Source organism: Pseudoduganella sp. SL102, assembly GCF_027856995.1.
In the GTDB taxonomy this organism is placed as follows: domain Bacteria; phylum Pseudomonadota; class Gammaproteobacteria; order Burkholderiales; family Burkholderiaceae_D; genus Rugamonas; species Rugamonas albidiflava.
The window spans coordinates 5,626,881-5,683,097 of sequence record NZ_CP115554.1; the positions used below are offsets into that span (position 1 = coordinate 5,626,881).

The following is a 56,217-nucleotide window of genomic DNA, read 5'->3' on the forward strand; positions in this document are numbered from 1 at the left end:
ACAGCCATGAGGACCTGTACCACACCGACCGGCTGGAGGCCGAATTCCCGCCCGCCGCCGCCTACCGGCAAAGCGCCAGCGGCTTGCTGGCCATGCCGATCTCGCGCATCCACAAGCATTACCTGCTGTGGTTCCGGCCCGAGATCGTCTACACGATCGACTGGGCCGGCAATCCGCACCTGAAGGAAGCCCCCGCCGGTGCGCCCACCCAGCTCAGCCCCCGCAGCAGTTTCGATTCGTGGCGCGAGACGGTGCACGGCACCTCGGCGCCATGGCATCCGGGCGAGATCGAACTGGCGCTGGAATTCCGCACGGCGCTGCTGGGTATCGCGCTCGAGCGCGCCGAGCAGATGGCCGAGCTGGCCGAGGAGCTGGGCCGCGCCAACAAGGAACTGGAAGCGTTTTCCTATTCCGTGTCGCACGACCTGCGCGCGCCGCTGCGGCACATCGTCGGCTTTTCCGACCTGCTGCTGGAGTCGAGCGGCTCCGGCTCGCCGGAGAAGCAGCAGCGCTTCCTCACCAACATCAAGGAATCGGCGCGCCTGGCCGGCAAGCTGGTCGACGACCTGCTGAGCTTCTCGCAGATGGGCCGCGCCTCGTTGCGGCCGGTGCAGGTCGACATGAATGAACTGGTGCAGTCCTGCATCGACAGGCTGGCCCTCGATATCGGCGGCCGCCGCGTCGAGTGGCACGTGGCCGACCTGCCGCCGATCGTGGCCGACCCCACCTTCATCCAGCTGGCCCTGTACAACCTGCTGTCCAACGCGGTGAAATTCACCAGCCGCAAGGATCCGGCCGTGATCCGCATCGACGGGCGGCGCGAAGCCGCCATGACGGTGTTTACCGTGGCCGACAACGGTATCGGTTTCAACATGGACTATGTCCACAAGCTGTTCGGCGTCTTCCAGCGCCTGCACCGGATGGAAGATTTCCAGGGCACGGGCATCGGCCTGGCGAACGTGCGCCGCATCGTGGAGCGCCATGGCGGCACCGTGACCGCCGCCGCGGTCCAGGGCCAGGGCGCCACCTTTACTTTTTCCATCCCCAACTCGCTACCGACCGTATGTTAAAGCCCATCCTGCTCGTGGAAGACAATCCCCACGACCTCGAACTCACCCTGATCGCGCTGGAGAAAAGCCAGCTGGCCAACGAGGTGGTCGTCGTGCGCGACGGCGCCGAGGCGCTCGATTACCTGCATTGCCGGGGCGAGTACGCGCAGCGGCAGAAAGGCAACCCGGCGGTCGTGCTGCTGGACCTGAAGCTGCCGAAAGTGGATGGCCTGGAAGTGCTGCGCGAAATCCGCGAGACGGCCGCCCTCGGGCCCCTGCCGGTGGTCATGCTGACCTCGTCGCGCGAGGAACAGGACCTGGTGCGCAGCTATTCGCTGGGCGTGAACGCGTATGTGGTGAAGCCGGTGGAATTCAAGGAATTCGTGCGCGCGATCTCCGACCTGGGCATCTTCTGGGCCGTGCTGAACGAGCCGCCAGTGGGCTCGCAGCGCTACGTGCGGCCGATCGGCTGACCCGCTTCGACGCAGGTCAGGCGGCCTTGCGCCGCCGTAGCAGATGCCGGATGCGGGCGCTCAGCACGTCCGGGTTATATGGTTTCGGCAGCAGGCTGATGCTCGGGTCCATCTTGCCCTCGTGCGTCAGCACCCCTTCGGCATAGCCGGAAGTAAACAGCACCTGCGCGTCCGGGCAGCGCCGGCGCACCAGGTCGGCCAGTTCCAGGCTGCTCATCCTGCCGGGCATGATCACATCGGTAAACAGCAGGTCGACGCGCGCGCCATTCTCGACGATGCGCGCGGCCTGGTCCGCGTCCGGCGCCTGCAGCACGTGGTAGCCCAGCGCCAGCAGCAACTGGGCGGTGGCATCGCGCACCGCTTCCTCATCCTCGACCACCAGCACCGTCTCGATGCCGCCGAACAGCGGCGTGGCCGCGCCATCGAATTCTTCGGGAATGGCCTGGGTCGCACTGCGGCGCAGGAAGATGCGCACGCTGGTGCCGCTGCCCGGCGTGCTTTTCAGCAGGATCTCGCCGCCGGACTGCTTGACGAAGCCATACGCCATCGACAGCCCCAGCCCGGTGCCCTGCCCGGTCGGCTTGGTGGTGAAGAACGGTTCGAAGGCACGCTGCAGCACGTCGGGCGGCATGCCATTGCCGGTATCGGCCACCTCGATCATCACGTACTCGCCCTGGCCGACTTCGGCGAGTTCGGGCGAACCGGCCGGCACGTTCCGGGCGCGCAGCGTCAGCGTGCCGCCATGCGGCATGGCGTCGCGCGCGTTGATCGCCAGGTTCAGGATCACATTGTGCAGCTGGCTCGGGTCGACGGCCGTGCTCCAGACGCCGGGTGCGATATCGCTCTCGATGCGCGCCTGCGGGCCGAGCACGCGGCGCAGCATCTCCTCCATGTCGGCCAGCACCACGGAGGGATCGATGACGACCGCCTGCAGCGGCTGCCGCCGCGCGAACGCGAGCAGGTGCGATGCCAGGCGCCCGCCCCGCTCCACGCCGGCCAGCGCCGCGTCGACACGGCCGCGCGCGTTGTCGTTCAGGCCGCCCATCAGCTTCACCAGCTGCAGGTTGCCGCCGATGATCTGCAGCACGTTGTTGAAGTCGTGCGCCACGCCGCCCGTCAGCTGGCCGATCGCCTCCATCTTCTGCGCCTGGTGCAGCGCGGCCTGGCTGGCGCGCAGTTCTTCCTGGCTGCGCGCCAGCGACGCGAAGGCGGCGTCGCGCTGGCGGCGCGCCACGCAGGCCGCGCTGTGATAGCGCAGTCGCGCCACCAGTTCACGCGCATCCGGCCATTTCACGAGGTAATCGTTGGCACCGGCGGCAAACGCCTGCACCTTCACCTCGGCATCATGCTCGGACGACAGCATGACGATCGGGATGTGTTCGGTACGGGAATCGGCGCGCAAGTTGCGCACCACCCCGAAGCCATCGGTTCCGGGCATGCGCAAGTCCACCAGCACCACGGTGGCATCGATTTCAAGCGCCAGCGCAACGGCACGCTCGGCGCAGTGCTCGTAGCAGAGCGCGACGTCGGCATGCGCTTCCAGGCAATGCAGAAGGTAATCCTGCGCCAATGGTTCATCGTCGATGAGCAGGACGGAGCAGGAACTGGGTTGCATAGCGCGTCGGGCGGCCCTGAAAAATGTGAACAAAAAGCAAGATTGCATTCTACTATAACGTTGTGCCTTGCTGTGCATGCGGTTTCAACCGTGCGCGGTATCGGCGGGGCGAAGGCTGTCGAGGTATTTGACAGCTCATCCGCAACGACGGGCATGGGGCTGCGCCAAGTCGCTGATTTTGCAATGACTGCGCATGCAGGCGCGCGACTTGCTTGGCCATCTTCTCCACACAAAAGGAGACTCACATGAAGCCTGCAATGTTGCAACGGGTAACGATGGCAGCCTGCGCCGCCCTCGCACTGGGCCTGGCGACGACCGCCGCGAATGCCACCGTGTTTACCGCCACGCTCAATGGCGCCATCGAAGCGCCGCCCAACGAGTCTCCCGGCACCGGCACCGTGACGGTGGATTTCGATATCGCCACGCACATGATGACCATCGACGTCACCTTCTCGGGCCTGCTGGGCCTGACGACCGCCGCGCACATCCATTGCTGCACCGCGGCGCCGGAAACGGGAACCGCCGGCGTTGCCACGGAACTGCCGACCTTCACCGGCTTCCCCACCGGCGTCACTTCCGGCACCTACTCGCACGTATTCGATACGTCGCTGGCGGCCACGTGGAACCCGACGTTCATCACCAACAATGGCGGCACCGTCGCCGGCGCCGAAAGCGCGTTCCTGGCGGGTCTCGAATCGGGCACCGCCTACCTGAACCTGCACTCGGAATTCGCGCCGGGTGGCGAAATCCGCGGCTTCCTGCAGCCGGTGCCGGAACCCGCCACCTATGCCCTGCTGGCGCTGGGCGCGCCGGTGGTGCTGCTGGCTGCGCGCCGCCGCCGCGGCAAGTAATTCAGCAAGAAAGACGGCAAGGGACACAGCAAGGAAAACAGCAAGCAGGCGGCCGGCTGCAACCGGATGGCTGTGCTCGGGGCACTCAGGCGATCACGGCCCCGAGGTCCCGGGCAGGCTGCCGGCCATGGCCGTGGTGCCTGCGTCACGGCCCGCCGCGTGGCAGGCGTTCTTCGTTCCCGGCAACCAGGAGCAGGTCATGGCCGCAGGCGGCCAACCGGTCCGCGTGGATGACGCCGATGCCGGACGATGCACCCGTGACCAAGGCGGTTCCCCGGCCGACCTGCGCATTCCTGACACCCGCGATTGTTCGTGGTGTCGATGCTGTTCGTCACGCTGTTCCTCCGGCTGTGGTGTCGCTGAGTTCTGGCGCGGCTGTCCTGCGGTGAACGCATGATGGCACTGCACCGCGATGGCCGATACGACTCCTCCCCCCGTTTCCGGACATTCCCAACCATTTTCCCGCCTGGTGCACGAGGGACCGGGCACGGCTACAATCGCCGCGTCACCCCTCCCTTTCAGGACATCATGGCCGCCCGCATCGCCCTCGTCGTGTTTTCCGGTTTCCAGATCCTCGACTTCACCGCCCTCACCCTGTTCAAAATCGCCAACCAGATCAGCGGCATCGTGCGCCATGCGGTAGAGAAGCTACACCTCGAAGCGGCGCGATCGCTGCTGGAGGATGGCATCGCGGCCGTCGGGAGGATCGCCTGGGAAGCGCGGCAGCACGCCGGCTACGATGTGCCGGAAACGGCGCGGTAGGCATGGACAGGCAAGCGATCCCCAGGCCGTCGCCGAATCTCAACCTGCTGCGCTCCCTGGACGTCCTGCTCGATACCCGCAACCTCACGGTGGCAGCCGGCATCCTCGGCCTGACGCAATCCACGCTGAGCCGCCAGCTGGCCCAGTTGCGCAGCCAGTTCGGCGATCCGCTGCTGGTGCGCGAAGGCCAGCGCTTCCTGCTCACGGAACGCGCCCGTATGCTGCGTGCGCCGCTGAAAGCGTTGCTGGAATCGCTCGAGACGGTACTGAGCGAACCGGTATTCGACCCGGCCGCGTGCACGCGCCGCTTTGCGATCGCCGGCTCGGATTACCTGGCCGACCACGTGCTGCCCACGCTGGTCGAGGCGATCGGCCGCAAAGCGCCGCGTGCGGAAGTCGTGTTTCGCATGTGGGAGCCGGGCTACTACCGGCTGCTCAGCGACGAGGACATCGACCTGGTCGCCACCATCGCCGACACCCTGCCGGACAACCTGCATGGCCGGGCCATGGGCAAGGACCGTCCCGTGTGCGCCATGCGTGCGGCACATCCATTGGCCCGGCAAGAGCTTGGCCTGGCCGACTACCTGCAGTGGCCTCACCTGCGTGTCACCGGCGGCAGCGACAAGGACAGTTTCGTGGACCAGTACCTGGCGGCACGCGGGCTGCGGCGACACGTGCGGGCCGCGGTGCCGTTCTTCTCGTCCGCACTGCGGATCGCCGGCAACGACGACCTGCTGTGGACCCTGCCCGAGCATATGGCGATCACGCTGTCCCGGCAGACGCCGCTGGCCTGGAAGCCGCTGCCTTTCGACGTGCCGGACTACCAGTACTGGCTCCTGTGGCACTCCCGCAGCCACCACGATCCGGTGCACCAATGGTTCCGCCGCCACGTGTTCGGCGTGCTGCACGGTTTCGACCACGGCGTCACGCATTACGGCATGCAGGATGCGCATGGCAACCATGCGCAACGCGCCATTGATGGGCCGGAGGCCGCCCCGTAGACTGGCGCCATCTCCACAAAGGTTGCCGCCAATGACACGCCAATTCCTACATAGTGCCGCCGCACTGTCGCTTGCCGCGATGCTCGCCACCGCGGCGGCCGGGGCGGAGCAGCCCACCCGCTGGGTCGCCACCTGGGGTGCCGCGCCCGATGCGGCCGGCCCCGCGCTGGCGCCGCAGACGCTGCGCCAGGTCGTGCGCACGAGCCTTGGCGGAACGGCCGTACGGATTGCGCTTTCAAACGAGTACGGGACCGGGCCGCTGGCGATCGGTTCGGCGCACGTCGCCGTGCGCGGCAATGGCGCCGGCCTCGTGCCGGGAAGTGGCCGCGCGGTGACGTTCGACGGATCGCCCACGGTGACGCTGGAAAAAGGCGGCAGCATCGTCAGCGATGCGGTCGACCTGAGGGTCGCGCCGCTGCAGGAGCTGGCAATCAGCCTGTACCTGCCGGCCGGCAGCGCCGCCTCGACGATCCACGGCGCGGCGCTGCAGACCGCCTACATCGCACCGGGCATCGATGCCGCCGCGGCGGAAGCGTTCCCCGCCGGGCCGACCGACGACAGCCGCCATTTCATTACCGGCGTCGATGTCGCGGCGCCAGGCGGGGCCGGGGCCATCGTCGTCGTCGGCGATTCGATCGCCGACGGCATCGGCTCCACGGAGGATGGCAATGCCCGCTGGCCGGACATCCTGGCGCAGCGCCTGAGTGGCGCCGCCGCGCCGGTGGCCGTCGTGAATGCCGGCATTGCCGGCAACCGCATCGTCCGTAATGCCGCCAGGCCCTTCGCCGGGCCCGCGACCATGGCGCGGCTGGAACGCGACGCGCTGGACAAGCCGGGCGTGAAGTGGATCGTGCTGGCACAGGGCATCAACGACATCACGGCAGGTGACATGCTGGCGGACCCCGCCGAAAAAATCGCGGCGCAGCAGATCATCGATGCGATGCAAGCGCTCGTGCGGCGCGCCCATGCGCGCAACGTGAGGGTCTGCGGGGCCACGCTGATGCCCCTGGAAGGCGTGCGGCGTCCGTTCGTGCATTCGCTCGCCGGGGAAGCCGCGCGCCAGCAGGTGAATGCCTGGATCTGCGATAGCGCTCCGTTCGACGCCACCGTCGACCTGGACCGCGCCATGCGCGATCCCTCCCATCCCGGCCGCCTGCAGGCCCGCTTCGACAGCGGCGACCACCTGCACCCGAACGACGCCGGCTATGCCGCCATCGCCGAGGCCGTGCAGGCCGCATGCGTGAAGTGAAGCGCATCGACTGCGCGTTCCACGGTCCGCACGATCGAACGGACGTCAAAAGGCGCTGTGCGCGGTGATTGGGGAACTTCCCGCCGAACCACGGTCTCGCATCCGATGGCATTGCGGATGGTCCATGCCTTCCAGGGCAGCCCAGGTGGCAGCGTTGTCTCGTTACTATTGGAGAGATTCGGCGGCTTGCGTAGCGATACAATCGATCCGCCCCACGATCTTCCATGAGCTTGCCATTCCAACCTTCGAAAGGACCACAATGCGATCGCTTCCTGCCGTCTGTTCACTACTAATTGCCATCGCCGCGACGCCGGCAAGCGCATACGAGGTTACCGTAGAGTACAAGGTCAAGGTCAACAAACTGCTCGTGTACGGTACCGGCTACGTTCAACACAGCGATTTGCTCGGCTTCGATCTCTCTGTCGGCGATGTGGTCACGGGATACTTTATTTACGACACGACAACGCCGCTCATCAGGGACGGGCACGATATGTGGATGCTGTATGAAAATTTCCAGCAATCGGTGGTGTTCGAGAATGCGCCGGGACCGATTGATCTCAGCTACCACGCCGGGCTCAGGGCGTGGGAACTCGACGTGCTCGACATCAACACACATGGCTCCAGCGGCCCGGATGGCCAGGCTACCCTGGCGACCAGTTTCGTCGACGAAGGGCCATACAGGCCACTCAACTTCTACCTGCCGGCGGAGAACCAGTGGTCGAACTTTTCGCCCAGCCTGTCGTCCTTCAACTATTATCATCAGGGAGAGCTCGAAGTTGTTGGGAACATGACATCCTTCCGCGTCGTTCCAGTGCCGGAGCCAAGCACCTACATGATGCTGGCCGTGGGCGGCATGGTGCTGCTCGCCGCTCGCCGCAAGCGTCGTCCATCGTAGCAGCCTCAGCGCACTGCAAGCCCTGCCAGCGCGGCATCGGCCATGCCGTCCGCGCATGGTATCCGGCCGACGAGGCGAACCAGGAAGCGCATGCCTGCGGCGAGATTCCCGACGCGGCATTCGTCGTCATCACCTCGCACGACGACGAGGAACTGTCGAAAGTATCCTGATCGTGCACATCGCCGCCGTGCCGCGCGAATAGGCTTGCGCGACGCTTTCGCGCAAGCCTGAAGCGTACGCCGATATGGCAGGGGCCGTGCCCGCTGGCGCGGACACGGCCCCTGCATCGACCGGACAGCCGGCGAACCGGCTGGAACGGTTACGTCGGCACGGTTACTTCAGCAGCATCTCGTTCATCCGGCGCACGAACGCCGCCGGATCTTCCAGCGTGCCGCCTTCGGCCAGCAGGGCCTGGTCGAACAGCAGGTGCGACCAGTCGCCGAACTTGCCGCTTTCTTCGTTCTCGTATTTCAGGCGGGTGACCAGCGGGTGGTTCGGGTTGATCTCGAGGATCGGCTTGCTTTCCGGCGCGTTCTGGCCGGCCGCCTTCAGCATGCGCAGCAGGTTGCCGGACAGTTCGTGCTCGTCCGCCACCAGGCAGGCCGGCGAGTCGGTCAGGCGGAACGTCACGCGCACGTCCTTGGCCTTGTCGCCCAGCGCACCCTTCATCTTCTCGACCAGGTCCTTGTACTGCGCCTCGGTTTCCTCGTGTTCCTTCTTCTCGGCCTCGTCTTCCAGCTTGCCCAGGTCCAGGCCGCCCTTGGCCACCGAGACCAGTTCCTTGCCGTCGAATTCGGTCAGGAACGACAGCATCCATTCATCGACGCGGTCGATCATCAGCAGCACTTCCACGCCCTTCTTGCGGAAGATTTCCAGGTGCGGGCTGTTCTTCGCGGCCGTGAAGCTTTCGCCGGTCACGTAATAGATCTTTTCCTGGCCTTCCTTCATGCGGCCCACGTAGTCGGCCAGCGCCACGGTCTGTTCGGCGGAATCGTTGTGCGTGGAGGCGAAGCGCAGCAGCTTGGCGAGACGGTCCTTGTTGGCGTGGTCTTCGCCCACGCCTTCCTTCAGCACCTGGCCGAACTCGGTCCAGAAGGTGGCGTACTTGTCCTTCTTTTCCTGCTCGTCGGCGTTGGCCAGTTCTTCCAGCATGCCGATCACCCGCTTGGTGGAACCCTCGCGGATCGCCTTCACGTCGCGCGACTCCTGCAGGATTTCACGCGATACGTTCAGCGGCAGGTCGGCCGAGTCGATCACGCCCTTCACGAAGCGCAGGTAGGTCGGCATCAGCTGTTCCGCGTCGTCCATGATGAACACGCGCTTGACGTACAGCTTGATGCCGCCGCGCTTGTTGCGGTCCCACAGGTCGAACGGCGCCTTGGCCGGAATGTACAGCAGCTGCGTGTATTCGCTGCGGCCTTCCACGCGGTTGTGCGTGTAGGTCAGCGGCGCGCCGAAGTCGTGCGACACGTGCTTGTAGAATTCCTCGTACTGCTCGGGCGTGATGTCGCTCTTCGAGCGGGCCCACAGCGCGCTGGCCTGGTTGATGGTCTCGAGTTCCGCCTTCGTGACCATTTCCTTCTTCTCTTCGTCCCACTCTTCCTTGGCCATCTGGATCGGCAGGGAGATGTGGTCCGAATACTTGGTGATGATCGACTTCAGCTTCCAGGCCGACAGCAGCTCATCCTCGCCTTCGCGCAGGTGCAGGATGATGTCGGTGCCGCGGCTGGTCTTCTCGATGGCTTCCACGCTGTAGTCGCCCTCGCCGGTCGATTCCCAGCGCACCGCTTCACTTGCGTCCAGCCCTGCACGGCGGGTTTCCACGGTAATCCTGTCGGCCACGATGAAGCCGGAGTAGAAGCCCACGCCGAACTGGCCGATCAGCGCCGCATCCTTTTGCTGGTCGCCGGACAGCTTGCCGAAGAATTCCTTGGTCCCCGACTTGGCGATCGTGCCCAGGTGGCTGATCACTTCGTCGCGGCTCATGCCGATGCCGTTGTCGGAGATCGTGACCGTGCGGGCCGCCTTGTCGAACGCCACCCTGATCTTCAGCTCGTGGTCGTTGCCGTACAGGGCATCGTTGTTGATGGCTTCGAAGCGCAGCTTGTCGGCCGCGTCGGACGCGTTGGAAATCAGCTCGCGCAGGAAGATTTCCTTGTTCGAGTACAGCGAGTGGATCATCAGCTGCAGCAGCTGCTTCACTTCCGCCTGGAAGCCCAAGGTTTCTTTATTATCAGACATCGTTACCTCTTTAGTCTTGTTAGCCGGAAATTTTTCGGTTTCAGCGATATGGGATTGATGATTCTATCTTTCAAGAGCTTTTTGACAAAGCCCCCGTTTCCCTGTCACGCGGCTCCCTGGAGTCCGTCTCCCGCAGTTCCCGCAATTCCTTCTCCCCGCAGTTCTTTTTCCAGAAAGCGCCACACGGCCGGGTCCTGCATGGCCGCCACGTTCAGCCGCATGAAGCGGGACGGCAGCTGGCTGGGCGAAAACATGCTGCCGGGCGCCAGCAGGATGCCTTGCGCCATCGCCCGTTCGGCCAGCACATTGGTGTCGCAGCCGGCATCGGCCCACACGAACATGCCGGCCGGCGGCGCCATGTCGATGCGCAGGCCGACCCGCTCCATCTGGCGCACGGTGCGCGCCCGCAGGCCGTCGAGCCGGGTGCGCATGCGTTCGGCGTGCTTGCGGTACACACCCTCGTACAGGATCTTGTACACGATGCGCTCGCCGATGTCGCTGGTGGTCAGCGTCTGCAGCATCTTGCGGTCGGCAAGCCGCCGCGCCAGCTCGGGCGACGTGGCGATGAAGCCCACGCGCAGGTTGGCCGCCATCGTCTTGGAAAAGCCGGACAGGTAGATCACCCGCTGCAACTGGTCCAGCGCGGCCAGCCGGGTCGCCGGCTGCACCGCGCTGCCGGGGTGCAGGTCGCAATAGATGTCGTCCTCGACGATCGTGATGTCGTGCTCGGCGGCGATCCGCAGGATCTGGTACGCCTTGGCGCCGGACAGCGACGTCGAACTGGGGTTGTGCAGCACCGAGTTGATCACGTACAGCTTCGGCTTGTGCAGCGCCGCCAGCTCGGCCAGCCGGGCGATGTCCGGCCCGTCGGCCAGCCGCGGCACGCCGACCACCCGTGCGCCCAGCGCCGCGAAGGAGCCGAACATCAGGAACCAGGCCGGGTCGTCGACCAGGATGGTGTCGCCCGGCCGGGTGAACTCGCGCGCCACCATGTCCAGCGCCTGGGTCACCCCGGCCGTAGTGACGATCTGTTCGGGCGCCGCGCCGATCTCCAGTTCGGCCAGCTTGCGCTGCAGCTGCTGGCGCAACGGCAGGAAGCCCTGCGGCACGCCATAGTTCAGCAGCTGGCTGGCGTTCTGGCGCCCGATCGCACGCAGCGCGTTGGCCACGCTTTCCGCATCGAGCCATTCGCTGGGCAGCACCCCGGTTCCCGGCATCTGCTGGTGCGGCATCTGGCGGAACATGTTGCGCACCAGCCAGACCACGTCCAGCGACTGGCCAGCCGCCTCGGCATCGGCCGCCGCAGTGTTGGCCGCCGGGGCCACGCTGCGCAGCGGCGTGCGTTCGCGGATGAAGAAGCCGGCGCCGCGGCGCGACTCCAGGTAGCCGCGGGCGACCAGCTTGTCGTAGGCGGCCACCACGGTGAACGGCGACACGCCATGGCTTTCCGCGAAGCGGCGGATCGACGGCATACGGCTGCCGCTGCGCAGCATGCGCTCGTCGATGCGCGCCGCCACGGTGCGCACGATCTGGTCGGTCAGCGATTCGCCCGCCGCGCGGCTGAGGGTGCCAACGGCGGGCGATAGCGGGGTGGACAGCGGAGTGGACAGCGGAGGCGATGGTTCGGTCATGGCGTATCGGTCACTGGCATATCGGTTACAGACGCATTGGTCACGGGCATATTGGTCACGCGTGTATTGGTAATCCAGCCATTACAGTAATTCAAATCATGCGGATCGGTGTATTGGCACTGTACTGGCCAATTCTTCTACGATACACCTGAATCCACGAGAAAGCCAAGACCATGAACATGCTGCCCGTCTCGCCCCTCCCAGCAGTCCACCCTGTCATGCCATTGGTGGCTGGAGCGCGGCCATGAGCGCCTCGTCCACTGCCGCACAGGCAGCCACGGTCACGCGCCGGTCCGACGAAACGGCCGGCATGCTGCTCGGGCTGGCCGGCGTGGCGATCTTCAGCCTCACGCTGCCGTTCACCCGCCTGGCCGTGGCCGAGCTGAGCCCGATGCTCGTCACGATGGGCCGCGCCGTGGTGGCCGCGCTGCTGGCGGGCCTGTGGCTGTGGTGGCAGCGCGCGCCGCTGCCCGGCCGTGGCGCGCTGCCGGGACTGCTCGTGGTGGCGGCCGGCTGCGTGATCGGTTTCCCGCTGCTGACATCGTTCGCGATGCGTTCGCTGCCGGCGTCGCACGGCGCCGTGCTGGTTGGCATCCTGCCGCTGGCCACCGCCCTGTTTTCCGCCCTGCGCGGCCACGAGCGGCCGTCGCCCGGGTTCTGGTGCGCGGCGCTGGCCGGGTCCGGCCTCGTGGTCGGCTTCGCGCTGAGCCAGAGCGGCGGCGCCCTGCACGTGGCCGATGTGCTGATGCTGGGCGCCGTGCTGGCGGCCGGCATGGGTTACGCGGAAGGCGGGCGGCTGTCGCAGGCGCTGGGCGGGCAGCAGGTGATCAGCTGGGCACTGCTGCTGTCCCTGCCCGTCGCCCTGCCCCTCGCCGGCTGGGACCTGTGGCGCCATGGCGGCACGCTGGCCGGCGTCGGCGCCGCGGCTTGGGGCGGCTTTGCCTATACCTGCGTGTTCTCGATGTTCGTCGGTTTCATCTTCTGGTACCGCGGCATGGCCCGGGGCGGCGTGGCCCGCGTCGGCCAGGTGCAGCTGCTGCAGCCGTTCCTCACGCTGCTGGGCGCCGCCATCGTGCTGGGCGAGCCGCTGCAGGCGGCGCACCTGCTGTTCGCGCTGGCCGTGATCGGCACCGTGGCGCTGGGCCGCAGGATGGCCGTGAAAAGGTGAGCACCGAAGATCACCGCAGGTGTACGCACCATGTCGGGAACCAGGCGCGGAACGCCTGGCCCGCGCCCGGCGGCAGGTCGTACAATATCGGGAATAAGCTTATTACATTGCGTAATTACAACTCATTCATTACAACCCATCTGGAGACATGATGTCCGTCTACGAAAAACTGAAGTCGCTCGATATCGCCCTGAAAGCACCGGCCACGCCGGCCGCCGCCTACGTCATGCACGTGCAGACCGGGAACACCGTGTTCCTGTCCGGCCACATCGCCAAGAAGCCGGATGGCGCCGTGTGGGTGGGCCAGCTGGGCAAGAATATCGACACGGCGGAAGGCAAGCAGGCTGCCCGCGCGGTGGCGATCGACCTGCTGGGCACGCTGCAGGAAGCCTGTGGCGGCGACCTGAACCGCGTGAAGCGCATCGTCAAGGTGATGAGCCTGGTGAACTCCACGCCGGACTTCACCGAGCAGCACCTGGTCACCAACGGCGCCTCCGAACTGCTGGGCGAAGTGTTCGGCGACGCCGGCAAGCATGCCCGCTCCGCGTTCGGCGTGGCGCAGATCCCGCTGGGTGCCTGCGTGGAAATCGAGCTGATCGCCGAGCTCGCATAAACAAGTAGCCGAATCGAATCAAGGGCGCTGCCTACCCGGCCGCGCCTCCATGGGCCGCCACAAGCGTGCCGTTCCAATGGCGGGCGCCGCCCGCCGCCCTTTCCCCGAGAGAGTCGTATGAAAATCGAAAATCCCAACCCGATCCAGTGGCGCTTTTCCGAGCGTGCCCAGCAGCTGCAGAGTTCCTTCATCCGCGAGATCCTGAAGATCACGCAGCAGCCGGAAATCATTTCGTTCGCCGGCGGCCTGCCGTCGCCGGCCACTTTCCCGGTGGAAGAAATGAAGGCGGCGTTCGACAAGGTGCTGTCCACCACGGGCAAGACCGCCCTGCAGTACGGCCCGACGGATGGCTACATGCCGCTGCGCCAGTGGATCGCCGATTCGCTCTCGAAGGATGGCGCGAAGATCGTGCCGGAACAGGTACTGATGGTGTCGGGCTCGCAGCAGGCGCTCGACTTGCTGGGCAAGGTGCTGATCGACGAAGGCAGCCGCGTGCTGGTCGAAACGCCGAGCTACCTGGGCGCGCTGCAGGCATTTTCCGTGTACCGCCCCGAATTCGCCTCGGTGGCCACCGATGACGACGGGCTGGTGCCGGCCTCGATCGAGCCGGTGGCGCAAGGCGCCCGCCTGCTGTACTCGCTGCCGAATTTCCAGAACCCGACCGGCCGCACGCTGTCGATCGCGCGCCGCCAGGAACTGGTGGAAACCTGCGCCCGCCTCGGCCTGCCGCTGATCGAGGACGATCCCTACGGCGCGCTGTCGTACAAGGGCGAACCGCTGCCGAAGATGGTGGCGATGAACCCGGACGGCGTGATCTACATGGGCTCCTTCTCGAAAGTGCTGACGCCCGGCATCCGCCTGGGCTACGTGGTGGCGCCGCTGCCGCTGGTGCGCCGCCTCGAGCTGGCCAAGCAGGCCGCCGACCTGCACACCGCGCAGCTGACGCAGATGGTGGTGCACGAAGTGATCAAGGATGGCTTCCTGGACCGCCACATCCCGACCATCCGCGAACTGTACGGCAACCAGTGCCAGGCCATGCTCGACGCGATGGCCGAGCACTTCCCGGCCGGCGCCACGTGGACCAAACCGCAGGGCGGCATGTTCATCTGGGTCACGCTGCCGAAGCATATCAATGCGATGGAACTGCTCGACGAAGCGATCAAGCACAAGGTCGCCTTCGTGCCGGGCGCGCCGTTCTACGCCAACGAACCGGAAGCGCACACGCTGCGGCTGTCGTTCGTGACGGTGCCGCCGGAGCGGATTCGCCAGGGGATTGCCATCCTGGGTCAATTGATTGCGGCGCGGATGTAGGCTTCAAGCACACGCATGGAATGGAAAGCCCTTCGATGATCGAAGGGCTTTTTTGTTTGGCAGGCAGCAAAGCCGAGTATTGCGGTCCGCATGACCGCGCGGATGGCTGCGCTTCCTAGAGACTGAAACGCAAGCCGACCCGGTACATGCGGCCGAGGACGTCGAACAGCGAAGGGTTGAGTCCATAGCCCACGTTCGGACCCGGCGCTGTCGGCGAGTCGCGGTCGCCCAGATTGTCGATCTTGGCATAAGCCATGACGTTTTCCGACACCTTGTAGGTCGCCCCCAGATCGACATACAGCGCGCCCTTCATCTGGTTGTTGTCGATGGTCGGATGGATCGTCGTCGCAACCGGGCAGTTGGCCTTGCACTCGATGTACTCGTTGCTGTAGACGCCGTTGCTGATCCAGCGCTCGGTCAGCGTCACGCTGGCGCGATCGGTCGACCAGCCTTGCGTGGCCAGCAGCTTCCAGCGCGGCGTGGAACCCAGGTTGACACCCGCCGATTCGGTCGGGATTGTTCCTGGCACGCCCGAATCGGTAATGTTATCGATCGTATGCGTGGCCAGCGCACGCAGGGTGAACATGCCGGGCACGCCCAGTTTCGCCATGCTGCCCCGGTACGAGGTCTCGATGTCGAAGCCCCGCAGCTTGAGGGAGGCCAGGTTGAACTGCTGCAAGCGCACGTAATTATTCGACGGCACCGGGCTGTCGAGCATCATGGCGGCGCACATTTCCTGGTTGCCGGCCACGCACAGGTCGACTTCCTGCTGCAGGCCCAGCGTCGAGATGACGCCATCGACCTTGATCGTGTAGTAATCGACCGAGGCACTAAAGCCCGGCAACCAGCGCGGCTGCGTGAGCACCACGCCGAGCTCCGTGCTGCGCGCGGTCTCCGGCCGGAGCGCCGTGTTGCCAGTCACCTGCTGCTGCACCGTCAACGTGGTGCCGCGATAGTTCACCACATTGTTGGTGGTGACGATCGGCGCAAACAGTTCGCTCAGGTTGGGAGCGCGTACGTCGCGCGAGGTGACGGCGCGCAGGCGCAGCCCGTCGACGGCCGTTTTCCAGGTGCTGCCGACTTTCCAGGTCTTGGCATTGCCGGCGGTGCTGTAGACGGTGCCGCGTCCCGCCACGTTCAGGCTGGCCTCGCCCAGCCAGTCCGACTTGAACATGGGGAGGTTCAGTTCGAGATAGGCCTCGCGCACGGAATACTCGCCCTGGCCGTTACGGTAATTGCCCGCGAACCAGTTTCCCCCTGTGACGGAATTCAGCACGGGATCGGCCGGATACTCGACCGAGTTCGGGCTGTCGGCCGTAACGCCATTGCCATAGGGGTCGGCACGCACGACGTAGGCCTCCTTGCGGTACTCGAGACCGGTCGCGACGGCCAGCGGACCGGCCCACAGCGCCAGTGGCTCGCCGCTGATGTTCAGGCTGGCCACGTCCTCGGTCTGGCGGGTGTGCTGCTGCGGGCCGAACCCGGGCATCACATACGCCAGCGCGCCGCTGCTCTGAGGCACGTTACCGATGATGTTGAGAGGCTGGCAGCCCGCGTTGCGCGCGGCCACGCTGCGGCAGACGATGCTGCCGTCGGACAGCCTGACGGCGTCGATCGCGGCGTTGTAGCGCGGCGTCAGCGTGATGTTCCTGACATACAGATCGGTGTGGTTGATGCCGCGCTGGTAGTAGGCGTTGTACGACCAGTTCACCCCGCCGGCATCGAAGCGTCCATCGGCGCCGATCACGTAGCGATTCTGGCGGCGCAGCGGCTCGACGCTGATGTTTTTCGGGAAGTTGGCGTTGCCAGTGCCGTACTGGAAACTGGTGATATTGTTGGCCGCGCAGTCGGCCACGATCGATGCCGGCAGGAACGGGTTATCGCACTGGATGGTGAGGTTGGCGTTTTTCGGTGCGCCGGCATTCGGTGTGTTCGACGAGTCGACCTGGGCCACGTTCGTGGTCATGAAGATTTCATGGTCCGGACTGATCGCATAGCTGAGGCGGGTGTACAGGTTCTCGCGCGTCAGTGCAGAGGCCAGGCTGGTGCTGTTGCCCGAGGTGCCGGACAGGTCGCCGCCCACGCAATACGGGCTGATACAACCGCTGACGCCGCCTTTGCCATCGGGCACGCCGTTGCCACCGTAGTTGAATCGATAGGGAACGCCGCCATCGCCAAAGGCGGTGCCTTGCAGCGGCCCGGAGGTGATCAGCCCGTAGCGGTTGTACTGGTAGGGCTGGGCGTTGCGGATGTCGAACATCTGCGGACTGCCATCGGTGGTCTGGGCCAGCGGACGGGTCTGGAAAGCCGGCGCATTGAAGGCGGTGCGGCCGTTCGGGCCGGGCCCGTTACCGAAGCCGTGCGGCGGCACGCCATCCTCCTTGCTGCGCTCGGCGCTGACGACCAGATGCAGCCTATCGTCCGCGAAGCCGCGGCCCCAGGCCGCCTGCAGCGTGACGTTCCTGTCGTCGTGGTAGTTGGTCTGGCCACCCTGGATATTGGCCTTGAAGCCCGTGAATTTCTTGTCCGTGATGAAATTGACGACGCCGCCGATCGCGTCCGAGCCATACGAGGCCGAAGCACCGCCCGTGACAACGTCGACGCGCTTGACGAGCAGTTGCGGAAACTGGCTGATGTCGGTCACGCCGGTGACGTTGGCCGGTACCACGCGCTGGCCGTCGAGCAGGGTCAGCGTACGGGATGGGCTAAGGCCCCGCAGGCTGAACGCGCTCAGGCCCTGCAAGCCGCTCGAGGTGCTGTAAGTCAGCACCGAATTCCCGGTACTGCCCTGCAGCGCGGGCAACTGGGAAATGGTGGTGAAGACATTGGGCTGGGCCGATTTTTCGATATCGTCGGAGGTCAGCGTGGTGGTCGGCGTGGGCTGGTTGTAGCCGCGCGCCGAAATGCGCGAACCGGTCACTGTCACCACGTGATCACTGCTTTGAGGCGTGGAAGCGGGCGCGGGCGCGGCCTCCTGCGCGTGCACCGACACGGTGCTGATCAGGCCGGCGCCGAGCAATACCGCCGAAGTCAACTTCAAGGGAAATGATCGTACGCAGTCGGCCGCGGTGCGGCTACCGGTTTGGCTATTCATGCTGTCTCCGTTATGGTTATTTACAGTCATGCAGTGCACTGAAGATCATCTTATGGATGTCAATATCTGCGATCCAATACTTTTTTTGTGACTTGCGATACCGATTCGGGTATCGCGCTTGGTTGTGTGCCCGTTGGTATGCTCAGAGCTCGGATTTCGCGGCGGGCTACCGTGCCCACGGAGCTGCAGGGCGGCATGTCATCCGGGTCACGCTGCCGAAGCATATCAACGCGATGGAGCTGCTCGACGAAGCGATCAAGCACAAGGTCGCCTTCGTGCCGGGCGCGCCGTTCTACGCCAATGAACCGGAAGCGCACACGCTGCGGCTGTCCTTCGTGACGGTGCCGCCGGAGCGGATTCGCCAGGGGATTGCCATCCTGGGTCAATTGATTGCGGCGCGGATGTAAGCACCGTACGGTCGCAATGCTTCAGCGGGGCGGCGGATAGCCGGTGATCGCCGCGATCTCGCCGTACAGCGGCCGCAGCTGCCGGTACATGCGCAGGTAGACACGCCGGTACAGCTGGTCATAGAGGCGCCGGTTGGCGGCATCCGGCTCGAAGGCCCGGCCGGGCCGCGTCATCGCGGCCACGGCGCTGGCGAAGTCGCGGTGCAGCCCCGGGCCGACGGCGCCGGCGATCGCCGCCCCCAGGCCGGAAGCTTCGTACACGTGGGCGCGCACGGCGGGCAGGCCGAAGATGTCGGCCGTCAGCTGCATGGCCGCATCGCTCTGCGAGCCGCCGCCCGCCACGCGCAGTTCGGTAATGCGGGTGCCGCTGCGCCGTTCGATGCGCTCCTTCCCTTCACGCAGCGCATACGCCAGCCCTTCCAGGATGGCGCGGTACATGTGGGCACGCGTGTGCACATCGCCGAAACCCAGCATCGCCCCCTTTGCTTCCGGCCCGGGCACCCGGATGCCGGGGCTCCAGTACGGCTGCAGCATCAGGCCCATCGAGCCCGGCGGCACCGCCTCCACCAGCCGGTCCAGCAATGCCTCGGGCGCCATGCCGTGTTCGGTGGCGGCCGCGAGCTCACGGTCGCCGAACTGCTCCTTGAACCAGTTCACCATCCAGTAGCCGCGAAAGATCTGCACTTCGGTGCTGTAGGCGCCGGGCAGCGCGGCCGGATACGGCGGTACGAACCGCGTGACCTCGACATATTTCGTGCTGGTGGTATTGATGGTCGCCGTGGTGCCGTAGGAAAGGCAGCCGACATGCAGCGCCAGGGCACCGGCACCGATCACCTCGCAAGCCTTGTCGGCCGCCGCGGCAAGCAGCGGCAGGCCGGCCGGGATGCCCGTGGCGGCGGCCGCCGCGGGCGTGATCGCGCCGATGACCGCGCCCGGCGGCGCCAGTTCGGGGAGCATGCCGGGCCGGATCGCCAGCGCCTGCCATTTCCAGTCGCGCGCTCCGGCCCAGCGGTGGCGGCGGAAATCGAACGGCACATAGCCCACCTGCGCGCCAGCCGAATCGACGAAACGGCCGCACAGCTGGAAGTTCAGGTAGCCCGACAGCAGCAGGAACTTGTGGGTGCGCCGCCAGATGTCGGGCTGGTGGGCGGCGATCCAGTTGATTTCCGCTTCGCGCTGGAAGTAGCGCAGCGTGCCGTCGACCCGGGCCAGCCGGAACGCCGCGCGCCACAGCGGGCCCACCCGCGGCACCTGCGACAGGTCGGTGCGGCGCTGGTCCAGCCATGTGATCGCCGGGCGCAGCGGCCTGCCCTGCTCGTCGACATTGACGACGGTGCCGCGCTGCGTGGTCACGGCCACTCCCGCGATGCCCCCGCGTGCGGCCGGCGCCACCAGCCACAGGCGGCGGCAGGCTTCGCAGACAGCCTCCCAGTAACCTTCGTCCTTGTGCTCGGCCCATCCCGGCCGCCAGGCGTCACAGGGCTGCAGCCCCACCTGCGCCTTCGCCACCAGGTCGCCGCGCAGGTCGAACAGCAGCGCGCGCACGCTTTGCGTGCCATTGTCGATGGCGAGGATGCAGGGCCCGGTCATGGGCGTGGCGGCAAGGTGCCAGGCCGCCATGCCATGCCGTCCGGGCCACCCATCAGCGCGATGCCTCGGCGGCTTCCTTCAGTTGCGCCAGCCCCTGCTCGAAGTCGGGGCCGGCCATGTCTTCCACGCTGGTGAACACCTCGACCAGCTTCATCACGAACGGCCGGTTGCCGGACATCGCCCAGCTGACCGCGGTGCCGTCCGGCCGCGGCGTGAGCACGAAGCGCACCTGGTTGTGCGATTCGAACGGCTGCACGAAATCGAGGCGGATCTGGAGCGCGTGCGGTGGCGTGCTCTCGACGATCTCCATCCTGCCCTGCCCCACATCCTCGTTGCCGCTCCACGTATAGATCGCGCCCTGGCCGCGCGGCGCGCCGCTGTAGGTGCGCTGCATCGCCGGGTCGAAGCGCTCCCATGGCGACCAGGCGGGCCATTGGTGGAAATCGTTCAGGTAGGCGAACACCCGCTCGGGCGGCGCCTTGATCACGGCGTTGCGTTCGATCCGGAACGTATCGGGCTGCATGAGCGCAAGACCGCCGATGACAGCGGCGATGACGATGACGGCAAGCAGTAACCTCTTCCACATGGCGGCCTCGAAGCAATGCGCCTGGCGCAATGGGTAGAGGCTAGCACAGAGCGCACGGCATTCCGCGCCGCGTTCGCATGGGCGTGCCGACATGCATTTCCCGCATGCCTGGCCGCGCGGCCGGACGCCTGCACGATGACCTAGTCCAGCAAGTCCAGCAGGCGCGTGCCGGCGAGCAGTCGGGCAAACACGTCGAGGACCGCATACGCGCCGAACAGTCCCGGCAGCAATGCCGCGAACAGCAGCGGCGACCTGGTTCGGCAGAAATGCACCGTGCTGGCCGCGGCCAGCAGCCCGGAAGCGATCGTCAGCACGAACACGGCCAGGTAGCGGGGCGAGCTGATCGCGGAGAGCAGCACCGCCAGCGCGCCGGCAAGCATCGCCAGGGCGAGCGTCACATAAGGAATGCCGATCATTATTCCTCTCCTTGCCATGATTCCAGAGCTCAGCAGATAGTCAATCTGAATAACAATGCAAATAATCCGGAAAGACCGCGAAAACATGTTCCATTCCATTCAAACATGACCGTCCGCCAAAAATATGCTTGAATAGCTGAAAACCTCATGAAAACAGTCGCTTGGCATTAATTAGCCAATTCGACTAATCACGGAATAAAATCATGCCATCACAAGGAAGATAATACAGCAAACGATCAGCGCAAAACTCACACATTATCTCCTGGCGCAGGCGATAAAATGCATGAGCAAATACGCGCAGCGAATGTGCGCAGGGATGGACAGGGGAATCAGGCGCGGGAAGCGGCAATGAAGAAGCGACGCGGCGGGAGAAGCGAAGCGGCGGGAGAAACCGCGGGAAGTGAGAACGCGGGAAGTGGAAACGTGGGAGGTGGAAACGCGGGAAGTGGAAACGTAAGACAAGGCGCCGCGGCGGAAGCCGCCGCGGTGGTGCCGCTTACTTTGCCTCGGGGTACAGCACGACCTGCACGTAGTTGTCGAAGTCGAAGTAGCGCTGCGCGGCACCCTGCACATCGGCCGGCGTCACGGCGGCCACGCGCTCCGTGAAGCCCAGGATGGATTCCGGCGGGAAGCCGTTCAATTGCGCCGCCTGCAATTGCGCCATCCAGAAACCATTCTCGCGCAGCGCCAGCCGGTGGCTCGTCAGCCAGTTCTGCTTCACCTTCGCCAGGTCCGCCGCCGCCGGACCGTTTTCCTGCAGCTTGCGGATTTCCGCGAACGCCGCCGCGATGACCTTGTCGACGTTTTCCGGCCCGCAGGGCAGCGCCAGCGCCACCGAATAATTCGGATACGGCAGCTTGGTGACGCCGCCGCTGGCGCCACCGCCGTAGATCAGGCCCAGCTGCTCGCGCAGCACTTCGGTCAGCCTGAGGTTCAGGACTTCGACGAGCGCCTGCATGCGCAGCTGCTCGGCCTGGGAAAACGCGGCGTCGCCCGTGAACGTGATCGAGATATTGCTCTTGGATTCCTTGCCGCGCCGGACCTCCTTCTTCACCACCCCGCGCACCGGGCGCACGCCGGTATCCCGATAGGCCACCGGAATATCCGCCGCCGGCAGCGAAGCCAGCCAGGTGGCCAGCAGGGGCTTGAGTTTCGCGACATCGAAACTGCCGACGAAGTAGAACGTCAGGCCCTTGGCGCTGGAAAAGCGCTCGCGGTAGATCTGCTGCACACGCTCGAGCTGCACCTTGTCGAAATCCTCGGGCCTTGGCGTGCGTGGCACGCGCGGATGGCCGCCGAACAGCGTGCCGCGCACCGTGTCGCCGAATTCCGCCTCCGGGCGCGCCATCGCGTTGCGCGCCAGGTCGCGCTGGCGCGCAACGAAGGAATTGAACAGCACCTCGTCGCGGCGCGGCTGCGTGAGCTTCACGTGTGTCAGCTGCAGCAGCGTTTCGATGTCCGCGCTGCCGGCGCTGCCGGTCAGGTTGTCGGACAGGTCGGCCATCGCCACGCTGACGCCCACGCTCTTGCCGGCAAGGACCTTCTGCAGGTCCGCCGGGGAATAGTTCAGCGCGCCCATCTGGGCGGCCAGCGCGCTGGCGTAGCGGGCATTGAAGATATCCTCCTCGCCGAACAGCGACTGGCCGCCGAAGCGCACGGCGCTCATCAGCACCTGGTCGTTGCGGAAATCGGTGGGCTTCAGCACCACTTTCACGCCGTTCGACAGGGTCAGCTCGACCGTGCCGAGCGCCTTGTTCTCCTGCTCGGCCACGATGCGGCCGGGTGCCGGCGGCTGGTCCAGCAGGTTGCTGGCGTAGGCTTTGTCCTCGCGCGCCGCCACGGTCTGCTTTTGCGCCTGGTCGACGGCGGCCAGCAGTTCGGTGCCGGTCGGCGCCACGCGGTCCTTCAGGCTGCCCATCAGGATCACCAGCTTCTTGTCATCGGACGGGATGGCCGCGCGCACCGCCGCGTTGACTTCCTCCAGCGTGATCCCGGGCACCAGCGCCTGCGCATAGGCGTACTCATTCTGGATGCCGGGGATCGGCTCGCCCTCGAGGAAATTGCGGATGTACTCCGCCACGAAGCCGGCCGAGTCGGACTTGTCGCGCTCGGCGTACATGCGTTCGTAGTTGCGCAGCATGGTTTTCTTGGCGCGGTCCAGTTCCGAGGCGGTGAAGCCGAACTGCCGCGCGCGCTCGTCTTCCTGGATCAGCGCATTGATCGCCGGGACATGCCCGCCCTTGCCCAGCAGCGCCGACACGGTGAACGAGCGGTAGCCGCGCACCACCTTGCCCATGCCGCTGCCGCCCTGGATGAAGGGAGGATCGGCCTGCTGCGTCAGCTCCATGATGCGCTGGCCCAGCATGGCGCCATACAGCTTCTCGACCAGGTCCCGCCGGTAGCCGCCGTACGTGGGGTCTTCCGGATGCGGCACGATCGGGTAGCGGATGTACAGCACGTCGGCCGGCGCTTCGCGGTCGGTGATCACCAGCCCTTCGTCGGCCTTGCGCTCGGGGATCACGGCATATTCGCGAGGCCGCGCGTTGTCCGGGTTCTTCAGCTTGCCGAAGTGCGCCTTGACCAGCTTTTCCGCCTCGGCCGGGTCGATGTCGCCGACCACCATCACGGCCATCAGGTCGGGCCGGTACCAGTCACGGTAGAAGCGCCGGATCGCATCGGGCTTGAAGGTGCGCAGTACGTCGGCCTTGCCGATCGGCAGGCGCTCGGCGTAGCGCGAACCGTTGAACAGCTTGGGGTACAGCACCTGGTTCATGCGGTCGTTGGCGCCCTTGCCCATGCGCAGTTCCTCGAGCACGATGCCGCGTTCGCTCTCGATGTCCTCGTCGTTGAAGGTGATGCCGCTGGCCCAGTCCTCCAGCACGAGGAAGCCTTTTTCCACGGCCTCCTTCGAATCGGTCGGGATCGGCAGCATGTAGACGGTCTGGTCGAAGCTGGTATAGGCATTCAGGTCGCGCCCGAACTTGACGCCGATCGACTGCAGGTACGACACCAGTTCATGGCGCTTGAAGTGGGTGGAACCGTTGAACGCCATGTGCTCGGTGAAGTGCGCCAACCCCAGCTGGTCCTCGTCTTCCAGGATCGACCCGGCCTTGACGACGAGGCGCAGTTCCAGCCGCTTTTCCGGACGTGCATTCTTCTGGATGTAGTAGGTCAGCCCGTTGGGCAGCTTGCCGACCTTGACATGCGGCGCCACCGGCAGCGTATCGCCGGGCGCCGGCAGCGGCGCGGCATGTGCCAGCAGGGAAGCACCGAGCAGCGCGGCGGCAGTGGCAAGCTTGTAAGAACTCAACTTCATGGGGATGGGTACGGTCGGATGGGCGAAGCGCCACGATACACCAGAACCGGAGGGCTCTGCTACAATCGCCGCGCCCGCCGCAAGCCGCGGCGAGCGCAGTCACTCAATCCGAGTGACTCAACTTAATTTACGTCTTCGGGGCGGGGTGAAATTCCCCACCGGCGGTATGGTCTTCTGACCGAGCCCGCGAGCGCCTGCGGTGATTCCTTTACCACAGGGTCAGCAGATCCGGTGCGATGCCGGAGCCGACGGTATAGTCCGGATGAAAGAAGATGTGCGTTGTACGTGCAGGCCTGCGCGCGCCCGGTGCATCACCGCGCGTGGCGGGCGCGCGCGTGTTCGCTTTGCCCTGGAGCGTTTTTCGCCATCGCGAGGAGCGTTTCAATGTCTGTCCAAGAACTGAACCCTGTTGTTTCCCCTACCGTTTCCCCTGCCGTTTCCCCTGTCACTCCGCCTGCCCTGCAAGGCGCCGCCCTCGAGGCGCGCATCGGCGCCGCGCTGGAAGCCGTGCGCAGCGGCGTGCCCGTCATCCTGCTCGATGACTTCGACCGTGAGAACGAGGCCGACCTGATCGTCGCCTGCGGCCGGCTCACGGTGGCCACCATGGCGCTGATGATCCGCGAATGCAGCGGCATCGTCTGCCTGTGCCTGACCGCCGACCGCGTGCGCGAGCTGGAGCTGCCGCCGATGGCCAGCGAGAACGGCAGCCGCTACGGCACGCCGTTCACCGTATCGATCGAGTCGCGGCATGGCGTGACCACGGGAGTCTCCGCGGCCGATCGCGTGGCCACGATCCGCGCCGCCACCGCGCCGGACGCGCGGCCGCACGACCTGGTGCGCCCCGGCCACGTCTTCCCGCTGCGCGCCACGCCGGGCGGCGTGCTGTCCCGCGCCGGCCACACCGAAGGGTCGGTGGACCTGGCGGTCATGGCGGGGCTGGCGCCGGCCGCCGTGCTGTGCGAGCTGATGAACCCGGACGGCACGATGATGCGCGGCGACGCCATCGATCGCTTCGCCGCGCTGCACGGCATGCCGATCCTGACGATCGCCGAGATGATCGCCTGGCGCCGGCTGCACGGCTGACCGTCACTCCGCCGCGCCGGCCGCCAGCCTGGCGGTGGCGCTTGCCTGCACATTGCGGTGGATGGCGAGGCAGGCCAGCGCGTAGGCCGCCGCGATGGCGCCGTACACGATGGCCAGCCGGGTGCCCCAATCCAGTACCGCGTGCAGGATGGTACCGGCCACCGCCACGCCGAGCAGCGCGCCGATCTGGCGGCAGGCGTTGAGCGCCGCGCCGGCGGCGCTGGCGTGCTCCTTGCCACCGGCCCCCATCACGGTCGATGTCATGGCCGGGATCGCGTAGCCGACGGCCAGGAACATCAGCGTTCCGCCGGCGATCACCAGCCAGGGCGGCGTGCCCGCCGTGGCCTGCGCCAGCAGCAGAGCGCCCATGGCGCCTCCCGCCATGCCTGTCAACAGCGGCAGGCGCGTGCCGTGCCGGGCCACCGCGCGCCCGGACAGCACATTGCCGATACCCGCCCCGGCCGTCATCGGCAGGATCGCCAGTCCGGTGCCCAGCGCCCCGCTGCCGTGCGCATCCTGCATCCACAGGCTGACGACGAACATGTGGCCGAACGTGCCCACATTGATCAGCATGCCCGTCAGTACGGCGGCGCGAAATGGCGCGATGCCGTACAGCGCGCGCGGCAGGATGGGCTGCGCGGCACCGCGCTCGCGCTGGACCAGCAGAACCGCCAGCAGCACGGCCGAGGCCAGCGCGCCCAGCACCGGCATCGAGAACCAGCCCAGTACCGGGCCTTCGATCAGCACGAAGGCCAGCGCCGCCAGCGCCCCCGCGCCCAGCGCGTGGCTCAGCATGCCCAGTTTCCGCGCGTGCGGCGCGGGTGCCGGCGCTTTCGCCTGCGCCAGCGCGATGCCCAGCAGGCCGAGGGGCAGGTTCAGCCAGAAGATGCTGCGCCAGCCGAATGCTTCCACCAGCACGCCGCCGGCCACCGGCCCCACGGTGGCGGCGGCGCTGACGATCGCCGCCCAGCCGGCGAACATCTTCGCGCGCCGCGCGGGGTCGTCCTCGGCATGCGTCAGCAGCGCCAGGGAACTGGGCATGAACAGTGCCGCACCGGTGCCCTGCAGCAGCCGCGCCGCCACCAGTGCGGCGCCGGAGGGCGCCAGCGCGCACAGCACGGAACCCAGCACGAACACCGCCAGGCCGCCCTGGTAGGCACGCTTGGCGCCGTAGCGGTCGGCCAGGGCACCGCCGGCCAGCAGCAGCGCGGCAAACGTCAGCGTGTATGCGTCGACCACCCAGACCAGCCCTTCCAGCGGCACGCCCAGGTCGGTGGCAATGTCGGACAGGGCCGTGTTCACGGCCGTCACGTCGATCATCGCCATCACGAAACCGATGGCGAGGGTAAACAACAGCATGGCGCCTCCTTGGCGGGCGATTCTTCGGGATGCCGAAAGGTTAAGGCCCTTGCCTGATGCAGTAAACATGCATACCATCGGCACCCTGATGCAAAATTGCATGACGGAGCACGCATGGACTGGGACGACGCCCGCATATTCCTCGGTATCTACCGGGCCGGCACGCTGCGCGGCGCCGCCGCCCGGCTGGGCATCGACCAGGCCACGGCGGGCCGCCGGCTGGCCGCGCTGGAAGCCGCGCTGAATGCGAAGCTGTTCCTGCGCACGCCATCGGGCTACGTGCCCACGCCGGCCGGCGAGATGGCGGCGCGGCCGGCCGAGGCGATGGAACAGGCGGCCCACCGGCTGGAGCGGGAAATGCAGGGCATCGACAACCGGCTGTCCGGCACGGTGCGGGTGGCCACCACGGATACCATGGCGCAGTACTTCGTGATGGATGCGATCCGGGCGCTGCATGCGGAGCATCCGGACATCCGCGTGGTGCTGCACGTGAACACGGCGGTCACCAGCCTGACGCGCCGCGAAGCCGATCTCGCCGTGCGCACGCTGAAACCCACCGATCCCGACCTCGTATCGCGCCACCTGGCACGGCGGACTTCCGGCCTGTACGCCAGCAAGACCTACCTGCGCAGGCGCGGCATGCCGGCGGCCGACACCGGCCTGGCCGGCCATGACCTCGTCATCTACCACGCCTCGGTCGCCCCGCGCCAGGCCAACCACGTGGCCGGCGTGCCCGTGGCCGGGGCGCGCGTCGCGCTCGAGGTCAACACGGGGCTGATGCTGATGGATGCGGCGCGCGCCGGCATCGGCATCGCCGAACTGCCGGTGCACATGGCCGACCAGGATGCGCGGCTGGTGCGCATCTTCCCGGACCGCGTGCACCAGTACGACATGTACCTGGTGATGCACGGCGACCTGCACCGCAGCGCGCGGGTACGCGCCGTGGCCGACGCCATCATCGCTGCCGTGCCATAAGCTGACCTATTGGATGATAAGATCGCAATATGTCCACCCATGCATCACTGTTCCCGTCGCTGGCGCGGCTGCACCGCGCCACGATGATCTGGCTCACCAGCTGGTGGCGCCTGCTGCAGTTCGCCGCGCTGATCCTGGCGCGCGGCGCCGCGCCATCCACTTACCGTCGCGACAACCATCGCGCACTGGCCAGCCACCTGGTGCTGGGCACCGCGCCTAACCTGCTGTGGTTTTGCGTGCTGTCGGCGCTGATCAGCCTCGTCATCATCCGCATCGTCGTCGTCACCGCCACGTCGTACGGCCTGTCCGGCTATGCGCTGGAGATGGTGGTGCGCGTGCTGGTGCTCGAACTCATCCCGCTGACGGCGGCGCTGTTCGTGGCGCTGCGCAGCACCCTGCCGGCCGGTGTCGAATTCGCCCAGCGGCGGCTGGCGGCTGCCGCGGCGGCGCCGGCGGGATCGGCCGGCCCGGCCGCCGATCCGGGCGAGGTGCTGCGCCGCGAGTTCTACCCGCGCGCCTCCGCCGGCATCTTCGCCGTGTGGCTGCTGGCCGCCATGAGCTGCATCCTCACGCTGGTGCTGGCCTACCTGATCATCTATGGCTTCACGCCGTATGCGCTGCCGGGCTACACGCGCGTGGTCGGGCAGATCTTCAACCCGGCGGTGGCGCTGATCCTGGTGCTGAAGATCTTTTTCTTCTCGCTGGCGGTCGGCATCATTCCGCTGGCTTCCTCTTACTACGACGCGGCCGTCAATCCGTTCGCGGCGCGGCTGCGTTCCACGCACGGGCTGGCGGACATGGTACGGATGTTTTCCGTGGTCCTGCTGATCGAAGCCGCTTCCCTGATGGGCAATTATTACTAACGACATGACCGACACTTCTCCCCCAGCTCCGGCCGCTCCGGCCGAACCCGCGCCGGTACGCAATGCCGAGGTCAAGGCCGCGCTGCTGCTGGTCCTGATGATGGCGCTGATCGCCGGCGCCGCCCTGTACCTGCTGTATGCGCGCGGCGCGTTCGAGGCCACCCAGCGCCTGGTGCTCACGGCCGACGATTCCGAGGGCGTGGCGGTCGGCATGGACGTGACATTCGCCGGCTTCCCCATCGGCCGCGTGCGCAGCATCGAACTGTCGCGCGAAGGCAAGGCGCGCGTGCTGGTCGACGTGCCCGAGAAGGATGCCCACTGGCTGCGCTCGAGCAGCATCTTCACGCTGGAGAAAGGCATCGTCGGCGGTGCCAAGCTGCGCGCGTTCACCGGCATCCCGACCGATCCGCCGCTGCCGGACAAGGCCGAGCGCCCCCTGCTGGTGGGCGACGTGGCGGCCGAGATTCCCCGGCTGCTGTCCGCCGCGCGCGACATCCTCGCCAACGTCACGGCGCTGACCGCGGCCGATTCCCCGCTCGGACAAAGCCTGGCCAACGTGCAGGGCGTGACCGAGAAGCTGAACGGACCGGGTGGCGCGATGGGTCTCATCGCCGGCGAAGACCGCAAGGCGCGCGAACTGCTCGCCAACGCCAATTCCCTGATAGTGCGCGCCGACCGGCTGGTGGGCAACGCGGACAGCAAGGTATTCGGCGACAAGGGCGTGGCCACCGATGCGCAGGCCGCGATCGTGCAGTTGAACGGCTTGCTGGCCGATGCGCGCGCCAGCATGAAGAAGCTCGACGCGGTGCTGGAGGAGGCGCAGGCGGTCGGCAAGAATGCCCGCGTGGCTACCGAGGACCTGGGCGCGCTGCGCGCCGACGTCGACGCCAACCTGCGCAAGATCGAGCAGCTCGTCAACGAAATCAACCGCAAGTGGCCGTTCAAGCGGGAAGCGGAGATCAAGCTGCCATGAAGCCTTACTTCATCCTGGCCTTCCCCGTGTTCCTGGCCGCCTGCAGCAGCGGGCCGCCGGTGCCCGACTGGAAGATGAATGCGCAAAGCGCGCTGGAACGGTCCACCGGTGCTTACATGGCCGGACGGGACCTGGTCGAACAGAACGAGTTCGCCCATGCCCGCGACGACATCGCCGCCACCGGCAAGGTCGAGCTGGTGATCCGCGCGGAGCTGATCCGCTGCGCCGTGCGCACCGCCGCCCTGGTGTTCGGCGACTGCACCGGTTTCGCGGCGCTGCGTGCCGATGCCGCACCGGCCGACATCGCCTATGCCGATTACCTCGCCGGCCGCGCCCAGCCGTCCGATGCCGCGCTGCTGCCCGAACCGCAGCGCGCCGTGCTGGCTGCCCCGTCCGACAGCGCGGCCGCCGCGGCCGTGAAAGGCATCGCCGACCCGCTGTCGCAACTGGTCGCCGCCGGCGCGCTGTTCAAGGCCAACCGCGCCACGCCGGAGCTGGTGGCCCAGGCCATCGCCACGTCCTCCGACCAGGGCTGGCGCCGCCCGCTGCTGGCCTGGCTGAACGTGCAGGCCCTGCGCGCCGACAAGGCCGGCGACCCCGCCGAAGCCGACCGCATCCGCCGGCGCATCGCGCTGGTCGAAGGCCAGCCCCGCTAACCTCCCCGACAGCCCAGCTGGTTGTTTTACAACACCGGGCAACACCGGGGACAGTCCCCTCTGGAGGGACAGTCCCCAGTTTTTTTACAACAGATTTCAGCGCAGCAACCGGGCGACGGCGGCGCGGGCGTCGGCGGCGAGTGCGCGCAGGTCGAGGCCGGGGATGGCGTCGTGTTCGACGACGGGTTTGCCGGCCACGGTAAGCAGGCGCAGCGCCGGGCGGCCGCCGGAGGCGACGGGGCCGATGGCGATGTCGTGCAGCCCGAAATAGCGCGGGTCGTCGAGCGAGTAGACGGCGATGTCGGCGGCCATGCCCACCTCCAGCGTGCCCAGGCCATCGAGGCCGAGCACCTGCGCGCCGCCGCGGGTGCCCCAGCGCACCACGTCTTCGATGGAAGCGGCGTCGGCGCCGCCTTCGAACGTGCCGCCGCGGTGCGTGGGCCGCGCGTCCTGCCCGCCGCGTGCGCGCTGCATCAGCCAGGCGGCGTGCGTTTCGGAGATCATGTCGGCTGCCTCGTTGGATGCGGCGCCGTCGACGCCGATCGAGATCGCGGCGCCGGCCGCCTCCAGCTGGCGGATCGGCGCGATGCCGCTGCCGAGGCGCCCGTTGCTCTGCGGGCAGTGCGCGACGCCGGTGCCGGTGGCGCCCAGCAAGGCGATTTCCTCGTCGTCCAGCTTGACCAGGTGGGCGAACCAGACGTCGCTGCCCAGCCAGTCCTGTTCGGCGGCGAAGCGTACCGGCGTGGTGCGGTGCTTGCCGTGGGCCGCGTTCTGGTACTCGACGGTCTCGGACAGGTGGCTGTGCAGCCGGATGCCCAGCCGCCGCGCCTCGGCCGCCACGGTGCCCAGCTCGGGCGGCGTCATCGAATACAGCGGCGTGGTCGGCGCCATCACGACGCGGCGCATCGCATCCGGCGCGGGATCGTGCCAGCGTTGCGTGATGCGCTCCATGTCCGCCAGGTAGCCATCCAGCGTTTCCGGCCGCAGGCAGGCCGGCAGGTCCGCTTCCAGCTGGCGCGTCTGCGTGGCGCCGCCGCGGCACAGCACGAAGCGCATGCCGAGCCGCTCGGCTTCCTCGAACAGGATCGCCGAGCCGTCGAACGGCATGCCGGGCCAGTACAGGTAATTGTGGTCGGCCACCGTGGCGCAGCCGGAGCGCAGCAGCTCGACGAGCCCGATGCGTGCGGCGAGGCGGAACAGATCTTCGTCGAATGCCGCGCGGAAGCGGTAGGGCGTGGCGGCCAGCCAGGCCGTCAGCGGCAGGTCGATGCCGGCCGCGTCGCCCTTCAGCAGCGACTGGAACAGGTGGTGGTGCGTATTCACCCACGCCGGATAGACGACGCAGCCGGTGGCGTCGACAACGCGCTCGCCGGGCAGCGGCTCGAGCCGGCCCAGCGCCGCGATGCGGCCGTTGGCGACGCGGATGTCCGGGCCGGCATGGCGCGCCGCCTCGCCTTGCAATCCGGTGACGATCGCACCGGCGTTCCTGATCAGTAAATCGTTCATCGGTTCTCCTGTTCAAAGGTCCAGCACCAGCAGCGGCGTCCGGGAACGCGAGCAGCATGGCAGGAAGCGGTCGCCCTGCGCCCGCTCGGTATCGGTGAGATAGCAATCCTGGTGATCCGGTTCGCCTTCCAGCACGGTGGTGAGGCAGCTGCCGCACACGCCCTGCCGGCACGAGACCGGAATCGCCACGCCATGCTCCGCCAGGCAGTCGACGACACTCTGCCCGGCCGGCACAGCCATCGTCTTGCCGGTACTGGCCACGCGCACATGGAACGAGGACGGCGACGACGATATGTCCACCAATGCGTTGGCATTGGCGAAGTGCTCCACGTGGACGCGCTCCGCCGCCATGCCATGCGCCAGCGCCGCCTGCTTCACCATCGCAATGAAGCCGGCCGGCCCGCACACGTACACATGCGTCTCTGCGCCGCCACCTGCCAGCAGCGCCGGCAGATCGAAGCGCTGCGAAACCGGCCCGTCGTCCGCATGTACCTGCACGCAATGCGCGAACGGTGCCTCGCGCAGGCGCCCGGCGAAGGCGGCGGCGTCCATCGAACGCACACAATAATGCAGGGCGAACTGCCGGTCGAGTATGTTCAGTCGTTCCGCCATCGACAGTAGTGGCGTGATGCCGATGCCGCCCGCCAGCAGCAGCGAGCGCCGCGCGCCGGTATCGAGCTCGAAGCCGTTGCGCGGCATGCCGAGCGTGACGAGCGCGCCCTCTTCCAGCGCGTGCATGGCCCGCGAACCGGCGCCTTCCTGCAGCAATACCGCGATCACGTACCGCGACGTGTCGCGCGGGTCGTTGCATAGCGAATACTGGCGCACGACTCCACCCGGCAGGTGCACGTCGACGTGGGCCCCGGCCGTGAACGGCGGCAGTGCCGTGCCGTCCGGGTCGCGCAGCTCGAAGGCCTGGATGCCCTTCGCCTCGCGCCACGCACGGGCCACCCGCACCGTGAAGGTCGCGTTCATGCCTCGGCCTCGCTTTCATGCCAGTGCTTCAGCGAGAAGCGCGCCAGTGCCGACATCAGCGCGAACAGCAGCACGCCGGTGACGGTGATCATGAACAGCGCCGCGAACAGCCGCGGGATGTTCAGCTCGAAACCGGCCTGCAGGATCTGGTAGGCCAGCCCGGTGCTGCTGCCGCCCGTGCCGGCGACGAATTCGGCCACCACGGCGCCGATCAGCGCCAGCCCGCTGGCGATGCGCAGGCCGCCGAAGAAGCTGGGCAAGGCGCTGGGCACGCGCAGCCGCACCAGCACCTGCCAGCGCGTGGCGCGGTTCAGCCGGAACAGGTTCAGCAACCCGGGATTCACGCTGCGCAGGCCCAGCACCGTATTCGAGATGATCGGAAACACGGCCATCATCGTGGCGCAGATCGTCAGCGCGGCGGCCGGCGTCTTGACCCAGATGATGATCAGCGGCGCGATCGCCACGACCGGCGTAACCTGCAGCAGGATCGCATACGGGAACAGGCAGGCTTCCAGCAGCTTGCTCTGCACGAACAGGAACGCCACCAGCACGCCGGCCACCGTGGCCAGCGCGAAGGCGAAGAACGTGATGCGCAGCGTGACCAGCAGCGCGTCGAACAGCAGCGACCAGTCGTTCAGCAGCGTGCCGGCAATCGCGGCCGGCGACGGCACCAGGTAGACCGGCACCTGCAGCGTCACGCAGACGGCCTGCCACAGCGCCAGCAAGAGCAGCCCGAGCGCCAGCGGCGCGAGGGCGCGGCGCACGCGCGCATCGTCGATCAGGGGTTTTTTCAGCATCGCGGTTCTCCCTCAGTGGTGGCCATTCGCCTCGACCAGCAGGTCGGACAGCTGCTTGCAATACGCCATGAATTGCGGCGAGATGCGGAACTCGTCGTCGCGCACGCGTGGCCCGTCGATCGGCACGTCGGCGATCACACGGCCGGGCCGTGCCGCCATCACCACCACGCGCGAGGACAGGTAGACCGCCTCGTAGATGCTGTGGGTGACGAATACCACCGTCAGGTCGCGCCGCGCCCACAGTTCACGCAGGTCGGCATCGAGCCGGTTGCGGGTGAATTCGTCCAGCGCGCCGAACGGCTCGTCCATCAGCAGCAGGTTCGGCTCGGTGGCCAGCGCCCGCGCGATCGACGCGCGCATCTGCATGCCGCCCGACAGTTCGCGCGGGTAGACGTGGCCGAACTTCGCCAGTCCCACCAGGTCCAGCGCCTGTTCCACGCGCGGCGCCGCCTGGTCGCGCGGCACGCCCTTCAGGTCGAGCGGCAGCCGCACATTGTCGGCAACCTTCGCCCACGGCATCAGCGTGGCTTCCTGGAACACCATCGCCAGCGTACGGTCCGGCGTGTCGACGGTGGCCATGCCCTCGCCCCACCAGCGCACATGGCCGGCCGACGGGCTTTCCAGCCCGGCGAACATCTTCAGCAGCGTGCTCTTGCCGCAGCCGGATGGCCCCAGCAGCGACACGAACTCGCCGCGCCCGATGCGCAGCTTCACCGGGTCCAGCGCGCGGGTGCCGTTCGGGTAGGTTTTCTCCACGCCATTCGCGTACAGCACCGCCGGCCCGGAGGGAGCCGCGGGCGTTGCCGGCGCCAGCAAAGGATCGTCGTCGCGTTTCATCATGCCTCCGGCGGGTTGTGCACTTCGCTTTCGCCATGCCGGCTCAACAGGTCCATCAGCATGCGGCGCATCATCAGGCCCGGCTTGTCGGACTCCATGTGGAATTCGACGCGGCGGCGCGTGTCGACGCAGGCATCGGGATCGGTGGCTTCCAGGATGTCGCGGTCTTCCGACGTGATCGGACGGTCCCAGTCGATCAGTTCCTGGGTCGAGCAGGCTTCCTCGCTGTCGTTGCGGTACAGCCATTGCACCAGCATCAGCCTGCCGTCGTCGATCGGCGTGGCGCAGTTGTAGATGATGTGATGGATGCCTGACGCCGGGTACACGCAGCCGAAACGCCGCGAGAACGGCATGTACCAGCGGTTCGTCAGGTGGCGCTCGGTGACCGGCTCGGTGGTGCCGGTGATGCGGAAGCTCGCCTCCGGGTTCCGCACCGGCACGTGGGTCTCCGCTTCGAAGCCCCAGTCATTCGGCCGGAACTCGTACTTGGCCGGCACCGGGTTGTCGATCATGCCGAAGTTCGCCTTGTGCACGAAGCTGAAGTGCGAATTGTCGAAGGAGTTTTCCATCACGCGCAGCGGCGACGTCTTCCATTCTTCGTAGAACTGCAGGATGCGCCGGTAGCCCGGCGCGCCTTCTTCCGGAAAGTACGGGATCGGCTGCAGCGGATCTTCCAGCGCCACCCACACATAGCCATAGCGCTCGTCGCAGTGATAGGCCGTGACGCGCGCGCCGGCTGGAATGCCGGTGTCGGGGCTTTGCGGGATGCGCACGCAGGTACCCGAGCAGTCATAGGTCCAGCCGTGGTAGCCGCAGACGATGTTGCCGTTCTCGACGAAGCCTTTCGACAGCTTCGCCGTGCGGTGGCAGCAGCGGTCGCGCAGCGCGGCCGGCTTGCCGTCCTTGCCCTTCCATACGACGATGTTCTCGCCCAGCAGCGTAAATGGCTGCGGGCCGGCGTCCAGCGCGGACATCGGCATCAGCGCGTACCAGAATTTACGCAAGACTTTTTGTTGGGTGACGAGCATGGTTGACTCCTGTTACAAGGGTGGGCCGGCGTGCCGGAATGGTCGCCTTCGCCCGGGCATGGTCGAATGACATGCGGTATTCCGTGATTGCGTTATTGCGTTATTGCGTTATCGCGTTATTGCGTTATTGCGGTGGCTGGCGCGGTTCAGGGCAGCACTTTCAAATCCCTGACGAACTGCGTGGTGTAGGCCTGTTTCCAGTCGGTTTCCTTCTTCAGCAGGCCGGCCGACACCATGAAATCGTAGGTGCGCCGCCAGCGCGCGTCGGTCATCGTGCCGATGCCCTGCGTGGCGGCGTCGCCGCCGGTCACGAAGGCGTATTCCTTCAGCTTGCCCACCGCATAGGCCAGCTGGTCGTCCTTCATGTTCGGGTTTTCCTGCTTGATCAGCGCATTGGCCGGTGCCGGGTTGGCCAGGTAGCTCTTCCAGCCTTCCATCGAGGCGCGCACGAAGCGGGCGACCAGCTCCGGCTTTTCCCTGACCAGCTTCTGCATGGCGACCACGGTGGTGCCGTAAGGCGGGTAGCCATCGTTGGCGAACAGGTAGAAATTGGTCTTCGCGCCGGCCTTGGCGGCCTGGAACAGCTCGGACGACGGGTAGGCCTGCTGGGCGAAATCGGGATCGGCCAGGAACGGCTGCAGGTTGAACGTGTACGGCCGCCCCTGCGCCTCGGCCAGGCCGTATTTGGCCTTCAGCCACGGCCACCAGGTGGTGCGGCCGGACGTCGATACCAGCACCGTCTTGCCGTTCTTCAGGCCGGCCAGTCCCTTCACGTCGGTGTGCGTCATCATGCCCTGCGCGTCGGTCTGGAAGCTGGCCGCGACGGTGGTGGCGGGAATGCCCTGCTCCACGCTTTTCAGTACCTGCAGGTCGTAGCCCATGAAGAAGTCGGCCTGGCCGCTGGCCAGCAGCTGCATGCCGTTCACCTGCGGGCCACCCATCCGGATGGTCACGTCGAGGCCGTGCTTGCGGTAGATGCCCTCGGCTACGGCCTGGTAGAAGCCGCCATGTTCGGCCTGTGCATACCAGGAGGTGAGGAAGGTGACCTTGTCGGCTGCGGCGGCATTGCCGGCCATGGCGCCGAATGCGGTGACGAGGCAGAACGCCAGCGCTGCGCGGCGCGCCGGTTGCGGGACTGGGATGGATTTCATGGGCACTCTCTGGGGTTGGAAAGGCGGGAGGACGCAATGCGGAACGCAGCCGGTCGCCTGCCGGACGAAGGGCATGCGCGGCAATGCATTGCGGGGAAATGAAACCGGGAGGAACGCCGCGCAGCCGCGGCGGATCATGCCAAGGGGGCTGGCGAAAATGGGGCTGGCGAAAATCGGGCTGGCGAAAATCGGGCTGGCGAAAATCGGGCTGGCGAAACGGTGCGGCATGGCGTTCTCTCTTGAGGTCTGTAAAAAACCAGATGCACGTCCCGTCGGGGACGTGTCCACAAGAGCAATGCCCCATGTTTTCCACTGGCGACGTTGCGTCGCCGGAAAACACTAGCCGCTTCTACTCATACAGCAGGTAATGCAAACGCCGTGCCAGCGCGCCGTGCCAGTGTTTCAGGGCTGCCGGCTGCCGGCCGGCCGATCTGGGCGCCAGCGGCGCACCATCGTGGAGCACGAGGGCGCCAGTGGAGCACCAGCGCGGATGAAGCGCGTCCTTATTGTGCAACTTGTTGTGCAACTTGTTGTGCAGCCTCTTGTCGAGCCTACACCTGCTTGGCGGCGGCTTCGCGCAGCTTGTCCTTCTTGCTCTTGCGCTTGCCCTTGACGCCGCCGTTCGGGTCGCCGGCCAGCGACGTGGCGGCTGCCGCGACGGCCTCCTCCGAGGGTTCGAAGCCGGCGATGCGCTCGCGCGGCACGCGCTTGCCCTGGCGCTTCTCGATCAGCCGGAAGTGCGCCTCGGCGTCCGGCGTGATGAAGCTGACGGCCGTGCCGCTGGCGCCGGCGCGGCCGGTGCGGCCGATACGGTGCGTGTAGTCGGCCGCGGCGCGCGGCAGGTCGTAGTTGACCACCACCGGCAGCTGCGCGATGTCGATGCCGCGCGCCGCCACGTCGGTGGCGACCAGCACCGTCATGCGGCCGGCCTTGAAATCGGCCAGCACTTCGCTGCGCGCGCCCTGGCTGAAGTCGCCGTGGAAGGTTTCCGCCGCGATGCCGTTGCGGCGCAGCTTGTCGGCCACGTGCTCGGAGGCGTACTTGGTGGCGACGAATACCAGCACCTGCCGCCAGCCGTGTTCCCTGACCAGGTGCCTGAGCAGCTGCAGGCGGCGCGGTGCATCGACTTCGATGGCGCGCTGGGCGATATCCGGCTCGTGGGCCGCCGCATTGTCCACCTGGGCGCGTTCCGGATCGTGCAGCAGCGACGTGGCAAGCGACTGCACGGCGGACGGGAAGGTGGCGGAGAAGAACAGGTTCTGGCGCTTCGCCGGCAGCAGCGCGAGGATTTCCGCGATCTCGTCGGCAAAGCCCATGTCGAGCAGCTTGTCCGCCTCGTCCAGCACCAGCGTGGCGACGCCGTCGAGCTTGACCGCGTTATGGCGCGCCAGGTCGAGCAGGCGGCCCGGCGTGGCGACGATGATGTCGGTACCGCCGCGCAGCGCCATCATCTGCGGATTGATCGACACGCCGCCGAACGCGATCGATACCTTGATGGTGGATGGCAGGTGCTGCACCAGCGCGCGGATCGCGTCGCCCACCTGGGCGGCCAGTTCGCGCGTGGGCACCAGCACCAGGCCATGCACGCCGCGGCGCGTGCCCTGCCGCGCCAGCAGCGCATGCAGCATCGGCAACGCGAACGCCGCCGTCTTGCCGGACCCCGTCTGCGCCGCGCCCAGCACATCCCTCCCTTTCAGCGCGGCGGGAATGGCGGCCGACTGGATGGCGGTCGGGGTGTCGTAGCCGATGGCGGCCACGGCATCGAGCAGGGCGGGCGCGAGGCCCAGGGAAGCGAATGACATGGAGAGACGGGCAGGTGAATGAGCGCGCAGTATAAAGCACGCGGCAGGCCGGCCCGCCGCGCGGCGATCCGGTGGCCGGTTTTTCGTTTCCGCTTTTTCGCTTTTTCGCTTCTTCGTTTACATGCCCACGTCGCCGTACGGGCCGGCGATGACGACCACGTAGCCATCCAGGTCGCGCAGCCAGATCTCGCGGTGCTGCGCGTTGCGATTTTCCTTCGGGCCTTCCAGCACCGCGGCCCTGGCGTCGGCGGCGCGGTCGACGGCATCGTCGAAATCGTCGGTCCAGAACCACAGCAGCACGCCGTTGCCGTATGGCCGGCATTCGGGGTCGCCGATGTGCGCGTGGTGATGCGCATCCCAGCGGTGCAGCTGCAGGATCATGCGGCCGTCGAACGTCAGTTGTTCATACTCGCCGCCGCCGTGGGCACTCTTGCAGCCCAGTACGGCCTGGTACCAGCGGCTGGACGCCGCCACGTCGGCGACGGCGATCAGGGGTTGCGCTTGCATGGACACCTCCCGTGAAGTTGAGGCCACAGCATAGCACCGGGCAGCCCGGCCGCGCGGCCCGTTTCGCCGGCCGCGCACGTGCATCCCTACGCGTGCCGCGCCGCTGGTACGTGCCGCACCTTCGCCACATCCCGCACCGGCAGCCACTGCACGATGCCCCACGCCAGCTCGGGCACGATGAACAGCCACAGCATGGGCATGCCGGTCTGCGCCAGCGTCCAGGCCATCCACAGGCTGAAGCCGAAACGGCCGATGCCGTCGTAGCGGCCGAAGCGTGGCTGCGGGTCGCCGATGCGCAGGATGGACCACAACAGCACCACGGTGCCCATCAGGCAGCCGAACAGCACGTGCACGGGGGCGAAGGCGGGCAATGGTGCGCCGCCCAGTGCCGTGTTGATGGCGGAGAGGTGCCCGTGCACCACGGCGAACGTCCATGGCGTGGCGAACGGTGCGGTGACGAGCAGGTCGTAGATGCCGCTGGCGCGGACGATGCGTGAAAAAGTCGTGGTGTGCATGAGGGCTCCTCGAAGATGGTGACCCGATGCTAAAGGCTGGAGTACACTCCAGGGTCAAGCATTTTCCGCACGGAGGCCTGGTGAAGATAGGCGACATCGCGCAGGCGACCGGCATCAGCCGGGATACGCTGCGCTTCTATGAAAAACGCGGTCTCCTGACGGCGCGCCGCAGCGGCAACGGCTACCGCGACTATCCGCCCGAGGCGGTGCAATGGCTGACCTATATCCGCACCGCGCAGTCGCTCGGCTTCACGCTGGCCGAGATCGAAGCCGACCTGCCGCTGCTGGCCGACCCGGGCGGCTCGCCGGAAGCGATCCGCGCCGCATTGCGCACCAAGCTGGGGGAAATCGACCGGCGCATCGAGGGCCTGGCGGCCTTGCGCGCGGACCTGGCCGCGCGGCTCGATGACGCGGGCGACTGCCCCCTGCGGCCCGCGGCCGGCGCGGCGACGATGAACGACGCAGTGGCCCCCCGTTCGGGCACCGGTTCCTGACGGCGGCCATGGTCACCGCCACCTTCCGCTTCGATGCCGCCCTGGACTTCTTCCTGCCGCGCGGCCAGCGCGGGCAAGCGGTCGTCACGCCATGCGCTCGCGCCGCCACGGTCAAGCACATGGTCGAAGCACTGGGCGTGCCGCACACGGAGGTGGGCGAGGTGCGCGTCAACGGCCACCCTGCCCCGCTCGACCTGCTGCTGGAGGATGGCGACGACGTCGTGGTGCCGCCGGTACCGCCGATGGACCTGGCGCCGGCCGAGGCGCGCTTCGTGGCCGACGCCCACCTGGGCGGGCTGGCCCGGCTGCTGCGCATGGCCGGCTTCGACACGCTGTATGACAACGATATCGACGACGCCGAGGTGGAAGCCTTCGCGGAACACGGCGGGCGCATCGCGCTGACCCGCGACCGGGAACTGCTGAAGCGCCGCGGCGTACTGCGCGGCGCCTACGTGCGGGCGCTGAAGCCGGAACAGCAGTTGCGCGAAGTAATGGCGCGCTTCGGCTTGCGCGAGGCGATGCGCCCGTTTTCGCTGTGCCTGGCCTGCAACGTGCCGCTGCGGCCGCGCGCAAAGAGCGACGTGCTGGACCGGCTGCCGCCCTCGGTGCGGGACAGCCAGCACACATTCCTCGGCTGTCCGCGCTGCGGCGGCGTGTTCTGGCAAGGCTCGCACTGGCGGCGCATGCGCGCGCTGCTGGACGGCGTGCGGTGAGGCGCAGGGGCCCGGCCCTGCCGCGCCGGCAGCGGGCGCGCCGGCCACACGCGGGCTATAATGGCCGGCTGACCGTCCATGCATCACCAGAAAACACGCGCAGCCGTGCGCCTTCCTGAGACCCGACGTGAATCCCGACGTGAATCCATTACTCGACAAGCTGCACCCGTATCCGTTTGAAAAACTGCGCCAGCTGTTCAGCGGCGTGACGCCCGATCCGGCCTGGCGCGCCATCAGCCTGGGCATCGGCGAGCCGAAGCACCCGACGCCGCCGTTCATCTGCCAGGCGCTGGCCGACAACCTGTCCGGCCTGGCCGTGTATCCCGCCACCGCCGGCTCGGATGCCCTGCGCGGCACGATCGCCGCGTGGCTGGAGCGCCGCTATGGCCTGCCGCCGCTGAACCCGGCAACGCAGGTGCTGCCGGTGAACGGTTCACGCGAAGCCCTGTTCGCATTCGCGCAGGCGGTGATCGATCCCGCCGCGGACGCCGACCACAAGGCGCTGGTGGTGTGCCCGAACCCGTTCTACCAGATCTACGAAGGCGCCGCGTTCCTGGCCGGCGCCGAGCCGTACTTCGTGAACTCGGACCCGGCGCGCAATTTCGGCTGCGACTACGACAGCGTGCCGGCGGAAGTGTGGCAGCGCGTGCAGTTGCTGTACCTGTGCTCGCCCGGCAACCCGACCGGCGCCGTGCTGTCGCTGACGGACTGGGAAAACCTGTTCGCGCTGTCCGAACGCCATGATTTCATCATCGCCGCCGACGAGTGCTATTCCGAGATCTACCATGGCGACGAGCCGCCGCTGGGCGCGCTGCAGGCGGCCCACATGCTGGGCCTGTCCACGGTCGACAAGCCGTATGCGCGGCTGGTCGTGTTCTCCAGCCTGTCGAAGCGTTCCAACGTGCCGGGCCTGCGCTCGGGCTTCGTGGCCGGCGACGCCGACGTACTGAAGAAATTCCTGCTGTACCGTACCTACCACGGCGGCGCCATGAGCCCGCCGGTGCAGGCCGCATCGATCGCGGCGTGGAACGACGAGTCCCACGTCGCGGAAAACCGCGCCCAATACCGCGCGAAGTTCGATGCCATCACGCCGCTGCTGGCCGAAGTGCTCGACGTGGCACTGCCGGACGCCGGCTTCTACCTGTGGGCCGACGTCAGCCGTACCGGCCTGTCGGACACCGAGTTCGCGCGTCGCCTGTACGCCGAATATAATGTCACGGTCCTGCCGGGCAGCTACCTGGCGCGCGAAGCCCACGGCAGCAATCCCGGCCGCAACCGCATCCGGATGGCGCTCGTGGCGGAAACGGCCGAAGGGCTGGAAGCCGCGCAGCGCATCGTCCGCTTCTGCAAATCCCTCTCTACTGAAGACGCATCATGACTCAACAACTCCAGCAAATCATCGAACAGGCATGGGATAACCGCGCCGAAATCAACCCGTCGAACGCCAGCGCCGAAGTGCGCGACGCGGTCAACCATGTGCTGGCCGGCCTGGACGACGGCAGCCTGCGCGTGGCGCAGAAGGATACCGGCACCTGGGTGGTGAACCAGTGGATCAAGAAGGCCGTGCTGCTGTCGTTCCGCCTCGAGAACAACGTGGTGCTGCCATCGGACGGCACCATGCAGTTCTACGACAAGGTACCGACCAAGTTCGCCAATTACACGCCGGAAGATTTCGCCAAGGGCGGCTTCCGCGTGGTGCCGCCGGCCGTGGCCCGCCGCGGTTCGTTCATCGGCAAGAACGTGGTGCTGATGCCTTCCTACGTGAATATCGGCGCCTACGTCGACGAAGGCGCGATGGTCGATACCTGGGCCACGGTCGGTTCGTGCGCGCAGATCGGCAAGAACGTGCACCTGTCCGGCGGCGTGGGCATCGGCGGCGTGCTGGAACCGATGCAGGCCAACCCGACGATCATCGAGGACAACTGCTTCATCGGCGCCCGTTCCGAGATCGTCGAAGGCGTCATCGTCGAAGAAAACTCGGTGATCTCGATGGGCGTGTACATCGGCCAGTCGACCAAGATCTACGACCGCGCCACCGGCGAAGTGAGCTACGGCCGCATCCCTTCCGGCTCCGTGGTGGTCTCCGGCTCGCTGCCGTCGGCCGACGGCAAGTACAGCCTGTACTGCGCGGTGATCGTCAAGCGCGTGGATGCGCAGACCCGCGCCAAGACCGGCATCAACGAACTGCTGCGCGGCGTTTAAGTCTTTTCACCCCAACGGCAGATGCTGGGGTCAGACCCGCCGGGTCTGACCCCGGATCTTGCTTCTGGGGTTTCTCCTGGCTGATCTGCCCATTGACCTTGAAGGTTCCCGCCATGATGGACCGCCTGTTCCAGCTGATGAAAGAGAAGAACGCGTCGGACATGTTCTTCGCGGTGAATTCGCCGGTGCACCTGAAAATCAACGGCAACCTCATTCCGGTCAACCAGCAGAAGCTGGAACCGGAAAATATCGATGCGCTGCTGGCGGAGGTCTGCACGCCGGCGCAGCTCAACGAACTGGCGCAGACCAATGAACTGAACATGGGCATCCCGGTCGCCAGCCTGGGGCGCTTCCGCCTGTCGGCCTTCCGGCAGCGGGGTACCATCTCCGCCGTGTTCCGCTACGTGCCGGCCACCATCCCGGCACTGGAAGAACTGAGCCTGCCGCCCATCCTGGCCGAACTGATCATGGAAAAGCGCGGGCTGATGCTGGTGGTGGGCTCGACCGGTTCGGGCAAGTCGACCACGATCGCGGCGATGCTGGACCACCGCAACGAACTGCGTTCCGGCCATATCCTCACGCTGGAAGACCCGATCGAGTACCTGTTCAAGAACAAGAAGGCGATCGTCAACCAGCGCGAGATCGGCAGCGACGCCAGCGATTTCGGCACCGCGCTGCGCAACTCGATGCGCCAGGCGCCGGACTGCATCCTGATCGGCGAGATCCGCGACCGCGAAACGATGGCCGCGGCGCTGGCCTATGCGCAATCGGGCCACCTGGTGCTGGCCACGCTGCACGCCAACAACAGCTACAACGCGCTGAACCGCATCATCAGCTTCTATCCGATCGAGAACCGCCCTGCCCTGCTGCAGGACCTGGCGTCGACCATCCGCGCCATCGTGTCGCAGCGGCTGGTCCGCTCCAGCGGCGGCGGCACCCGCACGCCCGCCGTCGAAGTGATGGTCAACACGCGCTACGTGTCGGACCTGATCGAGAAAGGAGAAATCGGCCAGCTCAAGGAAGCGCTGGACCGCAGCCTGTCGCCCGGCTCGCAATCGTTCGAGCAGGCGCTGTACAAGCTGGTCAAGGATGGCCGCATCACGCAGGAAGAAGCGCTGGCCAACGCCGATTCGGCCACCAACCTGCTGTGGCTCCTGAACAATGGACCCGACAGCCGGCAGGCCGATGCCGAGGCGGAGCGCAAGGCGGCTCCGCCCGAGGCGTCATTTACCGAATTTACGCTGAACGGCTGACGGCGCTGCCCTTGCGGCGGCGTGCCAGCGCGACGACGCCAAGGCCTGCGGCGAGCATGCCGCAGGTGGCCGGTTCGGGCACCGGACTCAGCAACACATTGCCGCAGCCATGGCCCAGCTGCCAGTTGCATCCCCATGCGAGAACCTGGCCCGCGTCGTTGACGTCGACGGCAAACTCGATCCGCCAGCCGGGGCCCGCCAGTTCAGCCAAGGCATAAGAGGCTTCCGGCGTTGCCAGCATCGCTACCGTGCCGTCCCGGTTCCTGCCGAGCATGTATCCTTCCGCCATGCTGGAGACAATGGCGAAGTCGCCCGTGGGTTGCCAGGTCGAGCGCTCGATGATCATGCGCGGGACCAGATTGCCGGCCGCATCCGCTTCCCAGCGGTTGCCGAGCAGTTCCCCGTTCGGCCCGATGCCGTGGATGCCAGGACCATACAGCGTATCGAGATCGATCATCGTACCGCCGCTGTAAAGGAAGGTGTGCCATTCGCCCGAGGCGGTGAAGGAAGTACCCAGTACTTCGCCTGCCTCGCTGATGCCATGGGCCTCGCTTCTCGCGCCGCCCAGCGTGCCCAGATCCTGCATGCCGCCGTCGGGCGTGTACAGGAAGGCGCGCGCCTCACCCGCGGCATTCCGGGATGTCCCGACCACGGCGCCCGCATTGTTGATGGCACTGGCACCGCTGCTCAGGCCGCCCAGCGTGCCGAGGTCGCGGGTTTTCCCGTCCGCATGCACGAACGCATGCGACCTTCCGTCAAGGTGGGTGGCATAACCCGTGACCACGCCGGCATCGTTCACGGCGGCGCCGTAGACATCCGGGCCGCCGAAGCCATCGATCGCCACGACGCCGGTCCGGGTGGAAAGCGAACTGGTGTAATGGCCATCCACGTAGAGATTGTTCAGTACCGCGCCGTTGTTGTTGAGGTCAGTCGGGGCGTGTGCCGCCCCGAGAAATTCGGCCTTGTAGATCGGCGTTGCCGCGCCAGCCCACGCATGCGCGGCGAGCAACAATGCCAGACACAGTTTGTTCATCGTCGTCCTCGCAGTTCGTAAATGAAGAAATTCACCGTTACCGCACTGCCATCCTTGCCGGCCAGCCGGACGGAGCCAACGGCGCTCCGCCCGCGGCTTCTTTTCCGGAACTATGCCGACCGGCTGGCGGCGGCGCCTTTCCGGCGGCGCGCCAGGGCGACGACGCCCAGGCCGGCGGCCAGCATGCCATACGTGGCCGGTTCGGGCACGGGGCTCAGCAGGACGGTGGCACAGCTGCCGCTGTCCCAGCTGCAGCCGTATGCGAGGATCTGCCCGCTGTCGTTGACACCATGGGCGTCGAGGAACGTCCATTGGCCTTCCGTGAAGCTATCGAGACTCCAGTAGCCGTCCGCCGTGGCCAGCATCGTGCCGGTGCCATAGTTGTTGGTACCGACCATGTAGCCGTTCGACATGTCGCTCGGTATCGCCAGGTTGTAGTTCCATTCGCCAGCCGGGGACCAGGCGGAGTTGTACAGTTCCAGGCTCCACTGGTTGCGCGTCGAGTCGTACGAGGTGCCGTACAGTTCGCCGTTCGCTCCCAGGCCGGACAGGTTGCCGCCCCAGTCATGGATATCGGTCATGACGCCGTCCTTGTACAGGAACTTGTGCCATTCGCCGCTCTCGGTCTGCGCACTGCCCAGGATTTCGCCGGTGTCGGCCACGTCGAGGATACTGCTCTGTGCACCGCCCAGCGTGCCGATATCTCGCATGCCGCCATCAGCGGTGTAGATGAAGCCGCGGGTGCCGCCGCCGGCCACGTCCGAGGTGCCGACCACCAGCCCGGCATTGTTGACCGCCACCGCTGAGCTGTTCAGCCCGCCGAGCGTGCCGATGTCGCGCATGGCGCCGTTTGCATAGACGAAGGCATGTGTGGCAGTGTTGCCCGCCAGGGATGAACTTCCCACGACGGTGCCGGCGTCGTTCAGCTCGAAACCTTCCACCTTGGTGCCTCCGAGCGAGCCCAAGTGGACGGAACCGGTCGTGGTCATCAGCCATGCCTGGGAGGCGCCGCCCGTCTCCAGCCCCAGGAGAGCGACGCCACTGTTATTGATATCGGCTCCCCTTCCCGCCGGGCCGTCGACGAGTACATCGAGCCGGTATTTCGGTACTTCCGCCTGCGCCGCGATGGGCAGCATGGCAAACAGCATGGCGAGCAGCTTCCTGGTCATGTTCTTGTCCTCTGTCTGGGTAGTTATCGATCACTGGATGCGGTTGCGATACCGCAGCGAGGAGACTAATACAAACCCTGTATCCATGCAATTTTGATAATAGCTATCAAACAACAAGCAACACTCTCCTGCGCGGGGCTCGCCGGCGGCGCCCGCCGGAAGACGACCGGCTATAATGGCGGACTTCGTTTTGTCCTAGCCTTCGCGCTCCCCGGTTCATGATCACTCTCTACGGCATCCCCAACTGCGACACGGTGAAGAAAGCCCGCGTCTGGCTGGCCGACCAGCAACAGGATTTCACCTTCCACGATTTCAAGAAGCAGGGCCTCGATGCCGCCACGGTGCGGCACTGGCTGAAGCACGTGGACTGGGAAATCCTCGTCAACAGGAAAGGCACGACGTGGCGCGGCCTGCCGGACGAGCGCAAGGCCGCCGTGCTGGACGCGGCCAGCGCCACCGCGCTGATGCTGGAAAACCCGTCCGTGATCAAGCGCCCCGTGCTGCAAACCGCCACCACGTGCCACGTGGGATTCAAGCCGGAGCAGTATGCCGAGATCTTCAACCATTAAAACGCCATGACCGAATCCCGTACCCTCGCGCTGACTGAAAAACTGATCGGCCGCTCATCCGTCACCCCCGAGGACAAAGGCTGCCAGGAGCAGCTGATCGCCCTGCTCGAGCCGCTCGGTTTCCGTTGCGAGACGATCGTTTCCGGCGACGTGACGAACCTGTGGGCGCGCCGCGGCACCGAACAGCCGGTGTTCGTGTTCGCCGGCCACACCGACGTGGTGCCGACCGGCCCGGTCGAGCAATGGACGTCGGAACCGTTCTTCCCCACCATCCGCGACGGCAAGCTGTATGGCCGCGGCGCGGCGGACATGAAGACGTCGATCGCCGCGATGGTGGTGGCCTGCGAGGAATTCATCGCCGCCCATCCGGACCACAAGGGTTCGATCGCCTTCCTGCTGACCAGCGACGAGGAAGGTCCTGCCACCGACGGCACCGTCATCGTCTGCAACAAGCTCAAGGAGCGCGGCGAGGCGATCGACTATTGCGTGGTCGGCGAACCCACCTCCAGCGCACAGCTGGGCGACATGATCAAGAACGGCCGCCGCGGTTCGATGTCCGGCTGCCTGACGATCAAGGGCATCCAGGGCCACATCGCCTATCCGCAACTGGCCAGGAACCCGATCCACCAGGCCGCGCCGGCGCTGGCCGACCTGGTGGCCGAGGTGTGGGACGAAGGCAACGAGTACTACCTGCCCACGTCGTGGCAGATGTCGAACGTGAAGGCCGGCACCGGCGCGAACAACGTGATCCCCGGCCAGATAGTGATCGACTTCAACTTCCGCTTCTCGACCGCCAGCACGGCCGAAGGCCTGCAGCAGCGGGTCCATGCGATCCTCGACCGGCACGGCCTCGAGTACGACCTGAAATGGACCATTTCCGGCTACCCGTTCCTGACGCCGCGCGGCACGCTGTCGACGGCGCTCTGCGAGGCGATCAGGCGCGAGACCGGCATCGAAACGGAACTGTCGACCACGGGCGGCACGTCCGACGGCCGCTTCATCGCGCAGATCTGCCCCCAGGTGATCGAGTTCGGGCCGCCGAACGGCAGCATCCACAAGATCGACGAGCATGTCGAAGTGCGCTTCATCGATCCGCTGAAGAACATCTATCGCCGCACGCTTGAAAACCTGCTCACCTGACCTGCTCGCCCGAGCTCCGGCATAAAGGAAGAACCTACCATGACGACCATCTTTGCCACGCCGCGCGACCTGCTGCGCTACGCGACCACCCGCTTCAACACGGAAAAGCTGTTCTTCGGCCACGGCAGCGCCGAGGCCTTCGACGAGGCGGCCTACCTGCTCCTGCACACGCTCAAGCTGCCGCTGGACAAGCTCGATCCCTTCCTCGATGCGCGCCTGCTGCCGGAGGAAATCCAGCGCGTGCTGGACGTGATCGAACGCCGCGCCACCGAACGCGTGCCGGCCGCCTACATCACCAACGAGGCGTGGCTGGGCACTTACCAGTTCTACGTGGACGAGCGCACCATCGTGCCGCGCTCCTACATCGCCGAACTGATCCCCGATTACTTCGCGCCTTGGGTCAACAACCCGGAAGGCGTGGCCAATGTGCTGGAATTGTGCACGGGCTCCGGCTGCCTGGCGATCATGATGGCCGACGCGTTCCCGGACGCGCAGGTCGATGCCGTCGACATCTCGCCGGATGCGCTGGAAGTGGCGCGCCGCAATGTCGAGACGTACCAGCTGGCGGACCGCGTGAACCTGATCCAGTCGGACCTGTACGCGAACGTGCCGCTGAAAAAATACGACCTGATCGTCACCAACCCGCCCTACGTGAATTCCGGTTCGATGGCGCGGCTGCCGCAGGAATACCGCCACGAACCGCAGATCGCGCTGGACGGCGGCGTCGACGGCATGGACCTGGTGCGCCGCATCGTGGCCGGTGCCGCCGAGCGGCTCACGGACGACGGCTTGCTGATCGTCGAGATCGGCAACGAGAAGGCGTTCGCGGAAGCGGCCTTCGGCGACATGGGGCTGACATGGCTGACCACCAGCCAGGGGGATGACATGGTCTTCCTGCTGACCGCCGACCAGCTGAAGCTTTAATCGACTTCCGTACATGCGAACGATCCTGCCTGCCCCCATGGGCGCAGGCCGGGCACCGGGGTCTTCCCGACCACCGACCAATTGAAGCTTTGAAAATCTAGAATGATTCGTCTCGAACAAGTAAGCCTGATGCGCGGCGTGAAGCCGCTGCTGGAAAACGTCGACCTGACGCTGAACCCCGGCGACAAGATCGGCCTGATCGGCGCCAACGGCGCCGGCAAGTCCAGCCTGTTCGCGATGCTGCGCAACGAGCTGCATCCGGACCAGGGCAACATCGATTTCCCCGCCAGGTGGCGCATGGCCTACGTGGCGCAGGAAACGCCGCCGCTGCAGCGCAACGCGCTCGACTACGCGATCGATGGCGACGTCAACCTGCGCAAGCTGCAGGCCGAACTGGAGCGGCTGGAAGCGCTGCCCGACTCCGCCGAGCAGGGCCTGGAGCTGGGCAATGTGCACGTGGCGCTGGCCGATGCGGATGCCTACACGGTGCAGTCGCGCGGCGAGCAGCTGCTGCTGGGCCTGGGCTTCACGCTGGACCAGATGCAGCAGCCGGTGGCCAGCTTCTCGGGTGGCTGGCGCATGCGCCTGAACCTGGCGCAGGCGCTGATGTGCCCTTCCGACCTGCTGCTGCTCGATGAACCGACCAACCACCTGGACCTGGATGCCATCATCTGGCTCGAGGACTGGCTGAAGCGCTATGCCGGCACGCTGATCATCATTTCGCACGACCGCGATTTCCTCGACGAGATCGTCAACGTGATCGTGCATATCGACGACCGCAAGCTGAAGCGCTACTCCGGCAATTACTCCAGTTTCGAGCGCCAGCGCGCCGCGCAGATGGTGCTGATGGCGGGCACCGCCGAGAAGCAGGCGCGCAAGAAAGCCCACCTGGAATCGTTCATCGAGCGCTTCAAGGCCAAGGCATCGAAGGCAAGGCAGGCACAGAGCCGCATGAAGGCGCTGGCCAAGATGGAAGAGCTGGCGCCTCTGCGCGCCGCCGCCGAGTTCTCGTTTGAATTCCGCGAGCCGCTGTCCGCGCCGAATCCGCTGCTGGTGCTGGAAGACGTGGATGCCGGCTACCGCAGCGAGGATCCGGCCACCTACGAGGTCAAGGAAAAGACCATCGTCCACGGCATCAACTTCAGCCTGCAGACGGGCCAGCGCATCGGCCTGCTGGGCGTGAACGGCGCCGGCAAGTCGACGCTGATCAAGACCGTTGCGGGCGAGCTGGCGCCGCTGGCCGGCACCGCGACCACGGGCAAGGGGCTGATCATCGGCTACTTCGCCCAGCACCAGGTGGAGATGCTGCGGCACGATGAGTCGCCGCTGTGGCACCTGGCGAAGATCGCCCCGACGGTGCGCGAACAGGAGCTGCGCAACTTCCTGGGCGGCTTCAATTTCCCGGGCACCATGGTGACCAGCCCGATCGCGCCGTTCTCCGGTGGCGAGAAGGCGCGCCTGGCGCTGGCGCTGATCGTGTGGCAGCGCCCGAACCTGCTGCTGCTCGATGAACCGACCAACCACCTGGACCTGGAAACGCGCGAAGCGCTGACGGAAGCGCTGGCCCAGTTCGAAGGCACGCTGGTGGTGGTATCGCACGATCGCCACTTGCTGCGGGCGACGACCGACCAGTTCATCATCGTGGCCGACGGCATGCTGCAGCCGTTCGACGGCGACCTGGACGACTACAAGGACTGGCTCTTCAAGACCAAGCTGGGCAAGGGGACCGACGTGCTGCCGGCCGCCGGCAAGGAACACAAGACGGCCTATCCCTCCACGTCGCCGGTGGCGCCGCCACCGGCCGCGCCGGCCGTCGACAAGCGCGAGCAGAAGCGCCTGGAAGCGGAGCAGCGCCAGCGCCTGGCCGCGCAACGCAAGCCGATCGAGAACAAGATCAAGCGGCTGGAAGAACAGATCGCCAAGCGCAATGGGCAGAAGGCGGAAGTCGATGCGCAGTTGCAGGATCCGGCGATCTACGAAGCGGCCAACAAGCCGAAGCTGAAGACGCTGCTGGCGGACCAGGCGTTCTATGCGAAAGACCTGGCGCAGCTGGAAGAGGAGTGGCTGGGCTTGCAGGAACAGCTCGAAGCGCTGGCCGCCTGACCGCACCTCGCGGCCCGCGTGGCACGAGAAAAGCGCCGCCTTCGGGCGGCGCTTTTTTTCACCGCCCCCGTCACGCGGCGGCGTCCAGCCTGTCGTCGCTGGCGCGGCGGATGGCCATCAGCTTGTCGATGTCGACGACGATCAGCCGGCGCTGGCCGGCGTGGGCGATTCCCAGCAGGTAATCGACATTCAGGCTGGCTTGCGCATCCAGGTTCGGAATCGGCCGGATATCGCCGCCGGCCAGGGTGACGAGGTCGGTCACGCCGTCGGTCACCATGCCCATCACGCAGGTCGACAGCTTCAGGATGATCACGTCGGTGCGCGGATCGTGCACCGGCGGCCGCGGGGCGAACGCGATGCGCATGTCGACGATCGGCATGATGACGCCGCGCGAGACAGCCACGCCGCTGATGATTTCACCGTCCGCCGCGAAGCGCTCCAGTGCCCGCAACGGCCGCAGCTCCTGCACGTTGCGGTAGTCCAGCGCGTATTCCAGTCCACCGAGGCGGAAAGTCAGGTACTGCCGTGCCTCGGCATCGCCTTGCGCGCCGCCATCCTGCTTTGGCGTTTCACGGCCCTTCAGCGCTTGCGGCGCCTTGTCCGCCGCCGATATGTGTTGGGGTTGCATGGTAATCCTTTCATCCGTCTTGCGGTAAATTCAGGCAAGTTCCATGCTAAGGTTGCCTCGAGTGAACGCGTTGAGAACGCTCAATGTTTCCTGTTAGGATTATTCGCAACGGGGGCTCCTGCTTGTCGTATTGCGTCGATGATGACTGCGTCGATGATCACTGCGTCGACGACCACTCGATCGGCCCCTCGGCCGCGTGCAGCACCGGCGCATGGTTCCAGGGCGCCGCCCTCAGTCGTTCCTTGATGTCCTTCGGCGCCAGCTCATAGGGCGGCCCGGCGTCCGGGTGGTACAGCATGGTGCGCAGGACCGTGTCGCCATCGACCCGCTTGACCTTGCACGACGCCGGGATGGCGATCTCGCTGCGGCGCCGGCGCGCCGTTTCCAGCTGCTCCTGGAATGCGTCGTGCCGGGCGCGTGCGGCGTTGCTGGCTCGCAACAGCTGGGCAAGCTCGGTCAGCGCCGGCTCGACCTGGCCGGCCATCTTCTTGTACAGCGCCTGCTGGGCGGCGGTGAGCGTGACCTGCTTGGCGCGCACGTGGGCGGACAGCGCCAGGTAGCTGCGCACATCCTGCCGGACGGCGATGGCGTCGGACGCGGCGCGGTGCGCGCTGGCCTGCGCCGCGCAGTCGCTGGCGCGGGCGGCCAGATCGGCGATGGCCTCGTCGTAGCGCCGCGTATCGGGCACCAGCGCGAGCAGCAGCATCTCGCTGCCCTTGCGGGGCCCGGCGCCGGAAAGTGTCATGTTGCGGCCGGCCACCGCGCAACCGCTGGCGCTGCCGATCGCCACTTCGTCGGCAAGGATCTCGCAATTGGCCGCCTCGCCGATGGTGACCCTGGCCGCGGTGATCACGCAGTTCTGCGCCTTGCGCACCGTGATCTCGCCGCCCTTCGCCTGCAGGACCGCGTGCGACGCCGTGCCGCCGACACGGATCGCGCCGGCGGCATTGACGATGGTGCCGCCCATCAGGTTGCGCTTGAGGTGCACGGTGCCGCCACGCGAGGCGATGCGGCCGAACACGTCGCCGTGGATCGTGATGCTGCCGCCTTCGACGACGCGGTTTTCCTGCACCTCGCCGAATTCCTCGTAGTCGCCGCTCAGTTGCAGGTTGCCGGTGGTGCGCACGCTGACGCCGTCGCGGCTGATGATCTTCTGCCCGATCGACAGGCGGCCGCTCTTCGTGTCGACATTGATGAAACCTTCGACGGCGGACACCAGGTAGTCGTGGCCGTCGGCGTGCTCGATCACGGTGCCGTCGCCGGCCACGCGGGTCAGTTCGAGATCCTTGCCGGGGGCCGCTTCCACCGGCACGCCGGTCAGCTTGAAGCCGCGCGTTCCCATGGTGCGCGGTTCCTTGCGCAGCAGCCGCACCTGGGCCTTCACCTGCGGAAAGCGGTTCTGGAAGGTGTGCAGGTCGAGGCGGCCGTTGCCCAGGTCGCGCGGTGCGTTGGAGCGGTGCAGGTGTTCCGATACCTCGACGAAGGCCGCGTCGCGCCCCGGCACCGGGTCGAGGGGCCGCGCCACCACGCGGCGCCCCGGCCTTGCGGCGGCGATTCCTTCCCGCACGGCGCCGGCATCGATGCCGAAACGGATGCCCTTGACCCACATGTCGGCCACGAATTCGTCGAAGACCAGGGTGGCCGGCCGCGGTTCGCCTTCGCCGGTATCGATGAACACGGGTTCGAAGAGGTAGTCGGCGGCACCGGCGGCATACTTGACGGCCTTGTAGAGCGCCCGCCGGGCCGGCGGAAACGGCACGATGGCGTCGGCGACCCGCACCAGCGGCTGGCCCTGCAGCGCGGCCGGCAGCTGGGGCCCGGCCCCGTACAGCAGGCGCAGGAACGTGCCGTAGTCCAGCCCCACCAGGCAGGCGCCGGACAGGAACACGTCGCCGGCCGCCGCGTGCAGGACCGGTGGCGGCACATCGGCGCGCAACCACACGCCATCGTCGCGCTGGACAATGGGCGCTTCCTCTTCGCCGGCTGGCAAGCCGGGCAGTTCCGTGCTGTTTTCCACTGGCATCCCCATATTGCGCAACGTCAATAAATGCAAATGGGTAATTTATAAGGTCTGCCGGGGACCGATTTGATCGGGCGCAAAGCCGGGCGCCGGGTGTGTCGGAAAAGCCTTACCGGGAACTGTCGTGCCGGGAACTGTCGTGCCGGGAACTGTCGTGCCAGGAACTGTCGTGCCGGGCGCGCATCGCGGATGGCACCGCGAGGGATGGTGCAGGAAGAACGACCAATGCAAAACGGGCCGCTCATCTGCATGAGCGGCCCGTTGGAGGGAATCCGGCGTGCCGGCGGGTCAGCGCTTCGGCGTGTTGGAATACACTTCCATGCCGGCTTCATTGATCTGGCGGCGCAGGTCGCGGCGTTCGTCGGCGGTCATGCGGCTCATGCGGCGCGACATTTCCGCGTTGTTGGCGCTTTCCTGCATCAGGCGGCGCTGCTCTTCGGCGCGGGCTTCGAACGAGCGCGATTCCAGCGCACGCGATTCGGCGTTGCCCCAGCGGGGCTCGCGGCGCTGCTGTTGCTGGGCCTGGTCGTCGCGGCGTGGCGGTCCGTCGTTCGGACCGGCATGGACAATGGATGGCAACACGCCACAGACCGCGAACACGAGGGACGCGATCGCGGCGCGCGCGCACTGCGCGCTTGCCCTGCTCCGATCGTGTGCCTGCTTGCTCATGCGAATATCCTCGTTCGTGTCTGGTAACCTGTACCCGATGGACGAAGTGTATGCCCCTTTACCCCCAGGCATAAGGGTGATTGGGTAAAGTTTGTAACACTTTGTAATGGGTACTGCCGTGCGCGCCGCCCAGCGCGTTAAGACGTTACCATAGCGACATGCTTCTGACAATTCCGACAGCAATATGACCACATCGAACGACACCGGCAACAACGGCACCCCCTCCTCCACCAGCGCTTCCCATGGCGGCCACCAGGCCAAGATCATGGTCGTGGACGACGACGTCCGCCTGCGCGACCTGCTGCGCCGCTACCTGACCGAACAGGGTTTCAATGTGTTTACCGCGGAGAACGCCACCGCGATGAACAAGCTGTGGCTGCGCGAGCGCTACGACCTGCTGGTACTGGACCTGATGCTGCCGGGCGAGGATGGCCTGTCGATCTGCCGCCGCCTGCGCGGCGCCGGCGACCAGACGCCGATCATCATGCTGACCGCCAAGGGCGAGGACGTGGACCGTATCGTCGGCCTGGAAATGGGCGCCGACGACTACCTGCCGAAGCCCTTCAACCCGCGCGAACTGGTGGCCCGTATCGGCGCGGTGCTGCGCCGCAAGGCCCCCGACGAAATCCCCGGCGCGCCATCGGAAACCCCGCAGACTTTCGAGTTCGGCCAGTTCGTGCTGGACCTGGGCACCCGCACGCTGAAGAAGAATGGCGAAACGGTGCCGCTGACCACCGGCGAATTCTCGGTCCTGAAAGTATTTGCCCGCCATGCGCGCCAGCCGCTGTCGCGCGAGAAACTGATGGAACTGGCGCGCGGCCGCGAATACGAAGTCTTCGACCGTTCGCTGGACGTGCAGATCTCGCGCCTGCGCAAGCTGATCGAGCCGGACCCTTCCAGCCCGCTGTACATCCAGACCGTGTGGGGCCTGGGCTACGTGTTCATCCCGGAGGGACAGCCGCGCTGATGCGTGCCGTTCGATGAAGTTCCGACCCTTAAGTCTGGCCCGCCTGAAGAGCGGGCTGTTCTGGCGTACCTTCCTGCTGCTCGGCGTGCTGACGACGCTGTCGATGGCGTCGTGGACCGGCATGATCAGCTGGGTCCAGCGCGGGCCGCAGGCGCAGCAGCTGGCCGCCCAGGTGATCTCGGTGGTCACCATCACACGCGCCGCGCTCACCCACTCCGCCCCCGAATTGCGCACCGAGCTGCTGTTCGAACTCGTGTCGAACGAAGGCATCCGCGTCTTCCTGCTGGAAGAGAACGACGAAGTCGACCCACCGCCGGACATCGCGCTGATGCCGGACATCGAACGGCTCGTCAAGGCCAAGCTGGGCAAGAGCACCCGCTTCTCGGCGCGCGTGAACGGCATGCGCGGCTTCTGGGTCAGTTTCAATATCGGCGAAGACGCCTACTGGCTGATGCTCGAGCGCGAGCGCATTCCCTGGCTGACGGGGATCCAGTGGCTCGGCTGGGCGGCTGTCGTCTCGCTCGTGTCGCTGCTGGGCGCGGCCGCCATTTCCAGCCTCGTCAACGCGCCGCTGCGCCGGCTCACGGCGGCGTTCCGCGCCATCGCGCAGGGCCGCCATCCGGAGCCGCTGCCGGAAAAGGGGCCGCAGGAAATCCGGCAGGCCAACCGCAGCTTCAACCAGATGGTGGACGACCTGCAGCAGGTGGAATCGGACCGCGCCGTGATCCTGGCCGGCATCTCGCACGACCTGCGCACGCCGCTCACGCGCATGCAGCTGGAAGTGGAGATGGCGGACCTGGCGCCGGATGCCCGCGATGGCATGAAGTCCGACCTGGCGCAGATGGACGCGATCATCGCCCAGTTCCTCGATTACGCGAAACCGACCGAATCGTCCACCTTCGTGCCGATCGACGTGACGGCCATGCTGGAGGAAGTGGCGCATGAAGTCTCCCGCCTGCCGGACGTGAAGGTCACCACCGACATCTCGTGCGCCGCCCAGATCAGGGGCAACAGCACCGACCTGAAGCGGGTGTTTCA

Annotated in this window: 50 protein-coding genes, 2 pseudogenes and 1 riboswitch (2 of these 53 running past the window's edge); of the genes and pseudogenes, 28 read left to right on the forward strand and 24 right to left on the reverse strand. The window is 66.6% G+C overall.

Annotation, left to right across the window (positions count from 1 at the left end):
• Both OU994_RS23705 and OU994_RS23710 read left to right on the forward strand, forming a co-directional pair.
• A protein-coding gene (locus tag OU994_RS23705) for an ATP-binding protein (protein ID WP_281607942.1) crosses the window boundary here: on the forward strand, positions 1–1,070 show its final stretch. Its footprint begins 1,165 nt before the window's first position; 1,070 of the gene's 2,235 nt are visible here — the last part of the coding sequence; the start codon falls outside the window, past its left edge; it ends in the stop codon at positions 1,068–1,070.
• Entirely contained in the window at positions 1,064–1,522 is a 459-nt protein-coding gene (locus OU994_RS23710) for a response regulator (RefSeq protein ID WP_281607943.1), read from the forward strand. The genes OU994_RS23705 and OU994_RS23710 overlap by 7 nt, the downstream gene beginning before the upstream one ends.
• A gap of 16 nt (positions 1,523–1,538) precedes the next feature.
• On the opposite strand, the gene OU994_RS23715 is transcribed toward OU994_RS23710, so the two are convergent.
• A complete protein-coding gene (locus OU994_RS23715) occupies positions 1,539–3,137 on the reverse strand; it encodes a response regulator (protein WP_281607944.1) in 1,599 nt (532 codons plus the stop codon).
• 245 nt (positions 3,138–3,382) lie between these two features.
• Here OU994_RS23715 and OU994_RS23720 point away from each other — a divergent pair, with 245 nt between their 5' ends.
• Entirely contained in the window at positions 3,383–3,988 is a 606-nt protein-coding gene (locus tag OU994_RS23720) for a CHRD domain-containing protein (protein WP_281607945.1), read from the forward strand.
• A gap of 163 nt (positions 3,989–4,151) precedes the next feature.
• Here OU994_RS23720 and OU994_RS23725 read toward each other — a convergent pair.
• Positions 4,152–4,295 (reverse strand): annotated as a pseudogene (locus tag OU994_RS23725) (SDR family oxidoreductase); the annotation flags it as partial.
• 221 nt (positions 4,296–4,516) lie between these two features.
• Here OU994_RS23725 and OU994_RS23730 point away from each other — a divergent pair.
• The 4 genes from OU994_RS23730 (at position 4,517) to OU994_RS23745 (ending at position 7,895) form a co-directional block, all read left to right on the forward strand.
• Complete coding sequence (locus OU994_RS23730) at positions 4,517–4,750, forward strand: hypothetical protein (RefSeq protein ID WP_281607946.1); 234 nt, start codon at positions 4,517–4,519, stop codon at positions 4,748–4,750.
• Positions 4,751–4,752: 2 nt separating this feature from the next.
• Positions 4,753–5,751: a LysR family transcriptional regulator gene (locus OU994_RS23735; RefSeq protein WP_281607947.1), complete on the forward strand. Its 999-nt coding sequence runs from the start codon at positions 4,753–4,755 to the stop codon at positions 5,749–5,751.
• A 31-nt stretch (positions 5,752–5,782) separates the two neighbouring features.
• The gene (locus tag OU994_RS23740) at positions 5,783–7,000 is read left to right on the forward strand and encodes a GDSL-type esterase/lipase family protein (RefSeq protein WP_281607948.1); all 1,218 of its coding nucleotides are present in this window, start codon (positions 5,783–5,785) and stop codon (positions 6,998–7,000) included.
• A gap of 259 nt (positions 7,001–7,259) precedes the next feature.
• Complete coding sequence (locus tag OU994_RS23745) at positions 7,260–7,895, forward strand: PEP-CTERM sorting domain-containing protein (protein ID WP_281607949.1); 636 nt, start codon at positions 7,260–7,262, stop codon at positions 7,893–7,895.
• A 333-nt stretch (positions 7,896–8,228) separates the two neighbouring features.
• On the opposite strand, the gene htpG is transcribed toward OU994_RS23745, so the two are convergent.
• Both htpG and OU994_RS23755 read right to left on the reverse strand, forming a co-directional pair.
• Positions 8,229–10,136 carry a molecular chaperone HtpG gene (gene htpG / locus OU994_RS23750; RefSeq protein WP_281607950.1) on the reverse strand — a complete coding sequence of 636 codons (1,908 nt, stop codon included), beginning with the start codon at positions 10,134–10,136 and terminating at the stop codon, positions 8,229–8,231.
• A 104-nt stretch (positions 10,137–10,240) separates the two neighbouring features.
• A complete protein-coding gene (locus tag OU994_RS23755; RefSeq protein ID WP_281607951.1) occupies positions 10,241–11,767 on the reverse strand; it encodes a PLP-dependent aminotransferase family protein in 1,527 nt (508 codons plus the stop codon).
• Positions 11,768–12,011: 244 nt separating this feature from the next.
• Here OU994_RS23755 and OU994_RS23760 point away from each other — a divergent pair, with 244 nt between their 5' ends.
• The 3 genes from OU994_RS23760 to OU994_RS23770 all read left to right on the forward strand — a co-directional run bounded on the left by OU994_RS23760 (position 12,012) and on the right by OU994_RS23770 (position 14,859).
• Positions 12,012–12,935, forward strand: coding sequence for a DMT family transporter (locus tag OU994_RS23760; protein WP_281607952.1), 924 nt, complete (start codon positions 12,012–12,014; stop codon positions 12,933–12,935).
• A gap of 151 nt (positions 12,936–13,086) precedes the next feature.
• Positions 13,087–13,548, forward strand: coding sequence for a RidA family protein (locus tag OU994_RS23765; protein WP_131148940.1), 462 nt, complete (start codon positions 13,087–13,089; stop codon positions 13,546–13,548).
• 117 nt (positions 13,549–13,665) lie between these two features.
• A complete protein-coding gene (locus OU994_RS23770; RefSeq protein WP_281607953.1) occupies positions 13,666–14,859 on the forward strand; it encodes a PLP-dependent aminotransferase family protein in 1,194 nt (397 codons plus the stop codon).
• A 115-nt stretch (positions 14,860–14,974) separates the two neighbouring features.
• Here the strand turns inward: OU994_RS23770 and OU994_RS23775 are convergent, their stop codons facing one another.
• Positions 14,975–17,899, reverse strand: coding sequence for a TonB-dependent siderophore receptor (locus tag OU994_RS23775; RefSeq protein WP_281607954.1), 2,925 nt, complete (start codon positions 17,897–17,899; stop codon positions 14,975–14,977).
• 251 nt (positions 17,900–18,150) lie between these two features.
• Here OU994_RS23775 and OU994_RS23780 point away from each other — a divergent pair.
• A pseudogene (locus OU994_RS23780) lies at positions 18,151–18,360 on the forward strand (PLP-dependent aminotransferase family protein); the annotation flags it as partial.
• A gap of 21 nt (positions 18,361–18,381) precedes the next feature.
• On the opposite strand, the gene OU994_RS23785 reads toward OU994_RS23780, so the two are convergent.
• The 4 genes from OU994_RS23785 to OU994_RS23800 all read right to left on the reverse strand — a co-directional run bounded on the left by OU994_RS23785 (position 18,382) and on the right by OU994_RS23800 (position 24,268).
• Positions 18,382–19,980 (reverse strand): FGGY-family carbohydrate kinase, encoded by a 1,599-nt coding sequence (locus tag OU994_RS23785; RefSeq protein ID WP_373922482.1) that lies wholly within the window; start codon positions 19,978–19,980, stop codon positions 18,382–18,384.
• 22 nt (positions 19,981–20,002) lie between these two features.
• Positions 20,003–20,536, reverse strand: coding sequence for an SRPBCC family protein (locus OU994_RS23790; RefSeq protein ID WP_131144792.1), 534 nt, complete (start codon positions 20,534–20,536; stop codon positions 20,003–20,005).
• A 140-nt stretch (positions 20,537–20,676) separates the two neighbouring features.
• Positions 20,677–20,952: a hypothetical protein gene (locus tag OU994_RS23795; protein ID WP_281607955.1), complete on the reverse strand. Its 276-nt coding sequence runs from the start codon at positions 20,950–20,952 to the stop codon at positions 20,677–20,679.
• A gap of 496 nt (positions 20,953–21,448) precedes the next feature.
• Complete coding sequence (locus OU994_RS23800; RefSeq protein WP_281607956.1) at positions 21,449–24,268, reverse strand: pitrilysin family protein; 2,820 nt, start codon at positions 24,266–24,268, stop codon at positions 21,449–21,451.
• A 127-nt stretch (positions 24,269–24,395) separates the two neighbouring features.
• Positions 24,396–24,546, forward strand: a riboswitch (FMN riboswitch).
• A gap of 106 nt (positions 24,547–24,652) precedes the next feature.
• On the opposite strand from OU994_RS23800, the gene ribB reads away from it, so the two are divergent.
• Positions 24,653–25,351 carry a 3,4-dihydroxy-2-butanone-4-phosphate synthase gene (gene ribB, locus OU994_RS23805; RefSeq protein ID WP_281607957.1) on the forward strand — a complete coding sequence of 233 codons (699 nt, stop codon included), beginning with the start codon at positions 24,653–24,655 and terminating at the stop codon, positions 25,349–25,351.
• Positions 25,352–25,354: 3 nt separating this feature from the next.
• On the opposite strand, the gene OU994_RS23810 is transcribed toward ribB, so the two are convergent.
• Positions 25,355–26,710 carry an MFS transporter gene (locus tag OU994_RS23810; RefSeq protein ID WP_281607958.1) on the reverse strand — a complete coding sequence of 452 codons (1,356 nt, stop codon included), beginning with the start codon at positions 26,708–26,710 and terminating at the stop codon, positions 25,355–25,357.
• 114 nt (positions 26,711–26,824) lie between these two features.
• Here OU994_RS23810 and OU994_RS23815 point away from each other — a divergent pair, with 114 nt between their 5' ends.
• Genes OU994_RS23815 through OU994_RS23830 form a run of 4 tightly spaced genes read left to right on the forward strand, consistent with a single transcriptional unit; the run spans position 26,825 to position 30,177 of the window.
• Entirely contained in the window at positions 26,825–27,685 is an 861-nt protein-coding gene (locus OU994_RS23815) for a LysR family transcriptional regulator (RefSeq protein ID WP_281607959.1), read from the forward strand.
• A gap of 29 nt (positions 27,686–27,714) precedes the next feature.
• Positions 27,715–28,548 (forward strand): ABC transporter permease, encoded by an 834-nt coding sequence (locus OU994_RS23820; RefSeq protein WP_281607960.1) that lies wholly within the window; start codon positions 27,715–27,717, stop codon positions 28,546–28,548.
• A 4-nt stretch (positions 28,549–28,552) separates the two neighbouring features.
• Entirely contained in the window at positions 28,553–29,521 is a 969-nt protein-coding gene (locus tag OU994_RS23825) for an MlaD family protein (RefSeq protein ID WP_281607961.1), read from the forward strand.
• Positions 29,518–30,177, forward strand: a complete 660-nt coding sequence (locus OU994_RS23830; RefSeq protein ID WP_281607962.1) for a hypothetical protein — start codon at positions 29,518–29,520, stop codon at positions 30,175–30,177. The genes OU994_RS23825 and OU994_RS23830 overlap by 4 nt, the downstream gene beginning before the upstream one ends.
• A gap of 96 nt (positions 30,178–30,273) precedes the next feature.
• Here OU994_RS23830 and OU994_RS23835 read toward each other — a convergent pair whose 3' ends face one another.
• The 6 genes from OU994_RS23835 to OU994_RS23860 all read right to left on the reverse strand — a co-directional run bounded on the left by OU994_RS23835 (position 30,274) and on the right by OU994_RS23860 (position 36,396).
• On the reverse strand, positions 30,274–31,683 hold the full coding sequence (locus tag OU994_RS23835; protein WP_281607963.1) for an amidohydrolase family protein: 1,410 nt from the start codon (positions 31,681–31,683) through the stop codon (positions 30,274–30,276).
• Positions 31,684–31,695: 12 nt separating this feature from the next.
• The gene (locus OU994_RS23840; protein WP_281607964.1) at positions 31,696–32,658 is read right to left on the reverse strand and encodes a PDR/VanB family oxidoreductase; all 963 of its coding nucleotides are present in this window, start codon (positions 32,656–32,658) and stop codon (positions 31,696–31,698) included.
• Positions 32,655–33,455 carry an ABC transporter permease gene (locus tag OU994_RS23845; protein ID WP_281607965.1) on the reverse strand — a complete coding sequence of 267 codons (801 nt, stop codon included), beginning with the start codon at positions 33,453–33,455 and terminating at the stop codon, positions 32,655–32,657. Before OU994_RS23845 ends, OU994_RS23840 begins: the two co-directional genes overlap by 4 nt.
• Before the next feature lie 12 nt (positions 33,456–33,467).
• Positions 33,468–34,295 carry an ABC transporter ATP-binding protein gene (locus tag OU994_RS23850; RefSeq protein ID WP_373922483.1) on the reverse strand — a complete coding sequence of 276 codons (828 nt, stop codon included), beginning with the start codon at positions 34,293–34,295 and terminating at the stop codon, positions 33,468–33,470.
• Positions 34,292–35,320: an aromatic ring-hydroxylating dioxygenase subunit alpha gene (locus tag OU994_RS23855; RefSeq protein ID WP_281607966.1), complete on the reverse strand. Its 1,029-nt coding sequence runs from the start codon at positions 35,318–35,320 to the stop codon at positions 34,292–34,294. The genes OU994_RS23850 and OU994_RS23855 overlap by 4 nt, the downstream gene beginning before the upstream one ends.
• 146 nt (positions 35,321–35,466) lie before the next feature.
• Positions 35,467–36,396 (reverse strand): ABC transporter substrate-binding protein, encoded by a 930-nt coding sequence (locus OU994_RS23860; protein WP_281611703.1) that lies wholly within the window; start codon positions 36,394–36,396, stop codon positions 35,467–35,469.
• A 148-nt stretch (positions 36,397–36,544) separates the two neighbouring features.
• Between OU994_RS23860 and OU994_RS23865 the strand changes: the two genes are divergently transcribed.
• A complete protein-coding gene (locus tag OU994_RS23865; RefSeq protein ID WP_281607967.1) occupies positions 36,545–36,814 on the forward strand; it encodes a hypothetical protein in 270 nt (89 codons plus the stop codon).
• Between the two features lie 208 nt (positions 36,815–37,022).
• Here the strand turns inward: OU994_RS23865 and OU994_RS23870 are convergent, their stop codons facing one another.
• The 3 genes from OU994_RS23870 to OU994_RS23880 all read right to left on the reverse strand — a co-directional run bounded on the left by OU994_RS23870 (position 37,023) and on the right by OU994_RS23880 (position 39,295).
• Positions 37,023–38,273 (reverse strand): DEAD/DEAH box helicase, encoded by a 1,251-nt coding sequence (locus OU994_RS23870; protein ID WP_281607968.1) that lies wholly within the window; start codon positions 38,271–38,273, stop codon positions 37,023–37,025.
• Between the two features lie 117 nt (positions 38,274–38,390).
• Positions 38,391–38,780, reverse strand: a complete 390-nt coding sequence (locus OU994_RS23875; protein ID WP_131144777.1) for a VOC family protein — start codon at positions 38,778–38,780, stop codon at positions 38,391–38,393.
• A gap of 86 nt (positions 38,781–38,866) precedes the next feature.
• Complete coding sequence (locus OU994_RS23880; protein ID WP_281607969.1) at positions 38,867–39,295, reverse strand: hypothetical protein; 429 nt, start codon at positions 39,293–39,295, stop codon at positions 38,867–38,869.
• Positions 39,296–39,375: 80 nt separating this feature from the next.
• Here OU994_RS23880 and OU994_RS23885 point away from each other — a divergent pair, with 80 nt between their 5' ends.
• The 5 genes from OU994_RS23885 (at position 39,376) to OU994_RS23905 (ending at position 43,957) form a co-directional block, all read left to right on the forward strand.
• On the forward strand, positions 39,376–39,789 hold the full coding sequence (locus OU994_RS23885) for a MerR family transcriptional regulator (protein ID WP_281607970.1): 414 nt from the start codon (positions 39,376–39,378) through the stop codon (positions 39,787–39,789).
• An 8-nt stretch (positions 39,790–39,797) separates the two neighbouring features.
• Positions 39,798–40,502, forward strand: a complete 705-nt coding sequence (locus OU994_RS23890; protein ID WP_281607971.1) for a Mut7-C RNAse domain-containing protein — start codon at positions 39,798–39,800, stop codon at positions 40,500–40,502.
• 139 nt (positions 40,503–40,641) lie between these two features.
• Complete coding sequence (gene dapC, locus OU994_RS23895; protein WP_281607972.1) at positions 40,642–41,880, forward strand: succinyldiaminopimelate transaminase; 1,239 nt, start codon at positions 40,642–40,644, stop codon at positions 41,878–41,880.
• On the forward strand, positions 41,877–42,704 hold the full coding sequence (dapD, locus tag OU994_RS23900) for a 2,3,4,5-tetrahydropyridine-2,6-dicarboxylate N-succinyltransferase (RefSeq protein ID WP_131144772.1): 828 nt from the start codon (positions 41,877–41,879) through the stop codon (positions 42,702–42,704). Before dapC ends, dapD begins: the two co-directional genes overlap by 4 nt.
• Before the next feature lie 116 nt (positions 42,705–42,820).
• Positions 42,821–43,957 (forward strand): PilT/PilU family type 4a pilus ATPase, encoded by a 1,137-nt coding sequence (locus OU994_RS23905; RefSeq protein WP_281611704.1) that lies wholly within the window; start codon positions 42,821–42,823, stop codon positions 43,955–43,957.
• Here the strand turns inward: OU994_RS23905 and OU994_RS23910 are convergent.
• Positions 43,941–44,990: a PEP-CTERM sorting domain-containing protein gene (locus OU994_RS23910; RefSeq protein ID WP_281607973.1), complete on the reverse strand. Its 1,050-nt coding sequence runs from the start codon at positions 44,988–44,990 to the stop codon at positions 43,941–43,943. The genes OU994_RS23905 and OU994_RS23910 overlap by 17 nt on opposite strands.
• 110 nt (positions 44,991–45,100) lie before the next feature.
• Entirely contained in the window at positions 45,101–46,159 is a 1,059-nt protein-coding gene (locus OU994_RS23915; protein ID WP_281607974.1) for a PEP-CTERM sorting domain-containing protein, read from the reverse strand.
• A gap of 218 nt (positions 46,160–46,377) precedes the next feature.
• On the opposite strand from OU994_RS23915, the gene OU994_RS23920 reads away from it, so the two are divergent.
• From OU994_RS23920 to OU994_RS23935, 4 genes are all read left to right on the forward strand, one after another.
• Positions 46,378–46,728: an ArsC family reductase gene (locus OU994_RS23920; protein ID WP_281607975.1), complete on the forward strand. Its 351-nt coding sequence runs from the start codon at positions 46,378–46,380 to the stop codon at positions 46,726–46,728.
• 6 nt (positions 46,729–46,734) lie between these two features.
• The gene (dapE, locus tag OU994_RS23925; protein WP_281607976.1) at positions 46,735–47,868 is read left to right on the forward strand and encodes a succinyl-diaminopimelate desuccinylase; all 1,134 of its coding nucleotides are present in this window, start codon (positions 46,735–46,737) and stop codon (positions 47,866–47,868) included.
• 39 nt (positions 47,869–47,907) lie between these two features.
• Positions 47,908–48,792, forward strand: coding sequence for a 50S ribosomal protein L3 N(5)-glutamine methyltransferase (gene prmB / locus OU994_RS23930; RefSeq protein WP_281607977.1), 885 nt, complete (start codon positions 47,908–47,910; stop codon positions 48,790–48,792).
• A 102-nt stretch (positions 48,793–48,894) separates the two neighbouring features.
• Complete coding sequence (locus tag OU994_RS23935; protein ID WP_131144766.1) at positions 48,895–50,895, forward strand: ATP-binding cassette domain-containing protein; 2,001 nt, start codon at positions 48,895–48,897, stop codon at positions 50,893–50,895.
• Positions 50,896–50,965: 70 nt separating this feature from the next.
• On the opposite strand, the gene OU994_RS23940 is transcribed toward OU994_RS23935, so the two are convergent.
• From OU994_RS23940 to OU994_RS23950, 3 genes are all read right to left on the reverse strand, one after another.
• Positions 50,966–51,523, reverse strand: a complete 558-nt coding sequence (locus tag OU994_RS23940) for a chemotaxis protein CheW (RefSeq protein WP_281607978.1) — start codon at positions 51,521–51,523, stop codon at positions 50,966–50,968.
• A 157-nt stretch (positions 51,524–51,680) separates the two neighbouring features.
• Positions 51,681–53,540 (reverse strand): flagellar assembly protein A, encoded by a 1,860-nt coding sequence (locus OU994_RS23945; protein WP_281607979.1) that lies wholly within the window; start codon positions 53,538–53,540, stop codon positions 51,681–51,683.
• Positions 53,541–53,831: 291 nt separating this feature from the next.
• A complete protein-coding gene (locus tag OU994_RS23950; protein ID WP_281607980.1) occupies positions 53,832–54,212 on the reverse strand; it encodes a hypothetical protein in 381 nt (126 codons plus the stop codon).
• Between the two features lie 265 nt (positions 54,213–54,477).
• Between OU994_RS23950 and ompR the strand changes: the two genes are divergently transcribed.
• Together ompR and OU994_RS23960 are read left to right on the forward strand one after the other, a co-directional pair.
• Positions 54,478–55,179 (forward strand): two-component system response regulator OmpR, encoded by a 702-nt coding sequence (ompR, locus tag OU994_RS23955; RefSeq protein WP_229418989.1) that lies wholly within the window; start codon positions 54,478–54,480, stop codon positions 55,177–55,179.
• A 13-nt stretch (positions 55,180–55,192) separates the two neighbouring features.
• Positions 55,193–56,217 carry the 5' portion of an ATP-binding protein gene (locus OU994_RS23960; protein WP_281607981.1) on the forward strand. It continues 328 nt past the right edge of the window, so 1,025 of the gene's 1,353 nt are visible here — the first part of the coding sequence; it begins with the start codon at positions 55,193–55,195; the stop codon falls past the right edge of the window.

What these genes read in the sequence shown, in the direction of transcription:
- OU994_RS23710 (WP_281607943.1), top strand. Translation starts at nt 1,064, where the DNA reads ATGTTAAAGCCCATCCTGCTCGTGGAAGACAATCCCCACGACCTCGAA.
- OU994_RS23715 (WP_281607944.1), bottom strand. Translation starts at nt 3,137, where the DNA reads ATGCAACCCAGTTCCTGCTCCGTCCTGCTCATCGACGATGAACCATTG.
- OU994_RS23720 (WP_281607945.1), top strand. Translation starts at nt 3,383, where the DNA reads ATGAAGCCTGCAATGTTGCAACGGGTAACGATGGCAGCCTGCGCCGCC.
- OU994_RS23730 (WP_281607946.1), top strand. Translation starts at nt 4,517, where the DNA reads ATGGCCGCCCGCATCGCCCTCGTCGTGTTTTCCGGTTTCCAGATCCTC.
- OU994_RS23735 (WP_281607947.1), top strand. Translation starts at nt 4,753, where the DNA reads ATGGACAGGCAAGCGATCCCCAGGCCGTCGCCGAATCTCAACCTGCTG.
- OU994_RS23740 (WP_281607948.1), top strand. Translation starts at nt 5,783, where the DNA reads ATGACACGCCAATTCCTACATAGTGCCGCCGCACTGTCGCTTGCCGCG.
- OU994_RS23745 (WP_281607949.1), top strand. Translation starts at nt 7,260, where the DNA reads ATGCGATCGCTTCCTGCCGTCTGTTCACTACTAATTGCCATCGCCGCG.
- htpG (WP_281607950.1), bottom strand. Translation starts at nt 10,136, where the DNA reads ATGTCTGATAATAAAGAAACCTTGGGCTTCCAGGCGGAAGTGAAGCAG.
- OU994_RS23755 (WP_281607951.1), bottom strand. Translation starts at nt 11,767, where the DNA reads ATGACCGAACCATCGCCTCCGCTGTCCACTCCGCTGTCCACCCCGCTA.
- OU994_RS23760 (WP_281607952.1), top strand. Translation starts at nt 12,012, where the DNA reads ATGAGCGCCTCGTCCACTGCCGCACAGGCAGCCACGGTCACGCGCCGG.
- OU994_RS23765 (WP_131148940.1), top strand. Translation starts at nt 13,087, where the DNA reads ATGTCCGTCTACGAAAAACTGAAGTCGCTCGATATCGCCCTGAAAGCA.
- OU994_RS23770 (WP_281607953.1), top strand. Translation starts at nt 13,666, where the DNA reads ATGAAAATCGAAAATCCCAACCCGATCCAGTGGCGCTTTTCCGAGCGT.
- OU994_RS23785 (WP_373922482.1), bottom strand. Translation starts at nt 19,980, where the DNA reads ATGGCGGCCTGGCACCTTGCCGCCACGCCCATGACCGGGCCCTGCATC.
- OU994_RS23790 (WP_131144792.1), bottom strand. Translation starts at nt 20,536, where the DNA reads ATGTGGAAGAGGTTACTGCTTGCCGTCATCGTCATCGCCGCTGTCATC.
- OU994_RS23795 (WP_281607955.1), bottom strand. Translation starts at nt 20,952, where the DNA reads ATGATCGGCATTCCTTATGTGACGCTCGCCCTGGCGATGCTTGCCGGC.
- OU994_RS23800 (WP_281607956.1), bottom strand. Translation starts at nt 24,268, where the DNA reads ATGAAGTTGAGTTCTTACAAGCTTGCCACTGCCGCCGCGCTGCTCGGT.
- ribB (WP_281607957.1), top strand. Translation starts at nt 24,653, where the DNA reads ATGTCTGTCCAAGAACTGAACCCTGTTGTTTCCCCTACCGTTTCCCCT.
- OU994_RS23810 (WP_281607958.1), bottom strand. Translation starts at nt 26,710, where the DNA reads ATGCTGTTGTTTACCCTCGCCATCGGTTTCGTGATGGCGATGATCGAC.
- OU994_RS23815 (WP_281607959.1), top strand. Translation starts at nt 26,825, where the DNA reads ATGGACTGGGACGACGCCCGCATATTCCTCGGTATCTACCGGGCCGGC.
- OU994_RS23820 (WP_281607960.1), top strand. Translation starts at nt 27,715, where the DNA reads ATGTCCACCCATGCATCACTGTTCCCGTCGCTGGCGCGGCTGCACCGC.
- OU994_RS23825 (WP_281607961.1), top strand. Translation starts at nt 28,553, where the DNA reads ATGACCGACACTTCTCCCCCAGCTCCGGCCGCTCCGGCCGAACCCGCG.
- OU994_RS23830 (WP_281607962.1), top strand. Translation starts at nt 29,518, where the DNA reads ATGAAGCCTTACTTCATCCTGGCCTTCCCCGTGTTCCTGGCCGCCTGC.
- OU994_RS23835 (WP_281607963.1), bottom strand. Translation starts at nt 31,683, where the DNA reads ATGAACGATTTACTGATCAGGAACGCCGGTGCGATCGTCACCGGATTG.
- OU994_RS23840 (WP_281607964.1), bottom strand. Translation starts at nt 32,658, where the DNA reads ATGAACGCGACCTTCACGGTGCGGGTGGCCCGTGCGTGGCGCGAGGCG.
- OU994_RS23845 (WP_281607965.1), bottom strand. Translation starts at nt 33,455, where the DNA reads ATGCTGAAAAAACCCCTGATCGACGATGCGCGCGTGCGCCGCGCCCTC.
- OU994_RS23850 (WP_373922483.1), bottom strand. Translation starts at nt 34,295, where the DNA reads ATGATGAAACGCGACGACGATCCTTTGCTGGCGCCGGCAACGCCCGCG.
- OU994_RS23855 (WP_281607966.1), bottom strand. Translation starts at nt 35,320, where the DNA reads ATGCTCGTCACCCAACAAAAAGTCTTGCGTAAATTCTGGTACGCGCTG.
- OU994_RS23860 (WP_281611703.1), bottom strand. Translation starts at nt 36,396, where the DNA reads ATGGCCGGCAATGCCGCCGCAGCCGACAAGGTCACCTTCCTCACCTCC.
- OU994_RS23865 (WP_281607967.1), top strand. Translation starts at nt 36,545, where the DNA reads ATGCGCGGCAATGCATTGCGGGGAAATGAAACCGGGAGGAACGCCGCG.
- OU994_RS23870 (WP_281607968.1), bottom strand. Translation starts at nt 38,273, where the DNA reads ATGTCATTCGCTTCCCTGGGCCTCGCGCCCGCCCTGCTCGATGCCGTG.
- OU994_RS23875 (WP_131144777.1), bottom strand. Translation starts at nt 38,780, where the DNA reads ATGCAAGCGCAACCCCTGATCGCCGTCGCCGACGTGGCGGCGTCCAGC.
- OU994_RS23880 (WP_281607969.1), bottom strand. Translation starts at nt 39,295, where the DNA reads ATGCACACCACGACTTTTTCACGCATCGTCCGCGCCAGCGGCATCTAC.
- OU994_RS23890 (WP_281607971.1), top strand. Translation starts at nt 39,798, where the DNA reads ATGGTCACCGCCACCTTCCGCTTCGATGCCGCCCTGGACTTCTTCCTG.
- dapD (WP_131144772.1), top strand. Translation starts at nt 41,877, where the DNA reads ATGACTCAACAACTCCAGCAAATCATCGAACAGGCATGGGATAACCGC.
- OU994_RS23905 (WP_281611704.1), top strand. Translation starts at nt 42,821, where the DNA reads ATGGACCGCCTGTTCCAGCTGATGAAAGAGAAGAACGCGTCGGACATG.
- OU994_RS23910 (WP_281607973.1), bottom strand. Translation starts at nt 44,990, where the DNA reads ATGAACAAACTGTGTCTGGCATTGTTGCTCGCCGCGCATGCGTGGGCT.
- OU994_RS23915 (WP_281607974.1), bottom strand. Translation starts at nt 46,159, where the DNA reads ATGACCAGGAAGCTGCTCGCCATGCTGTTTGCCATGCTGCCCATCGCG.
- OU994_RS23920 (WP_281607975.1), top strand. Translation starts at nt 46,378, where the DNA reads ATGATCACTCTCTACGGCATCCCCAACTGCGACACGGTGAAGAAAGCC.
- dapE (WP_281607976.1), top strand. Translation starts at nt 46,735, where the DNA reads ATGACCGAATCCCGTACCCTCGCGCTGACTGAAAAACTGATCGGCCGC.
- prmB (WP_281607977.1), top strand. Translation starts at nt 47,908, where the DNA reads ATGACGACCATCTTTGCCACGCCGCGCGACCTGCTGCGCTACGCGACC.
- OU994_RS23935 (WP_131144766.1), top strand. Translation starts at nt 48,895, where the DNA reads ATGATTCGTCTCGAACAAGTAAGCCTGATGCGCGGCGTGAAGCCGCTG.
- OU994_RS23940 (WP_281607978.1), bottom strand. Translation starts at nt 51,523, where the DNA reads ATGCAACCCCAACACATATCGGCGGCGGACAAGGCGCCGCAAGCGCTG.
- OU994_RS23950 (WP_281607980.1), bottom strand. Translation starts at nt 54,212, where the DNA reads ATGAGCAAGCAGGCACACGATCGGAGCAGGGCAAGCGCGCAGTGCGCG.
- ompR (WP_229418989.1), top strand. Translation starts at nt 54,478, where the DNA reads ATGGTCGTGGACGACGACGTCCGCCTGCGCGACCTGCTGCGCCGCTAC.